This is a genomic window from Pseudomonas pisciculturae (assembly GCF_015461805.1).
Taxonomy (GTDB): Bacteria; Pseudomonadota; Gammaproteobacteria; order Pseudomonadales; family Pseudomonadaceae; genus Aquipseudomonas; species Aquipseudomonas pisciculturae.
Genome location: NZ_JACVZE010000007.1, coordinates 115,042 through 171,992 on the forward strand (window position 1 = coordinate 115,042; position 56,951 = coordinate 171,992).

Here is a 56,951-nt window from a genome sequence, read left to right on the forward strand (position 1 = left end):
TTGTCGCTGACTTCCGGCTCACCGTCTGGGCCATTGCCATTGGGCGCCTGTTTACAGGCGACTTGGGCGTCGGAGCAATCATCAAAGGGTCTCAGGGAGGTGGTGAGGCCCATATCACCAGAAAACGCGTGAACATTTTGTTGATTGAGGTTGGGTTGCCCGGCTTTCCAGCCAAAGCGCCCGAGGACGGTTTTTTGCTGGGCGTCATCCCATACCCAATTGGCGCGGCCGACGATGGCCTCCTGGTCGGCAGTCTTGGCGTCGGTGTTGCGCAGGATATCGGCGTCGCTGATGGCTTCGAGCAAGCCCAGGCCGATCATCGGGGGCGCGACCCGTGCTGAAAACAGGGTGTCGGGGTGCATCGGGCCATAGCCGAGTTGGGTGATTTGCAGGGTTGGCTTGCGCAACTCCACCACGGTGCCGTCCTTGAACGTCACGTTGACCGGCGTGTAGTCGACACGCACCTTGCCTTCCGGTGGTACGCCTGGCACGGCCATGTCCTGCAATTGCCCGCCGTAGACCGGCTCGGGCACCACGCCGTTCTGCTCGATAATGCGTGCATAGGCTGGTTGATCGGGAACCGACAACCGCACCAGCATCGACACGGCATTGGCCGCGTCGGGCAGCGGCGGATGCCCGCGGCCGTCCTTGATATGGCAGTTTTGGCAAGCATTGGTGTTGAACAGCGGGCCCAGGCCGTCTCGCGCGGTGGTGGTGGACGGCGCGATCACCCAAGGGCTGCGGAAGAAGCTGTTGCCGACGCTGAAATCCACGCGGCGGGTGGGCGACAGGTTGGCCGAGGGCAGCGAGAACGCGTTCTGGTCGCGCTTGTTCACCGTCGCAGCGCCACCCGCCCGTGATTCACCAGGCTCGGCCTTGGTAAATCTGGGCGCGTCATCGCAGGCAACCAGGCTCAAGGCCATCAATGTTGCGCACAGGCGAAAAAGCGAACGGAACATCACGTTTCCCGGGCGAAGATGAAAAATTAGGTCGCAAAGTCTAACAGGGCAGGGCCGAATGAATAAGAGCAATTATCGTTTGGTGGCCGGCGCTGCATTCCCGCTAGAATGGCCGCACATTTTATTCTGGAGGTGGCCAATGCAGGCTCTCGACGCTTTGCTCAACCGTGTTTCCGTGCCGCGCCTGCTGGAACCGGCACCGACCCAGGAGCAGCGAGATGTGCTGTTCGCCGCCGCCATGCGTGCGCCGGACCACGGCCAGTTGCGCCCTTGGCGTTTCCTCACCGTCGAAGGCGCCGCCCGTGAGCAGATGGGTACGCTGCTGGCCGAGGCTGCTCGCTTGCAAGACGCCGACGCGCCGCAAGCTGCGATCGACAAAGCCCAGAGCGGCCCGCTGCGTGCACCGCTGGTGGTGGTGGTGATTGCGCGGTTGCAGGAGCACTTCAAGGTGCCGAAATCCGAGCAATTGCTGGCGGCAGGCTGTGCGGCCCACGGGATTTTGCTGGCGGCTTATGCACAGGGGATCGGCGCGGTGTGGCGCACGGGGGAGTTGTCGTACTCGGCGCATGTTGCCAAGGGGTTGGGGCTGGGGGAGGGTGAGGAGGTGATTGGTTTCCTTTACCTGGGTACGCCGCAGAACCCGCCGCGTACGGCGCAGAAGGAAGAACCGGCAGTCAGCGCCTGGACCGGTCTTTAATTTCAATGTGATCAAAATGTGGGAGGGGCGGTGCGACGATTCGACTTGCCCCCGATGGCGGTGTATCAGCCAGCTTATGTATTGGCTGACACTCTGTCATCGGGGGCAAGCCCCCTCCCACATTTGACCGGTGGTGTTTTTGGGATTGGGGTTACACCCTGAACTGATCCATCAACTTCATCTGCTGGCTGGCCAACGCATTGAGCTGGCTACTGATGGCCGCCGACTCGGTCGCTTGCCCTGTGAGGGTTTCCGTCACCGTACGGATCGCCGAAACATTGCGGTTAACCTCTTCAGCCACCGCACTCTGCTGCTCGGCGGCGCTGGCGATTTGCAGGTTCATGTCGCTGATCACCGTCACTGCATCGCTGATCTTGCCCAGGGCCTGCACCGCTTGATGAATCTGCCCGGCATTGCTCTGGGCCTGGCTCTGGCTTGAATGCATGGTCGCCACCACGCCTCGGGTGCCGCTCTGGATGCATTCGATCACATGGCGGATCTCTTCTACCGAATCCTGGGTGCGCTTGGCCAGGTTGCGTACTTCGTCGGCCACCACCGCAAAACCCCGCCCGCTTTCGCCGGCACGGGCTGCTTCGATCGCGGCATTGAGGGCCAGCAGGTTGGTCTGCTCGGCAATGCTGCGGATCACTTCGAGCACCGAACCAATCTGCTCACTGTTGACGGCCAGGGCTTCGACTTCACCCACGGCCTTGCTGACTTCTTCGGCGAGGGTGGTGATGTCGCGGGTGCTTTGCTCGATGATCGCCATGCCTTCGCGCGCTGATTGGTCGGCGCCCTTTGCCGCGCTGGCGGCATTGGAGGCGCTGTTGGCCACGTCGTGAGCGGTAGCGCTCATTTCATTGGAGGCCGTGGCGACTTGGTCGATTTCGCGGAACTGCACCTGCATGCCTTCGCTGGTCTGAAGCGCAATGGCTGAGGATTGATCCGCCGTGCCCCGGGCTTCAGTGATGCTTTGCTTGATCTGCGCAATGGTCGGTTGCAGTTTGTCGAGGAAGCGGTTGAACCAGTTCACCAATTCGCCGAGTTCGTCTTTTTTGGTGTAGTTCAGTCGTTGGGTGAGGTCGCCGTCGCCGCTGGCGATGCCCTTGAGCATGGCGGCCACGCTGTTGATCGGACGGGTCACGCCGGTGGCCGTCAGCCAGATCAGCAACAAGCCCAGCAGGCCAGCGGCGGCGCCTACCAGCAGGGCCTTGAGGGTGCCGGCATCCTGGGCCTTGTCCAGCAGGTCTTGCAGTTTGACGGTGTCGGCCAGCATCACGTGTTTGGGCAGTTTGACCAACACACCCCACGACTTGGCATCGGCAATCGGCTTGACCGGGTACACGGCACGTATGGTTTCGTCCTGTTCGCGGATCATGCGGGTGTCGCTCGCCAGCAGTTGCACGATCTCTTTGCCCTCGGCGCCGAGGGTGTCGATGAGGTTTTTGCCGACCCGGCCCGGCTCGCCGCTGTAGGCGGCAATCAGGCCGGTGCTGGAAATGATTTCCAGGTGCGCGGCACTGTCGAACAGTTCTTTTTGCGCCGCATCCGTGGTGGCTTGCAGGGTGTCGAGGGCGATATCGATACCCACCACGCCGATGATTTTGCCGTCGACGATCAGCGGCAGCGAGATGGTGGTCATCAGCATCGACTTGCCGGCCACGGTATCTTCATACGGGTCGAGCAGGCAGGTGCTGCGGGTGTCACGTGGGCAGGTGTACCAGATGTTGTAGGGCGTACCGCTGAGGTTGAGGCTGGTCTTGGTCAGGTCGTCTTCGACCATGATGGTGTTCAAGCCAGCGCCACCGGCGCGGCTCCAATAGCTGGCGAAACGCCCTTTTTCATTGGACACGCGGGCCTTGTCGTCGACGAATTCACTGTCTTTGCCATCCAGCCCATTGGGTTCGAAGGCCAGCCAGATACCCAGCGCCTTGTTGTTGCGCTCAAAGGCGGTCTTTACGCTTTGGTTGAGAGCTTCGCGCAGCGCACCGGCGTCCAGCGAACGCTGGCTAGCGAGGGCACGCAGGTCTTTGACCTGGTCGGCGAGGGTGGTGACTGCCAGCAGGTTTTCGCCGAAGGTTTTTTGCAATTGCACCGCCTGTTCGGCGGCTTTGGATTGCAGCAGGTTCTGCACGCTGTTGGTGAGCATGCGCGAGCTGGAATCGCTGATCAGTCGGTCGTTCTGATTGGTTTCATACAGATTGACGCTGATGATCAGCGCAATCACCCCCAACAGGCATAGGCCGGACAACAGCACGATTTTCAGACGTATGGAGAGGGTGTCGAACATAGGTTCACTCGCGAAGGGACTTGTTGATGTGCACAGCACGGCAGAGTCCATTCAGCGCTATGTCTGGAACATCGGCGCAGCACGATGTTTCATGAGGAGGAGGCGATGAGCGGTAGGAAATGCCCTACATGTCGCGCTATACGGGCTGTGCGAGCCGTTCCGGGCGGGACCAGATCCACAGGTTGCCCAGGCTCATGCCGGCAATGGCCAGGTAGATCGGCCAGCCGTGGTCGAGCATCACCAGCATCAGGGTGGCGCACAGCAACATGCTCACGGTGGCACTGACCTTGGCCCGGCGAGCGATGATCTTGCCGTTGCGCCAGTTGGACAGGATGGGCCCGAACAACCGGTGGTTTTCTAGCCAGGCGCTGAGGCGCGGCGAGCTTTTGGTGGCGGCCCAGGCAGCGAGCAGGATGAATTCAGTGGTGGGCAAACCGGGTATGACAATCGCCACCAACCCAATGCCCAGGCTGACGTAGGCCAGCAGGCCGAAGAGGATTCGGGCGATTTTTGAGGTGGATTGGGGTTTGCCGGTCATGGTGAAGCTTATCTGATGGGAAAAATTACAGATTATCTGGGTTGAAATGCAGTCAAGTGTGGGAGCTGGCTTGCCTGCGATAGCGGTGTATCAGTCAACTTATCGGTCACTGACACACTGCCATCGGGGGCAAGTCGAATCGTCGCACCGCCCCTCCCACATTGGAATACATTCCAATTTCAGGAATCAGGCCAGTTCAGGGGCGTTAGCGTACGCCTGTTCGAGCAAGACGGTGAAGCGCACAAACGCATCGACCGCACCTTTCTCCACGGCAGCCTCTTCCTCGGCGCTGAATTCCAGGCCATCAAGGGTTCGGGTAAAGCTCTTCCAACCTTCAGCACGACCACCGGCCGGCTCGCCCAGGTGGCGGGCGCCGAAGGTTTCGCTCAGGCCCAGGCCCACGGCGCGTTTGATCAGGAATGCGGCGCCCAGCTTGGAGCCTTCGGACACAAACAACCAACCCAGGGCTTCAGCCTTGCTCGGGTTTTTCACCGCGCCAGCTACGGGCGCAGGCACTTCGGTGTCCAGGTCGGCCAGGTCGAGCTTGGCGGCGTCGGCGCGGCAGCGTGCGGCCAGGTCGGGAACGATCTTGATCAGTTCGGCATCGGTGTACAGGGCTACCAGTTCGGACTGGAACAGGTATTGCGCCACCACAAAGCGGGCAAAGTTGGCCTGAGTCTCAAACGGGGCGTGAGCTTTTACCAACGCATCGAGCTTGGTGTGCGGCTCGTTGGTGATCTGGTTCAGGCGCTGGGAGCGCAGGCTTGGGCGTTCTGCGGGGGTGGGTGCGGTCATGAAAAAAGTCCTTGAGAAGGGGAGCGCCTTTTTGCTCAAAAGAGAGCTGTTATCAACTAGACGAACAAGAAGACGCGGCACAGTAAAAAATCCTCACCCCGTCGAGGAAGTTTCGACAAGGTGAGGGCGCGGCGTTATCAGATGTCCCAGATCAGGTTGATCGCAAAGTTGCGGCCGGGCTGGGTCAGGCGGTCGATGTTGGCGGGGGCGGTCACCCCTGCTTCGCCAACGCTGTCGAAGCTGCGCACGTCGTCCCAGTTCCAGTATTTCTTGTCGGTCAGGTTGTAGATGCCGCCGTTGAGGGTGACGTCCTCGGTGACCTTGTAGAAACCGGTCAGGTCGACGATGCCAAAGCCTGGGGTCTTGAACGGGGCCTTGGTGGTGTCACCGTCGGGGGAGAAGAAGGTGGCGCTGTCGACACGGTTTTGCTTCTTGACCAGCGTCCAGCTGACCAGCGCGCCGTAGTTATCCTGCTCGTAGCCCAGGCCAAACACGCCCTTGAGCGGGTTGACGCTATTGATCGGCTCGCCGGTGTCATCGTTGCGGCCGTAGGCGTAGGCCACCGAACCTTGGGTGTACAGGCCCTGCGGTGCACCGAAGGCGTCGAGGTTCAGGCGGCCTTTGGCTTCTACGCCCTTGATGGTGGCGCGTTTGATGTTGCTGGGCTTGTATACGGCGCCGGTGGGGGATAGCTGCACGGCATCTTCGTTAATGAAGTTGTCGTACTTGTTATAGAACACCGCCACGTCGAAGTTGCCTGACTCAAAGTTACCGCGCACGCCGGTTTCAAAGCTCTTGCTGCTTTCGGGCTTGAGGTTCGAGTTGGGCTCTACCACGTAGCCTTCCTGCAGATTTTCAAAGCGGCCATACAGGGATTTGGCTGACGGCGTGCGGAAACCTTCTGCGTACTGGCCGAACCAGGTGTAGTTGTCGGTCAGGGCGTAGGTCAGGCCGAATTTGGGCGAGACGCGATGCCAGGTCTTGGGGCTGTCGTCGTGCGCAAACTCCCGATTCGGGTCGGTGGCGTTGAGAAAGTCCTCGGTCAGCTTGGGCTTGAGTTGGGTGTAGTCATAACGAACGCTGGGCAGGAAGGTCCATTTGCCCCAACTGATCTGGTCTTGGGCGAACAGGGCGTAGGTGTTGATGGTCGGGTCCGGGAAGTCACTGGCCGGTACGACGCGGTCGTTAAGGTTGGTGCTCGGGCCGCCGATGGCAGGGCAAGAGGCGCTGACGGTCAGGCACGTGGCGCTGCCGGTACGGGAGCCGGTGACTTTCGCCTGTTTGATTGTGGTGCCGTAGGTGACTACGTGGTCGGTGTCACCGATAGCAAATGCCTTGTCCAACTGGGCATCGAGCACCCATTGTTTTTCTTCGTAGAGCGTCTGCCGGTTGCGCTGCAAGTTGCGTGCGCCTGACACGTAGTGTTCGACGGTGGTCTGGTCGGTCTTGGCGATCTGGTAATTGAGGCTGGTCTTGATGCGGTCGGCAAACAGGGTGTCGACGGCGATGCTGTTTTCCAGGCCAAAACGCTCGCGGGTGATGGTGTCGTTGCCCGCGCGGGCACGGTACAGGTTGCTATTGAAACCGGTGTTGTAGGGGCCGCCTACGGCGCTTTTCTGGTTGGTGTCGCGGTCGTCCTTGTACTTCTCATAGGTAAAGCCCAGGCGGTTGTCATCGCCGTAGTTCCAGCCCAGCTTGGCCAGCACGTTGGTGGTGCGCGCGTCTTCCGGGTTGGCGCCGGTGCGGTTCAGGCCTGTGGCGTTGTTGCCGTCGTAGGTTTCGGTCTCGTGCCCGTTGCGCTGGCTCAGGTGCAGCAAACCGTCAAAGTCCTGCACGCGGCCGGCGACGGTGCCGGAGGTCAGCCAGCTTTCGTCGGCGGAGCTGTAGCCGGTCTTGAGGCGGGCGCCCACGTCCTGGCCGGGCTTGATGATGTCGTCGGGGTCGAGGGTGAAGTAGCTGACGGCGCCGCCGATGGCGCTGCTGCCGTACAGGGCCGAGGCCGGGCCGCGCAGGATCTCGACGCGCTTGACGATTTCCGGGTCGACGTAGTTGCGGCGGGTTTGTGCGTAAGGGCCGTTGGAGAAGTGATCGGGCACTTCGACGCCATCGACCTGGGTGAGGATGCGGTCGCCGTCGATGCCACGGATATTGAAACCGGCATTGCCGGAGCGCGTGCCAGCGCCACCGACGGAGACGCCCGGCTCGTAACGCACCAGGTCGCGGCTGTTGCCGACGTTGAGGCGGTCCAGTTCCTGGCGATCGTGCACGCTGACGGTGCTCGGTACGCTGGTTACATCCTGCTCATGACGGGTGGCGCTGATGGTCACCTGTTGCAGGTTGAGGGTGCTGCCGGCAGCGCGTTTTTCCAGCACGATGTTGTTATTGCCGAGTTTGCGGTAGCTCAGGTTGGTGCCGACCAACAACTGGTCCAGGGCTTTTTCCGGCGACAGCGGGCCGCGCGCGCCAGGGGACGACACACCCTGGCCCAGCTCTGCCGGCAGGCCGACTTGCCAGCCGGTCACGGCGGTAAAGGCGTTGAGTGCCGAGACCAGTGGTTGCTGTTCGATGCTGAAGTTGTAGTTGCTGTGGCTGCGTGGCGCGGGTTCGGCCGCGGTGGCGGTCATCACCGGCGCGCCGGCCAGCAAGATGGCAGCGGTCAGCAACGACAGGACGGGCGAAGGAGACCGGCGGTTGAAACGAGAGGACATCGGAGCGCTCCGGGTACGAATCTTATAGTTGCGAACTGAGAAAATAGGAATCAGTTGCATTGGCTAAGACGAGACGTACCGTAGGAAGCTATCGAGTAAAAATAATTCTCATTTAGTTCAAGATCACCAGCGCGGGGTATTCCGTGAGCTTGGCCGAGGTGATGTGTGCCAGGGAGCGCACCACGTCCAGAGGCTGGTCGAGGCGGTAGTTGCCGGTGACGGCGACATTGGCAAGCCTGTCGTTGGTGTTGACGATCCAGCCAGGGTAATAGCGGCGCAGCTCGGCGAGCACTTCGCTCATCGGGCAGTTTTCGAAGATCAGCCGGCCTTGCACCCAGGCCATGTCCTTGTTGGCGTCGAGCTTGGCCGGTGGGCCGAAGCCTTTAGGGCCGATGCGGATACTCTCACCGGCACTCAGGCGTACCCGGGCGTCGTTGACGGTGTTGCTCAAGTCCACGTTGCCGCGCTGCACCTGCACCTGCGCTTCGCCGTTGAGGTAACGCACGGCGAAGTCGGTATCGCGCACGCTGGCGCGTACCGGGCCTGCGTCGATTTCCAGGGGCAGGCCATGGGTGGGCAGGATTTCGAAAAATGCTTCGCCTTGGTAGAGGCGGGCGATGCGTTGATGGTCCTTGATGCTGCTGGAAAACGCCGAGTTGGTGTTGAGCAGTACTTTCGAGCCATCGTCCAATTGCAACCGTTGGCGTTCGCCTACCACGGTGAGGTGGTCGGCTTGCAGGCGCACCGGCAGGTTGCTGAAGCTGAACAGGCCAATCAGCAGCACGGCGGCGGTGGCCAGGGGTTTCCAATGCGGTTTGATCCGGCGCCAGGCGCTCGGCTTGCGAGGGGCGGCCAGCGCGACGGCAGCACTGTGCACTGGCGCGCCACCCCAGGCGGCTTGAGCCTTGGCGAAGGCGGCGGCGTGGGCTGGGTCGCTGGCGAGCCAGGCTTCAAACTCGGCCTGTTGCCCAGGCTGCGGGCACTGCAGGGCGATCAGCCAGTCGAGGGCTTGGTCCATAGCCATGTCTTGCAACACCTCATGAGCGAGCTCATGGGGGGGCGGTTTGATCGGGTCCGTCACGGTGTGCCTCGGGTCTTCGCCACGTTTTAATCAACTTTCCTACAGCTCGGGTCGGATGAAGCTTACGACCGATCTAACCTTTGGGCCACACCTACGCAGATAGCCATAATCAATTTCAGCTCCTTTTGCACCGTGCTCAAGGACACCTCCAACTGATCGGCAATCTCCTGGTAGCTGCACCCATGCAGGCGGCTGAGGATAAAGATTTGCTGCTGGCGCGCGCTCAACTGGCCCAGGCTGACGCTCAGCGCTTCAAGCATTTGCTCGGCCTGGGTCGCATCTTCGGGGGTGCTGATGGGGGCGGCAACGCTTTGCAGCACATCCAACGGGACATCTTCCTGCAACGTGCGGGCCTGGATGCGACGCGAGCGCAGGTGATCCAGCGCCAGGTTGCGGGCGGTTTGATAGACGAAGGGTTCGAGGTGATCGATGGGCCGTTCACTCAGGGCCCGGGTGACGCGCAGGTAGGTTTCCTGCAACAGGTCCTCGGCGGTGCTGTGGTTATTCACCATCCGCTGCAAGGTGCGTAGCAGAATTACCCGTTGGGTAAGAAAGACTTGATTGAAGCGTGATTGGCTCACAGTGATACCAGACCGATATGCAGTTAATGATAATGCTTATCATCAACTGAAATGGCAAGTAGCACTTTGATGTACACCGCAGATCCCTGTGGGAGCCGGGCTTGCCGGCGATGCAGGCACCTTGGTCTGTCAGTCAGACCAAGGTGATGCCATCGCAGGCAAGCCAGCTCCCACAGGGAATCTTCGCTGGCAGTTACTCGGCGTTGCACAGCGCCAGGCAGTTATCCAGCATGCGGTTCGAGAAGCCCCACTCGTTGTCGTACCAAGCCAGTACTTTCAGCAATTTGCCGCTGACCTTGGTGTGGTTGGCATCGAAGATCGACGACAACGGGTTGTGGTTGAAGTCACTGGAAACCAACGGCAGGGTGTTGTAGCCGAGGATCTTCGAGTGTTGGCTGGCGTCTTTGAGCAGCGCGTTGACCTGTTCGGCAGTGGCTTCTTTCTTCAACTGCACGGTGAGGTCGACCAGCGACACGTTGATCACCGGCACGCGCACGGCCATGCCGGTCAACTTGCCGGCCAGTTCCGGCAGCACCAGGCCTACCGCTTCAGCGGCGCCGGTCTTGCTCGGGATCATGTTCTGGGTGGCCGAACGCGCGCGGTACGGGTCGGTGTGGTAGACGTCGGTCAGGTTCTGGTCGTTGGTGTAGGCGTGGATGGTGGTCATCAGGCCGCTTTCGATGCCCAGTTCGCGATGCAGTACCTGGGCAACCGGCGCCAGGCAGTTGGTGGTGCACGAGGCGTTGGAGATGATCTGGTGGGATTGACGCAGAATGTCATGGTTCACACCGTAGACCACGGTGGCATCGGCACCTTTAGCCGGAGCGGAAATGATCACCTTGCGTGCGCCGGCGGTAATATGGGCAGCCGCCTTGTCACGGTCGGTGAACAGACCGGTGCATTCGAACACCACGTCGATCTTGTGCGCAGCCCACGGCAGGTCGGCTGGGTTGCGAATGGCACTGACGGCGATCCGGTCACCGTTGACGGTCAGGCTTTCCTGATCGTGGGCGACCTCTGCTTCGAAAGTGCCATGCACGGTGTCGTATTTGAGCAGGTGAGCATTGATCGAGCTATCGCCCAGATCGTTGATGGCGACGATCTGCAGATCCTGGCGGTAGCCTTGGGTATACAGTGCGCGCAGGACATTACGGCCAATACGGCCAAAACCATTGATTGCGATACGAAGAGTCATTGGAAAGTGCCTGTCGTCGATTTGTTGTAAGAATTACAAGATTATTCGCATAAAAATAGAAAACAAGCCTTTTTAGTGGCAATATTTTGTTCAATCTACAACGAGTGACCTGAATCAACTGGTCCGATGATTCAAACGACACCCTGCCATCCCATGCGCTGCGGGCGTTTGATCAGCATAGACACTCAGGTCGCCACATCCGTTAGCCTGGAGTTCTACACATGCATCCCCGCGTTCTTGAGGTCACCGAACGGCTTATCGCCCGTAGCCGCGCCACCCGCGAGGCTTACCTTGCGCTTATTCGCGGCGCAGCCAGCGACGGTCCGATGCGCGGCAAGCTGCAATGCGCCAACTTCGCCCACGGCGTGGCCGGTTGCGGCACTGAAGATAAAAATAGCCTGCGTATGATGAATGCCGCCAACGTGGCAATTGTTTCGTCATATAACGACATGCTCTCGGCGCACCAGCCGTACGAGCACTTCCCCGAACAAATCAAGAAAGCCCTGCGCGAAGTTGGCTCGGTCGGCCAGTTCGCCGGCGGCACCCCCGCGATGTGCGACGGCGTGACCCAAGGCGAGCCCGGCATGGAGCTGAGCTTGCTCAGCCGTGAAGTGATTGCGATGTCGACGGCGGTAGCGCTGTCCCACAACATGTTCGACGCTGCGCTGATGCTGGGTATTTGCGACAAGATCGTCCCCGGTTTGATGATGGGCGCGCTGCGCTACGGTCACTTGCCGATGATCTTCGTGCCGGGCGGCCCGATGCCGTCGGGTATCTCCAACAAGCAAAAAGCTGATGTGCGCCAGCGCTACGCCGAAGGCAAGGCCTCCCGCGAAGAGCTGCTGGAATCGGAGATGAAGTCCTACCACAGCCCTGGCACCTGCACCTTCTACGGCACCGCCAACACCAACCAATTGCTGATGGAAGTGATGGGCCTGCACCTGCCGGGCGCCTCCTTCGTCAACCCATACACGCCGCTGCGCGATGCGCTGACCCGCGAGGCTGCGCACCAGGTCACGCGCTTGACCAAGGCCAACGGCAGCTTCACACCGATTGGCGAGATCGTCGACGAGAAGTCCATCGTCAACTCCATCATCGCGCTCAACGCAACGGGTGGTTCCACCAACCACACCTTGCACATGCCGGCCATCGCCATGTCGGCGGGCATCATTTTGACGTGGGACGACATGGCCGACCTCTCCGAGGTAGTGCCGACCCTGTCCCACGTGTATCCAAACGGCAAGGCCGACATCAACCACTTCCAGGCGGCGGGCGGCATGTCGTTCCTGATCCGCGAACTGCTTGAAGCCGGCCTTCTGCATGAAGACGTCAACACCGTGGCGGGCAAGGGCCTGAGCCGCTACACCCAGGAACCGTTCCTGGTGGACGGCGAACTGATCTGGCGCGACGGCCCCATCGAAAGCCTCGACGAAACCATCCTGCGCCCGGTGGCCCGTGCGTTCTCGCCGGAAGGCGGCTTGCGCGTGATGGAAGGCAACCTCGGCCGAGGTGTGATGAAAGTCTCCGCCGTGGCCCCTGAGCACCAGATCGTCGAAGCACCGGCGGTGGTGTTCCAGGACCAACAAGACCTGGCCGATGCTTTCAAGGCCGGCCAGTTGGAAAAAGACTTCGTCGCGGTGATGCGCTTCCAGGGCCCGCGCTCCAACGGCATGCCCGAACTGCACAAGATGACCCCGTTCCTTGGCGTATTGCAGGACCGTGGTTTCAAAGTGGCGTTGGTGACAGACGGGCGTATGTCCGGCGCGTCGGGTAAGATTCCCGCCGCGATTCACGTCAACCCCGAAGCCCAGAGCGGCGGGCCACTGGCGCGGGTGCGTGATGGCGATATCATTCGCGTCGATGGCGTGAAGGGCACCCTGGAGCTTAAGGTGGACGCCGAAGAATTTGCAGCGCGCGCGCCTGCCACGGGCCTGTTGGGCAATAACGTGGGGGCCGGTCGCGAGCTGTTTGCATTTATGCGCTTGGCCGCAAGCTCCGCAGAGCAAGGCGCCAGCGCCTTTACCTCTGCCTTGGAGACGCTTAAGTGAAGCTTGCGCTGGTCGGTGATATTGGTGGAACCAACGCCCGTTTTGCGTTGTGGCGGGACCAGGAGCTGCATTCGATCCGCGTGCACGCCACGGCGGATTACCCAGGCCCTGAGGACGCCATCAAGGTGTACCTCAAGGAAGAAGGCCTGGAAATCGGTGCCATCGGCGCCGTGTGCCTCTCAGTGGCCGGGCCGGTGAGTGGCGATGAATTCAAGTTCACCAACAATCACTGGCGCCTGAGCAAGACCGCGTTTTGCAAAACCTTGCAGGTAGATGAGCTGCTGCTGGTCAATGACTTCTCGGCCATGGCCCTGGGCATGACCCGCCTCAAGCCCGACGAATTCCGTGTGGTCTGCGAAGGCACGCCGGAGCCATTGCGCCCGGCGGTGGTGATCGGCCCGGGCACCGGCCTGGGTGTCGGCACCCTGCTGGACCTGGGCGGTGGCCGCTTTGCAGCGCTGCCGGGGGAGGGCGGCCATGTCGACCTGCCCCTGAGCAGCCCGCGTGAAACCCAGCTGTGGCAGCACATCTACACCGAAATCGGCCATGTCAGCGCCGAAACCGCCTTGAGCGGTGGCGGCTTGCCGCGTCTGTACCGGGCGATTTGTGCGGTAGACGGCCACACGCCGGTGCTGGATACACCCGAAGCCATCACCGCTGCCGGCCTGGCCGGCGACCCGGTGGCCATGGAAGTCTTGGACCAGTTCAGCATCTGGCTGGGCCGGGTGGCCGGTAACAATGTGCTGACCACCGGTGGACGCGGTGGCGTGTATATCGTGGGCGGGGTGATACCGAGGTTTGCCGACTTTTTTATCGTCAGTGGTTTCGCCAAGAGCTTTCGTGACAAGGGCTGCATGAGTGACTACTTCAAGGGCATTCCGGTGTGGTTGGTGACGGCGCCGTATTCCGGGTTGACCGGGGCGGGTGTGGCGCTTGAGCAGGCTTTTGCGTAGGCATTGATGGCCCTATCGCAGGCAAGCCAGCTCCCACAGTTGATCGGGTTCACACGGTCAGCATGTGGGAGCGGGCTTGCCCGCGATGAGGCCCTCAGAAACACCCCATAACAACAAGGAGGCCCCCGTGAGCGTAATCAGTAAATCCATTCTCCTCGTCGACGACGACCAGGAAATCCGCGAATTGCTGCAAACCTACCTCAGTCGCGCCGGTTTCCAGGTGCGTGGCGTGCCGGACGGTGCGGGGTTCCGCCAGGCGATGAACGAGGCGCCGTGCGACTTGGTCATCCTCGATGTGATGCTGCCGGACGAAGACGGCTTCAGCCTCTGCCGCTGGATTCGCCAGCACCCACGCCAGGCCCAGGTGCCGATCATCATGCTCACCGCCAGCTCCGACGAGACCGATCGGGTGATCGGCCTTGAGCTGGGCGCCGACGATTACATCGGCAAACCCTTCAGCCCCCGCGAGCTGCAAGCGCGGATCAAGGCCTTGTTGCGCCGTGCCCAGTTTGGCCAGGAGCAAAAGGGCAGCAGTGACGTGCTGGTGTTCGACGAATGGCGCCTGGATATGATCAGCCACCGCCTGTTCCATGTGGATGGCGAAGAGGTGATCCTCTCCGGTGCCGATTTTGCCCTGCTCAAATTGTTTCTCGACCACCCGCAACAGATCCTCGACCGCGACACTATTGGCAACGCCACCCGTGGTCGCGACCTGATGCCGCTGGACCGTATCGTCGACATGGCCGTGAGCCGCCTGCGCCAACGCCTGCGCGATACCGAAAAACCGCCGAGGCTGATCCGCACCGTACGCGGCAGCGGTTACCAACTGGCAGCCAGTGTGGTTGCCGGCAATGCGCACTGAGCAACTGGGCGAACACCTGAGCGAGCGTCGCCGGCGCTTTCCGGTACCGCGCTCGTTGCTGGGGCGCATGTTGCTGCTTACCTTGCTCGCGGTGCTGTTCGCCCAGGCGTTGTCCAGCGTGATCTGGGTTTCGCAATTGCGCGCCACACAGCTTGAAGGCCTGGTCACCAGTGCCCGCAGCCTGGCGCACTCGATGACCGCCAGCGTGAGTTATTTCCGCTCGTTGCCGGTTGCCTATCGCCCGTTGGTCCTGGACCAATTGCGCAGCATGGGCGGTACGCGATTTGTGGTGACCCTTAATGACCGCCCGCTGGATATGCAGGTGCTGCCGGAAACACCGCGCAAACAAGCCGTGCTGGTGGCCGTGGACGAAGTGCTGCGTCAAACCCTGGGCGCCGACGTACATATCTCGGTGGAGTTCGTCAGCGCCGAAGACCTGCGCATCTTCAATGCCGGCTTGAAACTCGATGAATTGCCACGCTCCTGGGCCCACTACGCCTTGACCCTGGAACCGGTGAACCCGCCGGTGTTGGTCACCCAGATCCAACTCGCCCCCGGCGAATGGCTGTATATCGCTTCGCTATTGCCCGAGCCCTACACCAGCCTTGAGGAACAAGGCCTGCCGTCCCAGCAGGTGTGGTTTATCGTGCTGACCAGTGGCTTTCTGCTGTTGTTTATCGGCCTGTTGGTGCATTGGCAGAGCCGGCCGCTCAAGCGCTTGGCGCGGGCGGCGCGAGATATGTCCCTGGGCGCCGACGTGGAGCCTGTGGCCGAAGGCGGCGGCAGCGAAGTGGTGGAAGTGGGCCGCGCCTTTAACGCCATGCGCGAACGCATCAGCCGCTACCTCACCGAGCGTAGCCAATTATTCAGCGCGATTTCCCACGACTTGCGCACGCCCATTACCCGCCTGCGCCTGCGGGTGGAACTGCTCGAAGACGAAAACCTGCAAACCAAATTCGGCCGCGACCTGGATGAGTTGGAGTTGCTGGTCAAAGGCGCGCTGCAATGCGTGAAAGACACGGATATCCACGAGAACATCGAGCCGGTGGATCTCAACCATGTGCTCGATTGCCTGGTGGAGCCTTACCTGGCGCCCAATGGCAATGGTCGCGTGACCCAGCACGGCCGAGCCCTGACCACCTACCCTGGCAAGCCGTTGGCGCTCAAGCGTTGTATCGGCAACCTCATCGACAATGCACTGAAGTACGGGCAGAACGCCCATTTGCATATTGAGGATGATGGCGCTGAATTCATCCTGCATGTGGATGACGAAGGGCCAGGGGTACCGGAGCAGCGTTTGGAGCAGGTCTTCGAGCCGCACTTTCGGCTGGCCGGGCAGCAACAGGGCTATGGCCTGGGGTTGGGGATTGCGCGAAACATTGCCCACAGCCATGGGGGCGAGGTGAGTTTGCAGAATTTGCGCGAAGGCGGCTTGCGGGTGACGTTGCAACTGCCCCGTGGCCTGGACTGAATACACACGGAACCCATGTGGGAGCTGGCTTGCCTGCGATGGCGGTATGTCAGTACCAAATTGGCCAACTGACCCACCGCCATCGCAGGCAAGCCAGCTCCCACATTTTGATCAGCGGTGTGTCAGATGGTTTGGCGCAGTCTGGCGAGGTCTCTTAGGGGCGGCGCACCGAATAACCTGCTGTATTCCCGACTGAACTGCGACGGGCTTTCATACCCCACCCGGTACCCTGCCGCCGACGCTTCCAACCCTTCGGCAATCATCAAACGCCGGGCCTCTTGCAAGCGCAACTGCTTCTGATACTGCAACGGGCTCATGGCCGTAATCGCCTTGAAGCGGTGGTGCAGGGTCGAGACGCTCAGGTTCACTTCCTTGGCCAGGTCATCAATGCGCAGTGGTTGTTCGTAGTTGCCGTTCAGCCACTTGATCGCCTGGCTCACACGATGGCTCTGACTGTTGGCCACGGCAATTTCGTACAGCCGATAACCCTGCGGCCCGCGCAACAGGCGGTAGAGGATTTCCCTGCTGATCAACGGCGCCAGCATGGCGATGTCTTTGGGCGTATCCAGCAAACGCGCCAGACGCAGCACCGCGTCGAGCAGTGCGTGGTCGATACGGTCGACATACATGCCACGGGAAGTCGGGCGCGAGGGCACGCCCATCGGCCCGGCTTCGGCGATCAGCGCGGTGAGTTGCGCCGGGTCGATATTGATGCGCACCGACAGGTTCGGGTCCTCTGGCGTGGCCTCAATGATGCGCCCGGCCACTGGCATTGCCACCGAGAACACTAAGTAATTGAGCGGGTCATAGGCAAAGATTTCATCGGCCAGACGCACTTCCTTGCTGCCGCTGGCGAGGATGCACAAGGCCGGCTCCACCAGCACTGGCATGAAGTCACGTGGCGCATTGTGGCGGTTGAGGAACAGCGAGGTGATGGCGGTGCCGTAGGAGCCGTCCTCCCAGGTATGCCGCTGCACAATACTGGCCAGTTCGGCGCGCTGCTTTTCCATCTCGGCGTCGAGGGGAATGGACTGATGATCAGGCGACGGCATGGGGCGTCCTCTACAGGCTTTTCGATGGGCTCAGCTTAGCGGTGACTTTTCAAACAGTGTTACTTCGATTCTGCTCAATCCTTGCCTGATTCTGCGGCGTATCGTGAATTGGGCAAGCAGATCGGCCGTCATCGTCCTGAAACAAAGCGTATGGCCATGGAATAAACGCCGGGGCCCAAACGTCTTCTCTACGCTTCTCGCAGGATTGTGCAATAAGCCGGCAGGAATCGACTAACCGCGCTCGCACCGTCGCCGTTATCTTTGATCCTGTGGCAACACACCCTCACAGTGCTTGCCGAGCATCACTTCTCAACGGGAGAGTCGAACATGTCCACCCCCATTCCCGCGAGCCATATGGCCTTTATCCGCGCCCGTACCGGGTGCAGCACCGAGCTTGGTGCACGCTTGAGCAGTTTGATCGAACCCGGCCGCCAGGCTCAGGGTTGCCTGCAATTTTCGTTGCAGCATTCCCAGGTTGACCCCGATGTGTGGCTGGTCTCGGGTTTCTGGAGCAGCGAGCAGGCGATGAGCGCCTATTTCAACTCGCCGGCCTTGATGATCTTTACTGAACTGTTGAATGACATGGTCGTGCGCAGCATGGACTTCCAGACCTTCACTGACACATCCGCCGCCCATGCCTATGGCGAGTACCTGCAACTGGCAGGTTAGAATGGCCGACTTCTCATTGGCCAGGACCTGCAACATGGCACGTAAAGCATTTGCCCACCACGAAGCTGTTTCCGCCGTTGTTCCGGGGGAGGGTGGCTACAGCGCCGCCGTCGCCGTCAAGGGACTCGATGGCATGGGCGCACCGCGCTTTCACAAGATCCTTGAGGGGCAGACGTTCAAGACGGCGTCTGATGCCGATGATGCGGCTGCGTTGCAGCTTGAACGCTTGGTTGATGTGGATGAAGAGGGCCAGTTGGCCTGGGCGCCAGCCACTTTCTAAATCTCGCCGCTGATCAAAATGTGGGAGCGGGCTTGCTCGCGAATGCGCAGTGTCAGTTGAAATATTTGTGACTGACATACCGCCTTCGCGAGCAAGCCCGCTCCCACATTTTTGATCGCATTTCAGTCAGGGTCTTGTGGCGCCTGGGCGATACATCTTGAACAATGCCTCCGGCCCCAACTGGAAGTAATCCGCCGGCCCGCCCCCGCGCAGGATCGGCTCAGCCGCCGCAGTGTCGTAAATGCCATCCTTGAGCAACCACTTGGCAATGTGCACCGCCACCACCTCGCCGAGCACCAGCCAGCTCGGCACCAACGCCTTGTCAGCGCGCTGCAACTGAATGATCTGCGTCACCTTGCACTCAAACGACACCGGGCTCTCGCCCACCCGCGGCACGCTGATGATTTTCGAAGCCACCGGCGTCAGCCCGGACAGCTCGAATTCGTTTACGTCCGGCGATACCGCCGCACAACTCTGATTCATCTGCTCGGCCAACGGGCGGGTGGCGAGGTTCCACACAAACTCGCCGGTCTGTTCGATATTGTTCAGGCTGTCTTTGCGCCCGACACTGGAAAAACCAATGATCGGCGGAATGTAGTTGAACGCATTGAAAAAACTGTAGGGCGCCAGGTTCAGGCGGCCATCACTGTCGTGGGACGAGATCCAACCAATCGGCCGTGGGCCGACGATGGCGTTGAACGGGTCATGGGGCAGGCCGTGGCCGTTGGCGGGTTCGTAAAAGTGGATATCGTCAGGCATGGCCGGGGTTCCTGCGGTTGAGTTCGGTGAAGCGGCCATACTGCAAGGCATGGCAGCGAATTTCCATCAACGATATGGAATTTTCATACAGCGCCCACCTATTTTTCACAGCTCCACGTTCAGTCTGCGCCCAAATGAATGACTGCGCTTTGGAGCCCTCCACCCCATGAATAAACTTCCTCAGATCACCCTGGCGTTCTGGGTCATGAAAATCTGCGCAACCACCCTGGGCGAAACCGCCGGGGATTTGCTGTCGATGACCCTGAATGTCGGCTACGCCATGAGCTCGTTGATCTTGATCAGCGTGTTCCTGGTCACGTTGGTGACGCAGTTGTGGTCGAAAACCTACAACCCGGTGCTTTATTGGATCGTGATCCTGTCCACCAGCACCGCCGGCACCACCCTGTCGGACTTCATGGACCGCACCTTGGGCCTGGGGTACGCGACGGGGTCGATGATCCTGATTGTGCTACTGATGATAGTGTTCGCCATGTGGCATCTAAGTGGCGATTCGCTGAACGTCAACAAAGTGCAGACCTCCCGGGGCGAGCTGTTTTACTGGACGGCGATCCTGTTCTCCAACACGTTGGGTACTGCGCTGGGCGACTTCCTGGCGGATGATTCGGGGCTCGGGTTCGCCGGTGGCGCTTTACTGATTGGCTCGACCATTGCCGCCGTGGTGGCGCTCAAGTACTTCACCCGGATCTCGTCGGTGCTGTTGTTCTGGGTGGCGTTTGTGTTGACCCGGCCGTTTGGCGCGACCTTGGGGGACTTCCTCACCAAGCCTCATGACAAGGGTGGGCTGGACTTCGGCACCATTGGCTCGTCGGCGGTGTTGGCGGCGGTGCTAGTGGTGATGATTGCGGGGGCGTCGTATGCGCAGCGGCGGTATGGACGGCGTGAGGTAGCAGAGCTGTCCTGAACCTATTTATCAGACTATACAAAGCAAATGTGGGAGGGGCGGTGCGACGATTCGACTTGCCCCCGATGGCGGTGGATCAGTTGACTAATTGGCCAGCTGGCACACTGCTATCGGGGGCAAGTCGAATCGTCGCACCGCCCCTCCCACATTGACCCCATTTCAAATTGCTTATTGCATCAGGACTGTTAGTCGGTGGTAATCCGCGAATGCTTGCGGGTGTCCTTCATGGTCACATACACCACCAGCGACACCGCGATACATGCGGTCACATACCAGTAATAACCGGTCTCCATGCCGATGCTCTTGAACCACAGCGCAATATATTCAGCCGTACCGCCGAAGATCGACACGGTCAGCGCATACGGCAGGCCCACGCCCAGCGCACGGATTTCGGTCGGGAACAGCTCAGCCTTCACCACCGCGTTGATCGAGGTATAGCCGCTGACGATGATCAGCGCCGCCATGATCAGGAAGAACGCACCCCACCAGCTCTGGATGGTATGCAAGGTAGTGAGGATCGGCACGGTGAACAGGGTGCCGAGGATACCGAAGGCGATCAGGATTGGCCGACGGCCCACCTTGTCCGACAGCCCGCCGATGATCGGTTGCAGGCACATGAACAGAAACAGTGTCGCCGCCGAAATGGTGGTGGAGTCGGAAATGCTCATGCCGACGGTATTCACCAGGTATTTCTGCATGTAGGTGGTGTAGGTATAGAAAGCCAGGGTGCCGCCCATGGTCAGGCCGACCACGGTCAGCAGCTCCTTGGGGTGGCGCATCAAGGTGCGCATGGCGCTTTCCTTGGCCTTTTCTTTCTTGGTGAATGACTCGGTTTCTTCCATGCCACGACGCAGGTACAGCGCGACCACTGCGCACAGCGCGCCAATGGCGAACGGGATACGCCAGCCCCAAGCGTACAGTTGCTCGGTGGTCAGCACCTGTTGCAGCACGATCAGCACTGCCAAGGCGATGAGCTGGCCGGAGATCAGGGTCACATATTGGAAGCTGGAGTAGAAACCGCGACGCTCTTTGGTCGCCATTTCACTGAGGTAGGTGGCGGAGGTGCCGTATTCGCCGCCGACCGAAAGGCCCTGTAGCAGGCGGGCAAACACCAGCAGGATCGGCGCACCGATACCGATCATTTCATAGCCCGGGCTCAAGGCGATCAACAGCGAGCCAAAGCACATCAGGTAGACCGAAGCCATCAGGGCTTTTTTACGCCCGACCTTGTCGGCGTACAGGCCCATCAGCCAGCCACCGATGGGGCGCATCAGGAAACCCACGGCGAAGATCGCGGCGGTGTTGAGCAGTTGTGCGGTGGTGTCGCCTTTGGGGAAGAACGCTTTGGCGAAGTACAGCGAGAAAGCGGCGTAGACGTACCAGTCGTACCACTCGACCATGTTGCCGACCGAGCCACTGAAAATCGATTTGATGCGGCTGGAGGTGGTGCGCTCTTTTGCCGGCACGGCAGCCGACCCCAGAGGCAGGGAGTTGGAGTTATCCATTGAAGGAACCTTCATTTAGTTGTTTTTATGGAGCGTGCCGGGGCACAGCCTGATTGGGGCTATAGCAGGAGCTGTGCCAGGTGGGTGAAGGCCCGGTCTAGAAGGGTTGTAGGATTTTTATAGGCGGAATGTTGCTGATGATTTAGAGGGTGGTGAGCGGAAATCCGCTTATGGCAGCCGGCCTCATCGGGGGCAAGCCCCCTCCCACACTTGACCCCATTCCACATTTGGAACTCGGTCGAATGTGGGAGGGGGCTTGCCCCCGATGAGGCCTGTGAGGCCATACAAAGACTGGCCTAGAGAAACATCTCCCGCACCAACCCATGCCGCTGCATCTTCTCATTCAAGGTACGCCGTGGCAGTTGCAGCTCTGCCAGCACCGCCTTGATATCGCCCTTGTGCCGGGTCAGCGCCGCTTTGAGGCAATGCGCCTCGAACGCTTCCTGCTGCGCGGCCAACGATTGCCCAGCCTCAATACCTTCCGGCTCCGGCTCGCCCAATCCCAGCACCTGACGTTCGGCGACGTTGGCCAACTCGCGCACGTTGCCCGGCCAGTCGTGACTGAGCAGGCGCCCCAGTTGCGCACCGCTCAAGGGCTCAACGTTGCGGCCCAGACGTTCGCCCGCGCTCTGGGCGAAATGGTCGAACAGCAGTGGGATATCTTCGCGGCGCTCGCGCAAAGGCGGCAGGCGTAGTTGCGCGACGTTGAGTCGATAAGCCAGGTCTTCGCGAAAGCGTCCGGCGCGGGCTTCTTCCAGCAGGTCCGGTTTGGTTGCGGCAATGATGCGCAGATCCACGTGAATGCTTTGATTGGAGCCCAGCCGTTCGAGTTTCTGCTCCTGCAACACCCTCAGCAGTTTGACTTGCTGGGCCAGGGGCATGCTTTCGATTTCATCGAGGAACAGCGTGCCGCCGTGGGCGTATTCCAGCTTGCCGATGCGCTTGCCCTGGGCGCCGGTGAACGCGCCGCTTTCATGGCCGAACAACTCGGCCTCAAACAGTTGCTCGGGGATCGCCGCGCAGTTGAGCGCCACGAACGGCTTCTTCGCCCGTGGGCCAAAGTCGTGCAGGCAGCGGGCGACCAGTTCCTTGCCGCTGCCGGTTTCGCCACGGATCAGCACGTTGACCGGCAGGCTCGCCAGGTCCAACACCTGGCGACGCAGGTTTTGCAGGCCTCGGGAGACGCCGAGCAGGCTCGATTCCAACTGGGCTTTATGGTCGGCATGTTGGTGCAGGCGGCGGTTTTCCAGGATCAGCCCGCGCTTGTCCAGGGCCCGCCTTAGGCTGTTGAGCAGGGCGTCGGGGCTGAAGGGTTTTTCCAGGAAGTCGTAGGCGCCATCGCGCATGGCTTCGACCGCCATCGGCACATCGCCGTGACCGGTGAGTAGGATCACCGGCAAATCCCCATCGCGCCGTTGCACTTCGGCGAGCAACTCCAGGCCGCTGAGGCCGGGCATGCGCACGTCGCTCAGGATCACGCCGGGGAAGTCCCTGGGCAATTGCGCCAGGCATTCCTCGGCGCGGCTGAACAGCTGCACTTCAAAGCCCGACAGGCTCAGCCATTGCTCCACGGCCGTGCGAATACTGGCTTCGTCATCGACCACAATCACCGCGTTTAACATAGGTCGGGCGTCTCCAGCGCGATGGGCAACGTGAGGGTAAACACCGCGCCGTCGCCACGGTTGCCGGCGATCAGACGCCCGCCCAGTTCATGCACGATAGCGTAGGACACCGCCAGCCCAAGGCCAAGCCCGTCGCCCACGGGTTTGGTGGTGAAGAACGGGTCGAACACGCTGTTGAGGTGCTCTTCGGCAATTCCGCCGCCGCTGTCGCTGACGGTCAGTTGCCACAGCTGCTGGTCGGCATGCAGGCGGATTTCCAGGCGTTTGCGCGGCTTGTCGGCCATGGCGTCGAGGGCATTGCGCAGCAGGTTGATCAGCACTTGTTCCAGGCGGATCGCGTCGCCGCGCACCCAGGCTGGGTGGGTGAGATCGAGCACCACGCCGATGGCTTCATCCCGCAGGCGTGCATCGAGTAAATGCAAGGATTGGTCGACCACCAACGCCAAGTCCAGCCGTTCGCGCAGGCCGCTGGGGCTTTTACGCGCGAAGGTCTTGAGGTGGCCGGTGAGCGCGGCCATGCGCGTGAGCATTTCGTCCAGCGGGGTGAGGGCTTTGTAGGCATCGTCCACTCGGCCGTGGTCCAGCAGCAGGCGCAACGTCGCCAGTTGCATACGTTGGGCGGTCAGCGGCTGATTGATTTCATGGGCGAGGGCGGCAGACATCTGCCCCAGCGCTGCCAGCTTGGCCGATTGCACCAGGCCATCCTGGGCGGTACGCAGGGCTTGGGTGCGTTCTTCCACCAGTTGCTCAAGCTCTTCGCGGCTGCGCTGACGCAAGCGGGCCAGGCGCCAGCGTTGGGTCAGGAATAACACCAGGAACACCAGCGCCAACCACGAGCCGGCGGCGGCGAGCCCGGCGTTGCGTTGGTCCTCAAAGGCGAACTGCGGTTTGCGCAGCAGGTGCAGGGTCCAGCCTTCGGCTTTGAGCGGCAGCGATTCCCAGATGTAATTGGCGTTGCCGTCGGGGCCGTTGACGCGCATCAGGTGGCTGTTGTCGTCGAAGCGTTGCAGCGTTTGGGTCTCCAGCGGTTGCAGTTGTTTCTTGTCGTACTGGCGGGTGGCCTTGAGCTCGGCCAGGTCGGTGTCTGACAGCGGCCGCAGGTTGCGGTAGCGCCAGCCCGGCTGATTGGCGATAAATACGATGCCACGCGCGTCGCTGACCAGCAGCAGGTCGTTGCCTTGGGCCCATTCGCGTTCAAGCTCAGGGAATTCCAGCTTGACCACCATGGCGCCGAGGAACTGCTCGTGTTCATCAAGCACCGCGCTGGAGAGGAAATAACCCGGAACCCCAGTGGTTACACCCACCGCGTAGAACCGCCCGGTGCCTTGGCTGCGGGTCTGGCTGAAATACGGCCGGAACGCATAGTTGTGGCCCACATAACTGCTGGGCAGGCTCCAGTTACTGGCCGCCACGGCGAGGCCGGTGTGGTCCATCAGTTCCAGCGTTGAAGATTGTGCGGCGCCGTTGATGCGCTCCAGTTTGCGATTGAGCACATCCTGGGTGGTGGCATCCAACGGGCCCTTTAATGCGCTGATCATTTCCGAGTCCAGCGCGAGCACGGCGGGCAGGGCGCGGTAGCGTTCGATCAGGGTGTGCAGGGAATTGGCGTACAGCGCGAGCTGCTGATTGGCACGGGCGGCGTCGTCTACCAGGGCTTGGCGTTCGGCGTGGCGGGTGGCCAAGGCTGCGGCCAGCAGTGCGCCGGCGATGATCAGCAAGGAATAGAAGGTCAGGCGCAGGGGGCGGGGGATCACGATCATACGGTGATGAACAGGCGCAGTAAGGGGAGTGCACCATACCATTGTGGGAGGGGGGTTGCTCCCTCCCACATTGGTTGTTGTTGCCTTTTACTGCACTTCTACCGCCAGGCTTTCACTGATCTTTTTCTGCCAGATGGCAGGGCCAGTGATGTGTACCGACTCGCCCTTGCTGTCGACTGCAACAGTCACAGGCATGTCTTTGACGTCGAACTCGTAGATCGCTTCCATGCCCAGCTCGGCGAATGCGACAACGCGAGACTTCTTGATGGCTTGCGCCACCAGGTAAGCAGCACCGCCGACAGCCATCAGGTACACGGCCTTGTGGTCCTTGATCGCTTCGATCGCAGTTGGGCCGCGCTCGGATTTGCCGATCATGCCCAGCAGGCCGGTTTGCTCCAGGATCTGACGGGTGAACTTGTCCATCCGCGTGGCGGTGGTCGGGCCAGCAGGGCCAACCACTTCTTCGCGTACCGGATCAACCGGGCCGACGTAGTAGATAAAGCGACCCTTGAGGTCTACCGGCAGGGTTTCGCCCTTGTTCAGCATCTCGACCATGCGCTTGTGCGCGGCGTCGCGACCGGTGAGCATCTTGCCGTTGAGCAACACGGTTTCGCCCGGCTGCCAGCTCTGCACTTCTTCCGGGGTCAGGGTGTCGAGGTTGACGCGACGGGCCGATGGGCCGGCTTCCCAGACGATTTCCGGGTAGGCGTCCAACGGTGGCGCTTCCAGCGAGGCCGGGCCCGAGCCGTCGAGCACAAAGTGTGCGTGACGGGTGGCGGCGCAGTTGGGGATCATGCACACCGGCAAGGAGGCTGCGTGGGTTGGGTAGTCCATGATCTTCACGTCGAGCACGGTGGTCAGGCCACCCAGGCCCTGGGCGCCGATGCCCAGTTGGTTGACCTTCTCGAACAGCTCCAGGCGCATCTCTTCGATACGGTTCTGCGGGCCGCGCTTTTTCAGCTCGTGAATGTCGATGGACTCCATCAACACTTCCTTGGCCATCACCGCGGCTTTCTCGGCGGTGCCGCCGATGCCGATGCCCAGCATGCCCGGTGGGCACCAGCCGGCGCCCATGGTCGGAACGGTCTTCAGAACCCAGTCAACGATCGAGTCGGACGGGTTGAGCATGGCCATTTTCGACTTGTTCTCGGAACCGCCGCCCTTGGCCGCCACGTCCACTTCCACGGTGTTACCCGGGACGATGGAGTAGTGGATGACCGCAGGGGTGTTGTCCTTGGTGTTTTTACGCGCGCCTGCCGGGTCGGCCAGGATGGATGCACGCAGGACGTTTTCCGGCAGGTTGTAGGCGCGACGCACGCCTTCGTTGATCATGTCGTCCAGGCCCATGGTGGCGCCATCCCAACGTACGTCCATGCCTACGCGCACGAACACGGTGACGATACCGGTGTCCTGGCAGATCGGGCGGTGGCCGGTGGCGCACATGCGCGAGTTGATCAGGATCTGGGCGATGGAGTCACGGGCCGCTGGCGATTCTTCGCGCAGGTAGGCTTCGTGCATGGCCTGGATGAAATCAACGGGGTGGTAGTAGGAAATGAATTGCAGGGCGTCGGCAACGCTCTGAATCAGGTCGTCTTGCTTGATCACGGTCATGAGTCGCGCTCCTCTATAAGGGAACATTCAATAAAGGTGGCTTCAGTTGGGTGCATCGGTCGGCTGAAACCACCTTTCCAAGGCACGCCATTGATGCAGGCGCGACGCTAAAAAGGCGCGGCAGTATAACCCGACGCGGTGGCCGATACACCCGACTATGGTCAAACTGTCGCAGGCATGATTCCCTGTGCCCATCCCCGGTGATTGAGACCTTTATATGCCTGAACTGCACGTCGGCGAACACCATTGGTCGGTCGCCACCGGCAGCAACCTGCTGGATGCGCTGAACCTGGCGGGTGTGGCCGTGCCCTACAGTTGCCGTGCCGGCAGTTGTCATGCGTGCCTGGTGCGGTGCCAGGGTGACCTTGAGGACAAGCAGCCCGATGCCTTGAGCCCCGCGCAGCGCCAGGAGGGCTGGAGGCTGGCATGCCAGTGCCAAGTCAGCGGGGATGTGCGGGTCGAGACCTTTGACCCGACGCGTGACGGTCTGGCGGCGCAAGTGGTGGGGCTCGATTGGTTGAGTCCGACGGTGCTGCGCCTGCGCCTGCAACCGGAACGTGGTCTGCGTTACCGCGCCGGTCAGCACCTGGTGTTGTGGGCAGACAAAGTGGCGCGGCCGTATTCGCTGGCGAGCTTGCCCCAGGAAGATCCGTTTCTGGAGTTTCACCTCGATTGCCGGCTGCCCGGCGAATTCAGCGATCGTGCTCGGCAGTTGCAGGTTGGCGACCGTTTGCGCCTGGGTGAACTGCGTGGTGGCGCGTTGCAATATGACCCGGACTGGCAAGCCCGACCGCTTTGGTTATTGGCGTCCGGTACTGGGCTTGGTCCTCTTTGGGGGGTATTGCGCGAGGCTTTGCGCCAGAATCATCAGGGCGACATTCGTGTGATTCACCTGGCCCATGATGCGGGCGGGCATTATCTGGCCGAACCCCTGACGCAGTTGGCTGCGCAGCATTCAAACGTATCGGTGGAGCTGTGGACAGCGGCGGACGCGGCCCAGGCATTGGCACAACTGCGGCTTGTTTCGCGGCAAACGCTGGCCTTACTCTGCGGACACCCCGCCCACGTCGAGGCCTTTTCCAAGCGCCTGTTCCTGGCGGGACTGCCGCGCAATCAACTGCTGGCCGATGTGTTCCTGCCCCGTGGTTGAGCGCTGAATTCCACAGTCGCGAGATTCGCCATGACCGATGCCATTTTGCAGCACCGCGACGGCGGGCTGCTGACCTTGCAGCTCAACCGCCCGGACAAGAAAAACGCCCTGACCCGTGCCATGTACAACCACCTGGCTGAGGCGCTTGAGCTGGCTGATGCCGATTCAGGTGTGACTGCGGTGCTGATCCACGGCAGCGCTGATTGCTTCACGGCTGGCAACGACATTGGCGACTTTCTTGAGCAACCGCCCAGTGACCTCGACAGCCCGCCCTTTCACTTTATGAAGAGCCTGCTCAACTGCCGAAAACCGGTGATTGCCGCTGTGGCGGGAGCCGCGGTAGGCATCGGCACGACGCTGCTGCTGCATTGCGATTTGGTCTATGTCAGCCGCGATGCGCGTTTGCGGATGCCGTTCGTCAACCTGGGGCTGTGTCCTGAATTTGGTTCTAGCCTGATTTTGCCGCGCTTGCTGGGGCATGCGAAGGCGGCTGAACTGTTGCTGTTGGGCGAAGGCTTTACCGGCGAGCAGGCGGCGGCTTGGGGCATTGCCACCGAGGCGTTGGGCAGCGGTGAAGCGGCGTTGGCCAAGGCGCGGGAAGTGGCTGGGCGTTTTGAAGCGTTGGCGCCGGGGGCGGTGCAGGTGACCAAGCAACTGATGAAGAACGTGGATCGTGAGCAATTGCGGCAGGTGATTGAGGAAGAGGGGGCGCTGTTTACCCAGCGGTTGAGGTCGCCGGAGGCGGTGGCGGCGTTGTCTGCTTTTATCACTCGGCGGTGAAGGTGTGGTGGCAGGTCGGCCCTCATCGGGGGCAAGCCCCCTCCCACATTTTGAGGGCGCCGCCAATTAAAGGTGGGAGGGGGCTTGCCCCCGATGAGGGCCGACCTGCCCCACAAAACTATCAGGCATAAAAAAGCCCCGAACCAGTCGGGGCTTTTTATTTTCAGCGCGTCACTCAGACCTGTGGGTCGCCCACATGCAGGATCTTCATGCCGTTGGTGCCACCCGTGGTGTGGTAGCTGTCGCCCTTGGTCAGGATGACCCAGTCGCCTTTTTCCACGACGCCGCGTTTGACCAACTCATCGATGGCCGCCTGGCTGACTTCGTTAGGTGCCAGCGAAGCCGGGTCGAACGGGATGGTGTACACGCCACGGAACATCGCTGCGCGGGCCTGGGCTTCGCGGTGCGGGGTGAACGCGTAGATTGGCACCGAGGAACGGATGCGCGACATGATCAACGGCGTGTAACCACTTTCGGTCAAGGCGATGATCGCTTTAACGCCAGGGAAATGGTTAGCCGTGTACATGGCGGCCAAGGCGATGCTTTGGTCGCAGCTTTCGAACTCTTTGCCGATACGGTGGCTGGAGGTCTTGCTGGTAGGGTGCTTTTCAGCGCCGATGCAGATACGCGCCATCGCCTGCACCGCTTCCAGCGGGTATGGGCCAGCAGCACTTTCAGCCGAGAGCATCACGGCGTCGGTGTAGTCGAGCACGGCGTTGGCCACGTCGGACACTTCGGCACGGGTCGGCATCGGGTTCTGGATCATCGACTCCATCATCTGGGTCGCCACGATCACCGCTTTGTTGTGACGGCGTGCGTGCAGGATGATCTTCTTCTGGATACCGATCAGCTCGGCGTCACCGATTTCAACGCCCAGGTCGCCACGAGCAACCATCACGGCATCGGAAGCCTTGATCAGGCCGTCGAGGGTTTCGTCGTTGGCCACGGCTTCGGCGCGTTCAATCTTCGCCACCAACCAGGCAGTGCCGCCGGCTTCGTCGCGCAGTTTACGGGCGTATTCCATGTCGGCTGCGTCGCGAGGGAAGGACACGGCGAGGTAGTCCACTTCCATTTCGGCGGCGAGCTTGATGTCGGCTTTGTCTTTTTCAGTCAGGGCTGGAGCGGTCAGGCCACCACCGCGACGGTTGATGCCTTTGTGGTCCGACAGCGGGCCGCCGATGATCACGGTGCAGTTCAGTTCAGTGACGGTGGCGGTGTCGACACGCATCACAACGCGGCCGTCATCGAGCAGCAGTTCATCACCGACGCCGCAGTCTTTGACCAGGTCCGGGTAGTCGATACCCACAACGTCCTGGGTGCCTTCGGTCAGCGGGTGGCTGGTGGAGAAGGTGAACTTGTCACCGATCTTCAGCTCGATACGCTTGTTGGCGAATTTGGCGATACGGATTTTCGGGCCTTGCAGGTCACCCAGCAGTGCCACGAAGCGGCCGTGCTTGGCAGCCAGGTCACGCACCAGCTTGGCACGAGCCTTGTGCTCGTCCGGGGTGCCGTGGGAGAAGTTCAGACGGGCAACGTCCAAACCAGCCAGAATCAGCTGTTCGAGGACTTCCGGCGAGTTGCTGGCCGGGCCAAGGGTGGCGACGATTTTGGTACGACGGACGGACATGCACAGACTCCTGAGTTCAAGCGCTGAGGAAGGCTACTATGCTCTTTCGTTGTAGTCATTGTTCGTTTGCACTACTTATCGACGATTGACTTGTTTTCGCTGCGGCTGATTGCGAACAACCTTGAAGATTTTTGACGAGGGGTCGATACATTGCACAAGACAGGAGAACCCTCATGCGAATTTTGCTCGTTGCTGCCCTGGCCGTCAGTGTTGTCGGCTGTACCCGTTGGTCGATGGACCACCATTTGAACAACGCCTACCGCGCTTATAAGGTCGGTGATTGCGAACGTGTGACCCTGGAGTTGTCCCAGGTTGACCGCGAGAGCCGCACGCGGCGTTATGTGCAGCCGGAGGTTTCGATGTTGCGCGGGCAGTGCCTTGAGCGGCAAAAACTGTTTGTGGACGCGGCCCAAACCTACCAATTCATCATCAATCAGTACCCATCGAGCGAGTATGCCTATCGTGCCCGCGCACGGCTCGACACCCTGCAACAACTGGGGCACTACCCCGGCGCGAGGGTCGCTCAACCGCGTCCAGCGTCTTTGTGATGATATTCGTCATTTCATAGCTGGCCTGATGCCAGTCTTGGGCTATTCTTTGAACGTTCGTTTGTACAAGTTTTTATTCGAACGAATGCAGGGCCCGGATTCGGCAGATAGTTAGTGGCAAAGCGTTGTCTTTCGTCACACCGAGATCCAGGGAGAGCGAGGGCTTTTTACTCGTTCCGAATGACTGGCACGGCCAGAGTCATGGCCACAGGATGGCGATCTCACCATGTTTACCGACCGACGGATCGAGCGGCACCAGCTACCTTACTTCCTGCAAGTGTTTAACCGCTTCACCGACAAACCCATTGGCTTTTTGGGCAATGTGTCTGATGAGGGGCTGATGCTCATTAGCCAATTGCCCATGATGGTTGATGCGGACTTCGAGCTGCGCTTGAAGATTCCTGGCGTTGATGGCACCTTCCATGCAGTGGACCTCACGGCGACCTGTCTCTGGAGCCACGAGGACATCAACCCGCAACATTATGATTCAGGTTTCAGCGTGCTTCAGGCGCCCAAAGAATACGGGCAACTGATCAATGTGTTGATGCAGTACTTCAGCTTTGACCCTCTGCAGGCTTCAGCCTAGATACAGCGCGCCGTCGGCACGGTTTGGGCGTATTGCCCCAACCGTGACCGTGTGCTCTTTTTCTCAAAAAACGCCGGCTTTCTTCCAACCTAAATAGCGAGTGACCAGCGCCGCGCCAAGTTCCGATGGCAAGCTGTCCAGCACTGAAAGACCATGGGCACTCAAACGGTCATGCAGTTCGTCCCGCGTATTGAGGTAATCGACAGTGCCGCTGTACGCCAGGGCTTCGGGTAGGGTTTGTACGGGGGATTGGCGCAGTGTATCGAGTACTTCTTCGCGCAAACTGGCCACCAGCACCCGATGTTGACGGCTCATACGATTCACTGCTGTTAATAAGGCCTCATCGTCCTCATCCCGAAGGTTGGTTACCACAATCACCAACGCTCGGCGTTTCTGCCGGGCCAGTAGTTGGTTGGCGGCCGCCTCGTAGTCGGCTGTTCGACGCGTGGTGTCCAGGTCATAGACCGCATTGAGCAGCACATTCAATTGGCCAGTGCCCTTGACCGGCGCCAAGTAGCGCGGTTGCTCGCCAGCGAAGGTGCACAACCCCACGGCATCGCCTTGGCGCAAGGCAACATAGCTCAGCAGCAGGCAGGCGTTGAGAGCGTGGTCAAAGTGTGACAACTCGTCATCCTGGCTGCGCATGCGGCGGCCGCAATCGAGCATGAACACGATCTGCTGGTCACGCTCGTCCTGGTATTCCCTGGCGATCGGCGTGCGCTGGCGCGCGGTGGCCTTCCAGTCGATCTGGCGCAGGCTGTCGCCCTCGCGAAATTCACGCAATTGATGAAATTCCAGGCCCAGACCACGCCGCTGGTGTTGTCGTACCCCCAGTTGGCTCAGCCAGTTATCCACCCCCAGTAGCTGTGCCCCATACAGTCGAGCAAAGTCAGGGTAGACGCGCGTGGCGTCGCTGACCTCGATAAAACGCCGCGCCGACCACAGCCCCAAAGGGCTGGGCAGGTGGACTTCGCAGCGGTTGAAACTGAAATGCCCGCGCTGCACTGGGCGCAAGCGATAGCCCAGTTCGCTGCGTTCACCCGGGCGCAGTTCGATGGACTGGGGCAGGTTCTCCACGGTGAGCCCGTCGGGAACGTGGTCGAGCACCTGTACCGTCATTGGCTGCAGATTGTCGTGCTCCAGTGTGAGGCGCACTTCGCCCCACCGACCCAGTGCCAGGCTGCCAGGCATGTGCCGGTGCACTCGCACAGGTGGCCGGCGACGCAGGCGTAAGGCGTCCAGCATGGCCAGCAGCGCCAGTGCCAGCAGCAATCCCCACGCTACTGAATGCACGGTTTCGGGCACTTTTAACTGCAACGCTGCCGCAGCGCCGAGCAAAATGTTCAGGCCCAGCAGTACGCCGAGCCAGTTCAGCAGTAGACGGGTGGGTTTCATGGACGACTCATTGTCGGGGCGCTGGTATCTGATCAAGCAACTGTTGTAGCACTTGGTCGACTTCCAGCCCGTCAATGTCCAATTCTGGCGCGATTCGCACCCGATGACGCAGTACGGCAAGCGCGCAACCCTTGATGTCATCCGGCGTGACGAATTCGCCACCGCGCAGCAGCGCGCGGGCGCGGGCGCCACGCACCAACGCGATGGACGCCCGGGGGCCGGCGCCGATGGCCAGCCCTGGCCAACTGCGGGTTGCGCGCGCGAGGCGTACGGCATAGTCGAGTACTTGTTCATCCAAGGCCAACTCGCTGGTGATCTGTTGCAGTTGCAGTACATCTTGAGCCTGGAGCACCGTGCGCAGCGGATGCACATCCAGCATGTCGGCCCGGGACGAACGGGTCACTTCACGTACCATTTCCAACTCCTGCTGCGCATCGGGATAATCCATGCGCACCTTGAGCATAAAGCGGTCCAGTTCCGCTTCTGGCAGTGGGTAGGTACCCTCCTGTTCGATCGGATTCTGAGTCGCCAGAACCATGAAGGGTTGGCCGATGGGCAGCGCCTCGCCTTCAAGGGTTACTTGCCGTTCCTGCATGGCTTCAAGCAAGGCGGCCTGGGTCTTGGCCGGGGCTCGGTTGATTTCGTCTGCCAGCAACAAGTGAGTGAATACCGGCCCTTTACGCAGTTTGAATTGCTCGGTGTGCAGGTCGTAGACCGCGTGGCCGGTGACATCACTGGGCATCAGGTCCGGAGTGAACTGAATACGTGCGAAGTCACCGTCGAAACACCGCGCCAAGGCACGTACCAGCAAGGTCTTGCCCAGGCCAGGCACGCCTTCAAGCAGCACATGGCCGCCAGCGAACAGCGCGGTGAGCACATCATCGATCACTTGGTCCTGGCCAATCACAGCTTTGCGTAGCTCAGCACGCAGGGCCCGGGCTTGCTGGCTAGCACGTTGCAGGGTTTCGCTGGTCAGGGCAGTCGCCGTTGGAAATTCATTCATAGGGCATTCCTGAGGGTTTGCAGGCATGCCACCTGCCGGCTGAAATCGGCGCTGGAAAGCCGTTTCGTCGGGAGTGGGCCGAGGGCCTGGCTGATGACATGAGAGGGTTGATGGGTCAGGTGCTCAAGCGCCTGCCACTGCTGCGCGTTATCGAGGTGTTCAAAACCGGGATGGCGGCGTCGGGCTGCACGCAGGATGTCGCGCTGCAAGGCATGCAGCAGTGTGCCCTGACCGTTATGGCGCAGCAGGAAATCGGCGCTCGCTTTCAAATGTTCCTGTAACTGCCTGCGGGCCTTGGGGGCCGGTGCCTGGATCGGGCCTTGGCGCATGCCGACGTGCCAGAGAGCGAGACCGATCAAGGCAATGAGTGCTACCAAGGCCTGGGGGAAGTAGCGGATCAGCAGGGTGAGCAGATCATCCACGTCGCTGTTGAACAGCAAGGTTACCGCTGTGCCCTGGCCCAAATACCACAGCAGCCAGGCGTTGTCGTGTTTGCCGATATTGGCGTTTTTCCACAGGTCGCTGTCGGTGATAACCGTCACGCGACCGTTTCCGAGGTTGAGTTGCATCAGGTGGCTTGAGTTGGCGCTGTTGGCTGAAAATTGCGCCAGGTGCCTGGGGTCGGTGAGGTTGAAGTCGGTGTCGAAGCTGAAATAGGCCGGCGGGGTTTCATTGTCGACGTACAGCTTGGTGAGGTCCGGTGCTTTCTTTTTCCGCGCCGTTGCAGGATCGTCGGGCTCATCACTCAAGACCTGGTGGATATGCAGACGATCCAGCAGCAAATCGCCGCTTTTACCGGTTTCTTCATCCCACAGTGCTTCGGCTACCAACAACAGATGGCCGCCTGCCTTGGCCCACTGCAGTAGTTGCTCGACTTGGCGAGGCGACATGTTGCTGCGTTCGCCCAGTAATAAGAGGCTGTTGCCGCTTGGGGGCAGGGTAGTGAGTCGCTCAAGGCTACTGGCATGTTCTACGGTCAACCCTTGCTGGCTGAGGAATTGCTCGGCCGCCAGGTAGACATTCGCCACGGCTTGCGGGGAAGGGCCACGGTCGATCACTTCTTCATAGGGAATGGCTTTATGCCAGGCGTAGAAGGCACCCGCCCCCAACAGGCCTATCAACAGCAGGCCGACCCACAGTAACAGGCGGTTCATTGCGCGCTCCCCGAACTGAACAGAGCGCGCCAATCGCTGCATAGTTTTTGCTGGGCAGAAGCAGGGGGGAGGTGATGGCCATAGGCAAGATTTCGCCAGTGTCGGGTCAGCTCATCGCTGAAGGCCAGCAGTTGCGGTTGTTGCAACAGGTGAACACGGTCCAGGATCTGGCCTTCCGTGTCGGCGCTTTTAAGTGGCACGTTGAAGTCATGCAACAACTTGCTCAGCAGGCCGCGATACAGCAGGCCGAGGGCTTCCCGTGGCTGGGTAGGCCACAGTTGCTCGGCGAGTGCGGGGATATCGTCGGGAAAGGTTTCGGTGCCCAGTTCCAGCCCGAACAATTGTGTAGGCGCGGGCTTGGGCGTTTTTGGGGTGAGGGATGAACGGAGGCTGACAAAGGCGTGCAGCCAATCGCGGTAGCGCCAGACCAGCAACGCCAAGGCAACAACCAACAAACTCCACAAGAGCACTTCGAGGCCTTGGGCAACATGCTTGAAGGCGTTGCTGTCAAGGCTGTCGAGCACCGCTTGCAGCCAGGCTGGAAGTTTGCCGTCACGGTGCGCTTTGTTTGGAGCGGCCGGTTTTTCTTCGGCGAAGCGATAGCGGGTCACGGTCTCCGGATTTTTGAAAGGAGGCTTATCCAGCAATGATTTGATCGATTCACCGGCACTCTGAGGGCTCAGGGGTTTGGCGTTATCGGCCATGGCGGGTGGGTGGAAAGAGAGCATTAGACCGACTACCAGCAGTAACACTGGCGCCACGCTGCTCAGGCGTTGGCGAAGGCGGCGGAAGACCAGTTCCAGATCCCAGGCCTCCAAAGCGGTACGGCGATTGAGATAGAGGCTGAACCCGCAGGCCACATAGATAGGCTCCCAAAATATCAGGACCAGGGCGTAGAACGCATTGCTCAGGTGTTCCAGCCATAACCCTTCCGGGCTTGAAGCCAGTGCCAGGCGCTGCCAGTCCCAACCCAGTTCAACCTGCTGCGGGATAAAGAGATAAAACAGTGCCATGCAGCCGAACCACAGGCCGATCTCCAGATGCACGCCAATGAGGGTCAGCCAGCGGGCCCCACCGGCGTTACGTTGCAGCAGTACGCCGAGACGTTTTTGCCGCGCATCGCCATTTAGGCCTTCAAGCTGACTCACCGGCATGACAAAGCTGCGGCTCAGGCTCAGTCGCCGCCAAGTCAGGCTGGCCAGCAGTTGCCCCTTCAGTAGCCGTGGCCATTGGCGCACGGCCTGTTTGAGAGTGGGCGTTTCGCCAAACAAGGCTTTGGATAATATATAGAGAGGCAAGCGGTCGAACGCGGGTTTGAACCACCAGAACAGGAACATGGCCGTAGACGGATGTTTCCATAGCAATGCGGTGAGCAGGACAAACACCGGCAAGGTCACCAATGCCCAACTGCTCATCAATAACAGGCGATGTTCCCGAGCCATTAATACCCCAAGGTCCATGGCTTCCCAGGAGGTACGTGGACGGATCACTACGCTGGCATCACTCAGGCGCATGGCGAGTCCGTCCGGCAAGGGTCAGGTAGGCGGCCACCAACAACCAAAGCACCGCGCCCACCAGGTATTTGATCCAGGGCGCGATCTGGGTGGTGGACGACCAGTAGGCCTCGATAAATGCTGCAATTAACAGAAATATCATGACGCCGCATAGCATCTGCACGCTCTTGAGTGCGGCCAGCCGCAAGGATTCGCTACGCCTCAATTGCCCGGGTGCAATCAGCGCCCAGCCCAGTTGTAAACCTGCGGCACCGGCCAGGGCGATAGCGGTCAATTCGAAGGCGCCATGCCCGATAACGAACGACCAGAAGGTCTGGCCATAGCCGATTTCTGTCAGGTGCCCAGAAACCGCACCGATGATCAGGCCGTTGAAAATCAGGAAAAACACACTGCCCAGTCCAAACAGCAAGCCAGCGGCAAAGGTCTGAAAGGCGATGCCGATGTTGTGCATCACGTAGTAGCCAAACATCATCCAGTCTTCGCTCGATGCACGTTCGGCGGCACGGCCCAGGCGGCTCGCATTGGGGTCGTACATCCCCTGCATCTCGGCCACCTGCTGAGCGCTGACGATGCTGTAGATGAGGTCGGGAAACAGGTAGACCAACAACGCTATGCCCACCAGGCTGCCAAAAAACAGCAGGCTGGCGATCAGCACGAACCGCCACTGTTCGCGCACCAGCCGAGGGAAGTCGGCCAGTATGAACCCCAGCACATTGGCTGCCAGTTGGCTGCGATGGCGGTACATCTGTTGATGGCCACGCAGAGCCAGTTGTTGCAGTGGGTCTACCAGGTAACTGCTATAGCCGCGCTCTTGAGACAGGGCGAGGTGTTGGCACAGCCGTCGGTATTGATGAGGGAAATCGGCAACGTCACTGGCCTTGACCTTGCCTTGTTCCAACTGCGTGAGCTGATTGGCGAACGCTTGCCATTCGGGCTGGTGACGGCTTTCGAACAGGCTCTGTTTCATGTCGGCCCCAGTAGGCCACGGGCCACGCCATTGAGTTGCTCCGCGGCGCGGGCCGGAGAGACTTGCAACGGAGTCGCCAGGATCGAGGCCAGCTCGTGGACGCGCTCTGCGGACAATTCACCTTGGCGCTCCGCGAAGCCCAGGATAGCCCGTTGCTCGCTCAGCTCCAGTGCAAAGGGCAAGCGCAGGGCAGCAGCCTTGGGCACCTGGGGGCGCGCCAGTGGCTGTTCACGGTAGATCACCAGCGTACCAGCAGCCAGGTCGCCAAGGCGTTTGAAGTGAGGGTGTTGCAGGCAACTGATGGCGCCGAGAAAGTAGCCGAAGGGCAACATGTCCACGAAGCGCAGCAAATTGCGGATCAGCGATGCAGACCAGCCAATAGGCGTGCCGTCGTCTTGCACCACGCGCAGCCCCATGACCTGTTTGCCCGGCGAGCACCCCTGGTTGAGTACTTCGAACAGCACCATGTACCACCAGCTGACCAGGAACAACAACAGTGAGCCCAGGCCGATACCAATGTTGCCCAGTAACGCCAATGGCACCAGGAGCACTCCCATGACCACCCCGCGTACACCCAGGTCGAACGCAAAGGCCAGTGCGCGGGGCACCAGGCCAGCTGGGCGTAGGGGCAGGTCGATGCCCTCTGGCGTCTCGATCTGGTAGCGGGTATCCAATGGGGCTGATGGCATCGCGATCCTTGGCAGTGCAGAGCGGCTGGGAGACAGGGATGCTAGCAGTGTCGGCGATGGAAGCAACCATTCAAGATTTTGCTGGATGTTTGTACAGCTTATTTGGTGCTGGTCGCGGGGGCTGTCCAGCGCCTAGACTTTGTCGATCTTCAGTACAGGAATAGCCCGTGACCTCCATTTTCTGGTACGACTATGAAACCACCGGCATCAATCCGCGCAATGATCGTCCCCTTCAGGTAGCGGGTATCCGTACGGATTTCGAGCTCAATGAAATCGGCCCGCCGGTCAATCTCCATTGCCAACTCAGCGACGATATTCTGCCCCATCCGGCCGCCTGTGCGATTACCGGCATAACCCCGGATATATTGGCGGAAAAAGGCCTGGCCGAGGCCGACTTCATGACCCGGGTACACGCCGAACTGGCCGCCCCCGGTACTTGCGGCGCCGGCTACAACACCTTGCGTTTTGACGATGAAATGACGCGCTACAGCCTGTATCGCAACTTTTTCGACCCCTACGCACGAGAGTGGCAGGGCGGTAACAGTCGCTGGGACTTGATCGATGTGGTCCGCACCGCCTATGCCCTGAGGCCGGCAGGTATCGAGTGGCCGCAACAGGATGGACGGGTGACGCTCAAGCTCGAACGCCTGACCGAAGCCAACGGCATCGACCATGGCCAGGCCCACGATGCGCTGTCCGATGTACGCGCCACCATTGCGTTGGCGCGATTGATTCGTGAAAAACAACCTAAGTTGTACGACTGGCTATTCCAGCTGCGCAGCAAGCAACGGGTGATGGATCAGGTGCGCTTGCTGCAACCGATGGTGCATATCTCCGGGCGCTTTTCGGCCGAGCGTCATTACCTGGGCGTAGTGCTGCCGCTGGCCTGGCACCCGCGCAACCGCAATGCGTTGATTGTCTGCGACCTGGGGCTCGACCCCCAAGGGCTGCTGGACACAGACGCAGCTACTTTGCGCCAACGTCTTTATACCCGCCGCGATGACCTGGCTCCTGGCGAGTTGCCGGTACCCCTCAAATTGGTGCACATCAACCGCTGCCCGGTGGTTGCCCCATTGAACGTACTGCGGGCCGAAGATCGTGAGCGCCTGCAATTGGATATGGACAGTTATCAGGAGCGGGCACTGCGGCTAACCGACGCACAAGAACTTTGGCGCGATAAGTTGGCGGCTATTTACGCCGAAGAAGAATTTGCACCCACTACTGACCCGGAACAGCAGCTTTATGACGGTTTTATTGGTGACCGGGATAGGCGTTTATGCGAACAAGTCCGGGCAGCCGAGCCAGCGCAATTAGCGCGTCAGCAGTGGCCTTTTGATGATCATCGATTGCCTGAATTATTATTTCGCTACCGGGCGCGTAACTTCCCCGATACCTTGAACAGCGAGGAGCAACAACGCTGGAAACTGTTCTGCCAGCAGCGTTTGTCAAACCCGGAGTGGGGAGCACCGAATACCCTGGAGGCATTTAATCAAGCGCGGCTGGAGTTGGCTATTAGTGCGACACCATTTCAGCTCGGGGTACTGGACCAGTGGCAGGAATATGCTGACTCTTTAGCGGCGCGTGTGAATCTGTAGTCGTTTTTTTACACAGCCTGCGAGCAATAAAAAACGCCAGCTAGCTGGCGTTTTTCAATGTCTCGCGTATCAGGCGAGCCCGGCAAGGCTTAGCCCAGCAGGGTAGCCCAGCCTTCAACCACGTCACCGCCCCACTTGGCTTTCCACTCTTTCAGAGTTTTGTGGTTGCCACCTTTGGTTTCAATCACTTCGCCGTTGTGCGGGTTTTTGTATTGTTTGACCTTGCGAGCACGCTTGGTACCGGTAGTTTTCACGGCGCCACGTGGTGCTTTAACTTTCGACTCAGGGTCCAGCAGCGCGATGATGTCACGCAGGGATTTGGAGTATTCACCCATCAGGGTGCGAAGCTTGCCTTCGAATTCGAGCTCGGTTTGCAGTTTGTCGTCTTGGGACAGGTTCTTCAAACGGGCTTGCAGCTCTTTGATAGCTTCTTCGGTGGCACGGTATTCGTTGATCAGAGACATGTGGACTACCTTATGTAGAGCGCTGATTGACAGGGTAAGTGGCCCAATAATAGTCAGGCTGTTTGCCCAAGTAAACATTTAAGAGGGTATTTAGGTGAATTACATTGGATGTTTGTAGTCGCCCCTTGCAATCGAGTTAATTACTAGGTCGTATGCCTAAAAATAATCAGCCTCGAAATGCGAGTGCGCACTGAGCATGACGCAGTCAATTCATATTAAGGTGGTAAACCCTTAGGTTATTAAGGGGAAAGCCCGAAGCAGGGTGCCAGAATAAGCGTTAACGAATAATGCAGTTTTTCTGCGCAATGGCTAGAATGGCGGCCTTTGCGAAGTTCTGGAGTCTCCCCCTAATGCGCACTTTTCGGCTGGTGATTGCTTGCCCGGACCGGGTAGGTATCGTTGCCAAAGTCAGTAATTTTCTGGCGTCCCACAACGGCTGGATCACCGAGGCGAGCCATCACTCGGACAATCTCAGCGGTTGGTTCTTCATGCGTCACGAGATTCGTGCAGATTCGCTGCCGTTCGGTCTCGACGCCTTTCGCGAGGCCTTTGCGCCGATCGCGGAAGAGTTTTCGATGACCTGGCACATCACCGACACCGAGCAGAAAAAACGCGTGGTGTTGATGGCCAGCCGTGAGTCCCATTGCCTGGCCGACTTGCTGCACCGCTGGCACAGCGACGAACTGGACTGCGAAATCGCCTGCGTAATCTCCAACCACGATGACCTGCGCAGCATGGTCGAGTGGCATGGCATTCCGTACTACCACGTGCCGGTCAACCCACAGGACAAGGAGCCGGCATTCGCTGAGGTGTCCCGCCTGGTCAAGCAGCATGAAGCCGACGTCGTGGTGCTGGCGCGCTACATGCAGATCCTGCCGCCGGAACTGTGCCGCGAATACGCTGGCAAGGTGATCAACATCCATCACAGCTTCCTGCCGTCATTTGTCGGTGCCAAGCCTTATCACCAGGCCTCCCTGCGTGGCGTGAAGTTGATCGGCGCGACCTGCCACTACGTCACCGAAGAACTGGACGCCGGCCCGATCATCGAGCAGGACGTGGTACGCGTCAGCCACAGCGACAGCATTGAAGACATGGTGCGTTTTGGCCGTGACGTCGAGAAGATGGTGCTGGCCCGCGGCCTGCGTTACCACCTAGAAGATCGCGTGCTGGTGCACGGCAACAAGACGGTCGTGTTCTGATCAGCAGGTTGTGATTGAAGAAAGAAGGGCCTGGGCGTTAAATCGTCCCAGGCCCTTTTTCTTTGCCTGTCATTGAGGATTGAGCGATGAGCGACCCGTTGGATAAAGCCACATCCAAAGCCCCGGCGACCCTGGGGGAGGGGTGTTTGAGTCGCTATGACCCGGATGACCTGGACGCAGACGACGGCACCGAGTTTCCGGGTGCCGCCGAGTTGTGGGAGCGTGAGCGGGGCAAGCCCGAACCCACGGACGACTAAACACCCTGCAATCAGATCCGGAAGCTGCCCACCAATTGTTTCAATCTTGCCGCTTGTTGTTCCAAATCAGAGCAGGCACGCAGGGTTGATTGCAGGTTTTCCACGCCCTCCTGGTTGAGCGTATTGATCTCGGTAATGTCCATATTGATCGACTCCACCACTGAGGTTTGCTCTTCAGTGGCCGTGGCGACCGACTGGTTCATGCCGTCGATCTCACCAATGCGCTGAGTCACGCTGTTAAGTCGCTCGCCGGCAAGGTTGGCGATGTCCACGCTATCAAGGCTGTGGCGCTGGCTTTCACCCATGGTGCTGACCGAGTCCCGGGCGCCAACCTGCAACTCTTCAATCATCTTTTGAACCTGTTGGGCCGATTCCTGAGTGCGGTGCGCGAGGTTGCGGACTTCATCGGCGACCACCGCAAACCCGCGTCCGGCTTCCCCGGCGCGCGCCGCTTCAATGGCGGCGTTCAGCGCCAGCAGGTTGGTTTGCTGGGAGATGCTGGTGATCACTTCGAGAATCTGCCCGATATTCACCGTCTTGCTGTTAAGCGCTTCGATATTGCTGCTGGAGGCGCTGATCATCGCTGACAGTTGGTTCATCGCCTTGATATTGCGCTCCACCACTTGCTGGCCATCTTCGGCCAGATGCCGTGCGTCGCTGGCCTGGTGCGACGCCTGTGCCGCATTGCGGGCGATTTCCTGGGCGGCGGCGCCCAATTCGTTGATGGCAGCGGCGACGCTGTTGGTGCGGTTGGCCTGCTCGTCGGAGTTAACCATCGACGAGTTGGACGCGCTGACCACCCGCAGTGCCACTTCATTGACTTGCTGGGTGGCTGAGGACACTTCGCGAATCGATGTGTGAATCCGCTCCACAAAGCGGTTGAATGCATTACCCAACGTACCGAACTCATCGTGATTCTGGATGGTAAGGCGGCGGGTCAGGTCGCCCTCGCCGTCGGCGATGTCCTGCATGGCGCGGGTCATCAGGTGCAAGGGTTGTAACAGTACGCGGATCAGCATGCCCAGCAGGGCGATGATGATTACCACGGCAATCACCGTAGCGATGACCGCCGAGGTGCGAAACTCGCTGAGCATGGCGAAGGATTTGTCTTTATCCACCGAAATGCCGAGGTACCAGTTTACCGACGGCAATCCTTTAATCGGGGTAAAGGTCACAATGTTGTCTTTGCCGTTGGCCTCGACTTCGCTGAAGGCATTACTGATTTTCGGCGTGTTTTTCGGATACATGTCGGCCAGGGTTTTCATCACCAGGTCTTTGTTCGGATGCACCAGCACTTTGCCGTCGGCACTGACGAGGAACGCATAGCCTCGGCCGCCGAATTTCAGCGCACCGATGTTATCTACCAGGGTTTGCAGGCTCAGGTCTCCACCGACCACGCCGATGCTCTGGCCGGCCTTGGTGCTTGGGGTGGCGATGGAAATGATCAATTGGCCGGTGGCAGCATCAATGTAGGGCTCGGTGAGGGTCGAACCGTTGCTGCTCTGGGCGCCTTTGTACCAGGGGCGCACACGCGGGTCGAAACCGTCCGGCATCTTGGTGTCGGGGCGGATGGTGAAGGCCCCTGTGCTGTCACCTACGTAGGTCGCCATGAACGAAGATGTAAGCGTTTTCTGTTCCAGCACGCCCGCAGCCGCCTTGGGGTCGGTGGCGATGTTCTGCGCGGCGTTCTCTACCAAGGCAATGCGCCCAGTGAGCCAGGTTTGAATGTTGCCGGCAGTGACATCGCCCATTTCATGCAGGTAGCTATTGAGGTCATCACGGATGGCATTACGTTGCAGGTAGTCGTTGTAGAGGGTAAACAGTGCGAAAGCCGCAATGACGATAAGGGAGGCTGCAAGCAGGATTTTGTGGCTGAAACGCAGATTTTTATTCATGGCTTGTAGGGTCCGCTAAGGTCTTAATATCAATGCGCGCCCTTGTGGGATGCGCAGAATGGCAGCGTCAAAAAAGGTGTGATATTTCTTGTGAAAGCTCCTCTGCCTCCTGTAGGAACTATCTGACCTGTTTTTAGACTTCGTGGGTCTCACATCCGTCTATATCGACCTGGCGGCACTTAAGATTAACCATGGGTGACAAAATGCCTCACGCCACGCAACTCTTGATCGGCGCAGACCTTGAAGGCCGGCCAATCGCCCAGGCCATGCGCCTTGCCAACCGCCATGGGCTTATCGCCGGCGCCACCGGTACGGGCAAGACCGTCACCTTGCAGCGCCTGGCCGAAGCCTTCAGTGATGCCGGGGTGGCGGTGTTTGCCGCTGACATCAAGGGTGACCTTTGTGGTCTCGGCGCCGCCGCCAACCCCCAGGGCAAGGTCGCCGAGCGTATTGCCGGCATGCCGTTCCTGGGTTACACAGCCAAGGCTTATCCGGTGACGTTGTGGGATATCCACGGTCAATCCGGTCATCCTTTACGCACGACCATCAGCGAAATGGGCCCGCTGTTGCTCGGCGCTCTGCTGGAACTCACCGACAGTCAACAGTCGGCGCTCTACGCCACCTTTAAGGTGGCGGACCGTGAAGGTCTGTTGCTGCTGGACCTCAAGGACCTCAAGGCACTGCTTAATCACCTGCGTTATCACCCGGAACTGTTGGGCGACGATGCCGCGCTGATGACCACCGGCTCCAGCCAGGCGCTGTTGCGACGCCTCGCTGTTCTGGAGCAGCAGGGCGCCGAAGCCTTGTTTGGCGAGCCAGCGCTGCAGCTCGAAGATATCTTGCAGCCGGCCAGTGACGGTCGTGGGCGCATCCATTTGCTGGACGCCAGCCGGCTGGTGCACGAGGCGCCGAAGGTCTATGCGACGTTCCTGCTGTGGCTGCTGGCAGAATTATTCGAGCAGCTGCCGGAGCGCGGCGATGCGGAAAAACCGCTGCTGGCGCTGTTTTTCGATGAGGCACATTTGCTGTTCGCCGATACGCCCAAGGCGTTGCAGGAACGTCTTGAGCAGGTGGTGCGGCTGATCCGCTCCAAAGGGGTCGGGGTGTACTTTGTTACGCAGTCGCCCGGCGACCTGCCGGATAGCGTGCTGGCCCAACTGGGGCTGCGCATCCAGCATGGCCTGCGGGCTTTCACCACCAAAGAGCAAAAGTCGCTGCGGGCGGTGGCGGACGGTTTTCGGCCAAACCCGGCCTTTGATGCCTTGTCGGTGCTGACGGAGCTGGGCACGGGTGAGGCGTTGGTAGGTACGTTGCAGGAAAAAGGCACGCCGGAAGTCGTCCAGCGGGTATTGGTCGCGCCTCCGCAATCGCGGATCGGGCCGCTCAGCGAGGCAGAACGTGCGGCGCTGATCGCCAGTTCGCCCTTGCAAGGGCGCTACGACAAGCCAATCGATCGGGAGTCTGCCTATGAAGTGCTGATGGCGCGCAAGGAGCTGGGCCCGGCCGAAGACGCTGCGCCCGCAGCGGGCGAACCGAGCTTTACCGACAAGGCCGGTGCATTCCTGGGGACTACGGCGGGCAAGGCGCTCAAGTCAGCGATGCAGCAAGCGGCCAATCAAATGGGGCGTCAGCTGGTGCGGGGGCTGTTGGGGTCGTTACTGGGCGGTAGTAAACGTAAATAAGAGGTCATGCCTTGGGCTTGGCGTGGGCGGCCAGTCGCTCAAGCGCCGCGCGCAAGCCCGGGTCGCTGATGCCGTCGGCCGTTGCTTGAATGGTTTCGGCGGCATTTTCCGACAGATCCAGGGTGTGCCCCACCACGCCTTGCTGGACGGTAGGTGGCTGCACCTTGAACTGAATGCGCATCAGGCTGGCGAACTCGTCAAATGCCATCAATTGCCGCTGGAGGCGTTTTTGCTGGTACCGCAGCCGGGTCGCCCAATGGCCATCGGTGACAATTAATAGCAAATTACCTTCACGCCATGACGCCACATGACAATGTTCACGTGCCGCCGGTTGCAGTTGGCTTTCGACCAGGCGTTGCAGATGGCCCAAGCGTTGCGCATGGCCAAAGATGGCTTTCAACGGCTTGGCTTCGCGAAGCAACACGCTGGGCGCGCGGGCTGTAAGAGGGCGAAACGCCATGATCGGACACCTTAAGTAACAGAGCGGCCATCTTAGCAGAAAGCACCTGCACGCCCCCTGGCAATGCATCGGAGGGGCAAAGTCTGTGAAATCAATAGGTAACTTCTACGCTCCATGGGTTGAAGTTCCAGCAAAAGCCCTTATTTTAAACAAGCCCTCTCACAGCACCATGCCAGCATCGGGGAACAACGCCACTTTCCTCACCCACGATTCCGGGTAGAATGCGCGTTCGCATGCGGCCGTGAGGGCTGCTCGGGCCACTCACGGTGCGCCCTCCATCCCTATGTGTGGAAGAACCTGCCGATATGTTTGCGCCTTTGTTAAAGAAACTTTTTGGAAGCAAGAATGAGCGCGAAGTCAAACGCATGCTCAAGACGGTGCAGCTGGTCAATGCCTTCGAAGAGCAGATGGTTGCCCTGTCGGACGAGCAATTGCGCGCCAAGACCGAAGAGTTCAAGGCCCGCATAGCCAAAGGTGAAACCCTCGACAAGCTGCTGCCCGAAGCCTTTGCGGTCGCCCGTGAAGCCGGTAAGCGTGTCATGGGCATGCGCCACTTCGACGTTCAGTTGATCGGCGGCATGACCTTGCATGAAGGCATGATTGCCGAAATGCGTACCGGTGAAGGCAAGACCCTGGTAGCGACCCTGGGTGTTTACCTCAACGCACTGTCCGGCAAGGGCGTGCACGTTGTGACGGTGAACGACTACCTGGCTCGCCGGGACGCCAACTGGATGCGCCCGCTGTATGAATACCTCGGCCTGACCGTGGGTGTGGTATTGCCGTTCCAGCCGCCGGAAGAGAAGCGCGCCGCCTACGCGTGCGACATCACCTATGGCACCAACAACGAATTCGGTTTCGACTACCTGCGCGACAACATGGCGTTCAGCATGGATGAAAAATTCCAGCGTGAACTCAACTTTGCCGTGATCGACGAAGTCGATTCCATCCTCATCGACGAAGCCCGTACCCCGCTGATCATCTCCGGCCAGGCCGAGGACAGCTCGCGCCTGTACACCGAGATCAACAAGTTGATCCCGCGCCTGGAGCAGCACATCGAGGAAGTCGAAGGCGTAGTGACCAAAGAAGGTCACTTCAGCATCGACGAGAAGACCCGTCAGGTCGAACTCAACGAAGCCGGTCACCAGTTCGTCGAAGACATGCTGACCCAGATCGGCCTGCTGGCCGAGGGCGAGAGCCTGTACTCGGCGCACAACCTGGGCCTGTTGACCCACGTCTATGCCGGCCTGCGTGCCCACAAGCTGTTCCATCGCAACGTTGAATACATCGTGCAGGACGGCCAGGTCGTACTGGTTGACGAACACACCGGTCGTACCATGCCGGGTCGTCGTCTGTCCGAAGGCCTGCACCAGGCCATCGAAGCCAAGGAAGTGCTCAACATCCAGGCTGAAAGCCAGACGTTGGCGTCCACGACCTTCCAGAACTACTTCCGTCTGTACAACAAACTGTCCGGCATGACCGGTACGGCCGACACCGAAGCGTTCGAATTCCACCAGATCTACAGCCTGGCCGTGATGGTGATCCCGCCGAACAAGCCGCTGGCCCGTAAAGACTTCAACGACCTGGTGTTCCTGACTGCCGAAGAGAAATACGCGGCAATCATCAACGACATCAAGGACGGCATGGCCCAGGGTCGTCCGATCCTGGTGGGTACTGCCACCATCGAGACTTCCGAGCACGTGTCCAACCTGCTCAACAAGGAAGGCATCGAGCACAAGGTCCTCAACGCCAAGTTCCACGAAAAAGAAGCCGAGATCATCGCCCAGGCCGGTCGCCCAGGCGCGCTGACCATCGCCACCAACATGGCCGGTCGTGGTACCGACATCCTGTTGGGCGGTAACTGGGAAGTAGAAGTGGCCTCGCTCGATAACCCGACCCCTGAGCAGATCGCCCAGATCAAGGCTGACTGGCAGAAACGCCACCAGGCTGTGCTGGAATCCGGTGGCCTGCAGGTCATCGCTTCCGAGCGTCACGAATCGCGCCGTATCGACAACCAGTTGCGTGGCCGTGCCGGTCGCCAGGGTGACGCCGGTTCCAGCCGTTTCTACCTGTCGCTTGAAGACAGCCTGATGCGTATTTTCGCCTCGGACCGTGTGAAGAACTTCATGAAAGCCCTGGGCATGCAGTCCGGTGAAGCGATCGAGCACCGCATGGTGACCAACGCCATCGAGAAGGCACAGCGCAAGGTTGAAGGCCGCAACTTCGATATCCGTAAGCAACTGCTTGAGTTCGATGACGTCAACAACGAACAGCGTAAAGTGATCTATCACATGCGTAACACGTTGCTGGCCGCTGACAACATTGGCGAGACCATCGCTGATTTCCGTCAGGACGTGCTCAACGCCACCGTCAGCGCTCATATCCCGCCACAATCGCTGCCAGAGCAGTGGGATGTTGCCGGCCTGGAAGCTGCGTTGAAGAGCGACTTCGGTGTGGACTTGCCGGTTCAGCAGTGGCTGGACGAAGACGACCACCTGTACGAAGAAACCCTGCGCGAGAAGCTGATGACCGAGCTGCTGGCCGCGTACAACGAGAAAGAAGAGCAGGCGAGTGCCGAAGCACTGCGCACCTTCGAGAAGCAAATCGTACTGCGCGTGCTGGACGACCTGTGGAAAGACCACCTGTCGACCATGGACCACTTGCGTCACGGCATTCACCTGCGTGGCTACGCCCAGAAGAACCCGAAGCAGGAGTACAAGCGCGAGTCGTTCACGCTGTTCTCCGAGTTGCTGGATTCGATCAAGCGCGATTCGATTCGCGTGCTGTCCCACGTTCAGGTGCGTCGCGAAGACCCGATCGAGGAAGAAGCTCGCCTGCGCCAGGAAGCCGAGGCACTGGCTGCGCGCATGCAGTTCCAGCACGACGAAGCACCGGGCCTTGAAGCCCCGGAAGTATTGGGCGAGGAGGTCGATGTGGCCTTGGCTCAGACGCCGGTTCGCAATGACCAGAAGCTGGGCCGTAACGAGCTGTGCTACTGCGGTTCGGGCAAGAAGTTCAAACACTGCCACGGCCAGATCGAATAAGATTTTGCCCTGACGCTGCAACACCCTGCGCCGCGACCGGCCTCTGCCGTCGCGGCGTTTTGCCATTAACTTCACCGTCGATCACGACGGCACAGACACCCCTAATTTTTGAGGAGCGCATTCATGGCTGTTGGTCTTGGTCCTTTGCCCACATTGCACCCGGTTGCCGGTTTTGAACTCGGTATCGCTTCTGCCGGCATCAAGCGCCCTGGGCGCAAAGATGTGGTGGTAATGCGCTGTGCCGAAGGCTCGACTGTCGCCGGTGTATTCACCCTCAACGCCTTTTGCGCTGCGCCGGTGATCCTGGCCAAACAACGCGTGGCTGGCACCATCCGCTACCTGCTCACCAACACTGGCAATGCCAACGCCGGCACCGGCGAGCCAGGCTTGGTGGCGGCTGCGCGCACTTGCGCCAAGCTGGCCCAACTCACTGGTGTAGATGCCAGCCAGGTGCTGCCGTACTCCACCGGCGTGATCGGTGAGCCGCTGCCTGTCGAAAAAATCGAAGGCGCACTGCAAGCCGCGTTGGATGACCTGTCTGTGGATAACTGGGCCGCCGCTGCCACCGGCATCATGACCACTGACACCCTGCCAAAAGGTGCGAGCCGCCAGTTTGTGCACGAAGGCGTGACCGTCACCGTGACCGGTATCAGCAAGGGCGCGGGCATGATCCGCCCGAACATGGCCACCATGCTCGGCTACATCGCCACCGACGCCAAAGTTTCCCGCGACGTGCTGCACAGCCTGATCCTGGACGGCGCTAACAAGTCATTCAACCGCATCACCATCGACGGTGACACCTCGACCAACGACTGCTGCATGCTGATCGCTACCGGCCAGGCCGACTTGCCGGAAATCACCTCTGCCAGCGGCCCGCTGTTCGCGGCGTTGAAGCAGGCGGTATTCGAAGTGTGCATGGAAGTGGCCCAGGCCATCGTGCGCGATGGCGAAGGCGCGACCAAGTTCGTTACTGTTGAAGTCAATGGCGGCGGCAATCACCAGGAATGCCTGGACGTGGGCTACACCGTTGCCCACTCGCCGCTGATCAAGACGGCGCTGTTTGCCTCCGACCCGAACTGGGGCCGTATTCTCGCCGCCGTTGGCCGTGCCGGCGTGCCGGACCTGGACGTGAGCAAGATCGACGTGTTCCTCGGCGACGTGTGCATCGCCAGCCGTGGCGCCCGCGCAGAGACCTACACCGAAGCCCAGGGCTCGGCAGTGATGCAGCAGGAAGAAATCACCATCCGTATCGAACTGGGTCGCGGTGAGTGCAGCGAAACCATCTGGACCACTGACCTGTCCCACGAGTACGTGAAGATCAACGCGGAATATCGTACCTGATTGCCAAGAGGATAAGCGCGGTGAAACGAGTGCATGTAGCAGCAGCGGTGATCCGCGGTGTCGACGGCAGGATCCTGCTGGCGCGCCGCGCTGACACTCAGCATCAGGGCGGCCTCTGGGAGTTTCCCGGTGGCAAGGTGGAGGCCGATGAGTCGGTCGCCACCGCGCTGTCCCGCGAATTGCAGGAAGAGCTGGGCATCCAGGTCACCACGGCGCGGCCGCTGATCAAGGTGCAACATGACTACCCCGAAAAACAGGTGTTGCTGGATGTTTGGGAGGTATCGGCTTTTACCGGCGAACCCCATGGCGCCGAAGGGCAGCCGTTGGAATGGGTGGCGCCTCGGGATCTTCCCAATTACGAGTTCCCGGCGGCCAATGCACCGATCGTTGCTGCTGCGCGCCTGCCGGCTGAGTACTTGATCACGCCGGGTGAGCTTGAAACACCGACATTGTTGCGTGGTATCCAGAAAGCTATCGCCGGTGGCATCAAGCTGATTCAACTGCGTGCGCCCAATGGCTACGACCCCAAATACCGTGACCTTGCGGTAGATGCGGTGGGCCTGTGTGCGGGTAAGGCGCAGTTGATGCTCAAGGGGCCGTTTGAGTGGCTGGGGGATTTTCCTTCGGCCGGTTGGCACATGACCTCGGCGCAATTGCGCAAATATGCGAGCAAGGGTCGGCCATTGCCTAAAGACCGCTGGCTGGCGGCGTCTTGCCACAATGCTGAGGAACTGGCGCTGGCAGAGTTGATGGATGTGGACTTTGTCACGCTGTCGCCGGTGCAACCGACCCAGACACACCCCGATGCTCAGCCGTTGGGCTGGGAGCAGGCGGGGGAGTTGATCCGTGGCTTTAGCAAGCCGGTTTTTCTGCTGGGTGGGGTTGGGCCTGCTGAGCGGGAGAGGGCTTGGGAAGTCGGGGCCCAGGGCGTTGCTGGGATTCGGGCGTTTTGGCCTGAGGTTTGATGGTGTTTTGACGGGCCTCTTCGCGAGCAAGCCCGCTCCCACAGTTGACCGAGTTCTACCTTTGAAATGCGGTCGAATGTGGGAGCGGGCTTGCTCGCGAAGGCGTCAGATCAGACGCTGAATTATCAATGGGGTTTTGCAGCCGCCTGCCACAACACCTCTGCAACACCTTGGCGCTTGGCAATCACCCGCGCCGCCACAAACAACACATCCGACAACCGATTGATATACGCCAACCCCACGCCTTCCAACGGCTCGATTGCATTCAACTGCTGACACCGCCGCTCCGCACTGCGCGCCAGGCTGCGGCATACATGGGCCTGGGCGATCAACGCCGAGCCACCGGGCAGGATGAAGTTCTCCAGCGGGCCTACTTCTTCGTTCCAGCGATCAATCGCCGCTTCCAGGCGGTCCACTTCGGCTGCATTCAGCGCTTTGTATACCGGCATCGCCAGTTCGCCACCGAGGTCAAAGAGGCGATGCTGGCAAGGTGTGAGCACCTCAATCACGTCCTTTAACTCCGGGTGCTTGCCGCTCTGTTCTTCCAGGTTGGCCAACAACAACCCCAGCTGGCTGTTGAGCGTATCCACCTCACCGATGGCCTCCACCCGCGGGTGGTCCTTGGGCACACGGCGGCCGTCACCGAGGCCGGTTTCACCTTTGTCGCCGGTGCGGGTGTAGATCTTCGACAGGCGAAAGCCCATGGTCATTGCTCCAGTTGGGTGAGGTCGTAGGGTGGCAGTTGGCTGCCGGCCAAGGGCAGGCGCAGGGTGAAACACGTGCCTTGGCCGGGGGTGGAATGCACTTCCATCTGGCCCTTGTGGTTGTTGGTGATGATGAAATACGACACCGACAGCCCAAGCCCGGTGCCCTGGCCTATTTCCTTGGTGGTGAAGAACGGCTCGAAGGTGCGTTTGCGCACGTTCTCGCTCATGCCGATGCCGTTGTCTTCTACTTGGATCTCCGCCCATGGCGGGTTGAGGCGGGTGCGCAGGATGATGCGCCCTGGTTCGCTATCGTCGGCCCGCAGGTGAATGGCCTGGGCGGCGTTTTTCAGCAGGTTGAGCAACACTTGCTCAAGCTCGTTGGCGGTGCCGGGCACCGGGCCGAGTTGGGGGTCGAACTGGCGAATGATCGCCTGGCCCTTGAAGTCGAAGCCGATGGCCAGGTCGAAGTCGTTACCGGCGATTTCCACCGCTTGGTCAATCAAGGCGGGCAAGTCGCACGGGGCCATCTGCCGGTTGCTGCGACGGCTGAAGCTGAGCATATGGGTCACGATTTTCGCCGCCCGTGCCCCGGCCTGTTGTATGCCGTCGAGCAGTTGCGGCACTTCGCGACTTTGCAGGTAGTGGTTGACCGTTTCCAGTTCGATACCGGCCTGTTCGGCGTGTTCCAGGTTTTTCGGCAGGTCGGGTGACAGGCGTCGGCGGATGTTCTGCACGTTATGCAGGATCGCCCCCAGCGGGTTATTGATCTCATGGGCCATGCCTGCTGCCAGCCCACCCACCGAGAGCATTTTCTCCGACTGCACCATCATTTCTTCCAGGGACAGGCGCTGGGTGATGTCGTCAATACGGATCACTACGCCACGCCCGGCGCCGCCCATCAGCGGGTAGAAGGTCAGGGCGTAATGCTTGGCTTCGTCGTCCTTGACCCACGTGACGCGCTCGATACGTTCCACGGTGTGTTGCTCGACGGTGGCGCGGATCTGCGGCAGGTACGGCTTGAGTGGTTGGAACGCGAGGTAGATCGGCTGGTTCAAGGCTTCGTCCAGGCGGGTGCCGGAGAGGGCGCTGGCTTCCTGGTTCCATTGCGTTACGTAGAGTTGTTCGTCCAAGGCGATGAGCGCCGAGGGCATGGAGTCGATGATGCTGTTCAGGTAATTCTGAAAGCCGGTGAGTTTCTTCTCGATCTTGCTGCGCACCTGCACCTCCAACTCCAGCTTGCGGTTGGTGTGGCGCGTTTCTTCGGCCAGCCCTTGGGCTTGAGCGTAAGCGGCCTGGGAATCGTCCCGTGCACGCTTGAGTTGCTGCTCGCGGGCTTCGATACGCGACAGCATGGTGTTGAAGGCTTCGGCCAGGCTGCCGATTTCATCGTGATTACCGCGACCGGCGCGCAGGGCGTAGTTCTCTTCGCGGGTGACCTGGCGCGACAGCTCTTCCAGCTCATGGATCGGCCGGGTGATCAGGCGTTTGATCTGCCGAGCGATGATCAGCCACAGCAACACGCTGAAAATCAGGATGCCCAGGCTGGCCGTCAACGTGCCGGTATAGAAGGCGACCGGCAGCTCGCTGCTGGCCACCAGCAACAAGTGCCCCGGCGGAAGGCCGGCGCGGGGCAGGGTGATGATCTGGTTGCTGCGAAACTCGGTGACGCGCCAGGCCTCGATATGTCGGTAGGTGTCTGGCAGGTGCAGGCGGTCGCCATGTTGCATCTGCGCCAGGCGGTTGCCTTCGCTGTCGTAGAGGGCGGCGGCGCGCAACGGCGAGTAACTGGTCAGCTCATTGAGCAAGGCGTTGGCCTTGTCGGGCGATTCGAGGGCTTCAGCGGCGAGGGCCGGGTTGGACACCAGGCGACCGATGGCCTGCAAGGCCTGGGGGGCCATGCTTTCCTGGGAGATCCAGTAGGCGGCGCTGATAAACGTGAGGTTGGCCACCAGCAAGACGGTGGTCAACAGCACCAGCAGGGCGGCCAGCAGTTTCTGCCCTACCGGTAGATTTTCTAGACGCTGGCGCAGCGGCATCAGGGTTTTCCCAGGTGATAGACAGGCGGGCAGGGTAGCGCGTGGCTCAGTCGCGGGGCAATCCACGTGCAAGCAGTTCGTCTACCAGACGCACTTGCAGCTGTTGCAGGTGCGGCAAGTTCAATTGATGACGGGCCGCCGCCTGGCAAGCATAGCCCAATAGGTAGCTGATTTCGGTACGCCGGGCGCTGGCCACGTCCTGATACATCGAGGAGTAATTGGCGGCGGTGGCGTGGATCACCCGTTCCACTTCGTGTTGCAACTCGACGGCGGCGGCGGGTTGGCCGCAACATTCCAGCAGTTCAGCGAGTTCGGCGCACAGGGTGGCCACCTCGCACTGATGAGCATGCAGTTCGCCATTCCGGCATTGATACAACACGGTCAGCGGGTTGATTGCGCAATTGAGCGCCAGTTTGCGCCATAGGCGTGTCAGGATGTCGGTGCTCCATTCGTGGGGGATGCCGGCGGTTTGCAGGTCGTTTAGCCACAGCGGTGGAGTGGGGTGGCTTGCGTCCCCCAGCCAGGTGTAGCCATGGCCGGCAAATACCACGCGCCAGTCGCCATCGCGAAAGGCACCTTCGGTGCTGGAGGCAAAGATGCAGCGGGCCTGGGGCAGTTGCGCGGCCACTGCGTCCTGGCTGCCGAGGCCGTTTTGCAGCAGGATCAGTTCGGCGTCCGGTGCCAGTCGGTGTTGTAACTGGGCGACGGCACCTTGGGCGTCGTAGGCTTTGCAGGCTACGAGCAGGCGGCGAATAGGTTGTGGGCTGTCGGGCGTTTCGCCGATTACCGGGTAAGTGTGCGCCACGCCCTGTTCCACCAGGGTCAATCCTGGCGCGGCCTGGTAACTGGCCAGGCGTGCCTCGTCGCGCAGGATCAACCGCACAGGCACCCCGGCCCGCGCCAGGCGTGCGGCCCAGAGTGTGCCCAGGCTGCCAGCGCCGAGAATATGCCAGGTGGTCGACATCAGTTTGTACTCCGTAGGGTCGCCCGCAGTGAACGCGGCGAAAGAACCGCTATAATGCCCCGGCATTTTAGCTCGGGCGCGCTCCATCTCTACTGAGCCCGCCCCTTATATTGGAGAAATCACATGCCTTCGTTCGACGTGGTATCTGAACTGGACAAACACGAAGTCACCAACGCCGTCGAGAACGCCGTCAAGGAACTGGACCGTCGCTATGACTTGAAAGGCAAGGGCAGCTTCGAATTCAAGGAAAAGGACCTCACCGTCAACCTGACCGCTGAAGCCGATTTCCAGCTGGAAGCGATGATCGAAATCCTCAAGCTGTCGCTGGTCAAGCGCAAGATCGACGCGCAGTGCCTTGAAATCAAGGACGCCTACGCTTCGGGCAAGCTGATGAAGCAGGAAGCCGTGCTCAAGGAAGGCATCGACAAGGAGTTGGCGAAGAAAATCGTCGCTCACGTGAAGGATGCCAAGCTGAAAGTCCAGGCCGCCATCCAGGGTGAGCAGGTGCGTATCACCGGCAAAAAGCGTGACGACCTGCAAGAGGCCATCGCGGCCCTGCGCGCCAAGACCTTTGACATGCCGCTGCAGTTCAATAACTTCCGCGACTGATGGCACCTTGGGGAACCTGCGGGCGTTTTTGACGTCCCACGCCCCAGAACCAGTGCCTACACTTGAGCCCTACGGGGCTCATTTGCGTTTTTAGGCAGTCAATAAAGCCGCACATCCGCCACACAGGAGAAGATAGATGGATTTGAATGCTGAAATGGATAATTTGATCAAGACGTCAGAGTCTTGGATCCCGATGATCATGGAATACGGCAGCCGTGTACTGCTGGCCGTCCTGACCCTCGCCATCGGCTGGTGGCTCATCAACGTGTTGACCGGCCGTGTCGGGCGCTTGTTGGCGCTGCGTAATGCGGACATGGCCCTGCAACATTTCATCACCAACCTGGCCAACATCGCGCTCAAAGTGATGCTGATGGTCAACGTGGCCTCGATGATCGGCGTGGCAACGACCTCGTTCGTTGCTGCAATCGGTGCAGCTACCCTGGCCATCGGCCTGGCACTGCAAGGCAGCCTGGCGAACTTTGCCGGTGGTGTACTGATTTTGCTGTTCCGCCCGTTCCGCATTGGTGACTGGATTGAAGCCCAAGGCACTTCGGGTACCGTGGACAGCATCCAGATCTTCCACACCGTGTTGCGCACCGGCGACAACAAGACTGTCATCATCCCGAATGGCAGCCTGTCCAACGGCATCATCACCAACACCAACCGTCAGCCAACCCGCAAAGTCGTGTTTGATGTGGGTGTGGACTACGAGGCGGACCTGCAAAAAGCCCGTGAGGTGCTGCTGGAGTTGGCCAAAGACCCGCGCGTGTTGACTGACCCGGCCGCGGTGGCAGTGGTTTCGACCTTGGGCGATAGCTCGATTACCGTGTCCCTGCGTTGCTGGACCAAGACGGCGGATTATTGGGATGTGATGTTTATGTTGAACGAACTTGCACGAGATCGCTTAAAAGCGGCGGGGATTGATATTCCTTTTCCGCAGCGGGTGATTCGCGTGGTTCAGGAAGCGGCTGTGCAATAAGTCGTTTTCATGACTTGGCCTTTTGGTCAACTAATGCTGTTCAAGACAAGGGGCTCCAGGCCCCTTGTTTGTTGTCAGGCTCCTTGGCAACTACCAAGTTCTAAGCAGTACCGCCTATTACAACTAGCGAACACGGCTTGCTTAGTTAGCTTGCTATTTAAGTGACTGGTCCCGTATAGGCATTTTTCTTGGGCATAAAAAAACCGGCGACCTCATTCGGTCGCCGGTTTTTTAATAGCGTTACGCGTTAGCGCAATCAGCTGAGCATTGAAATTACAAGATGCTCAGTGGGTACTCTACGATCACACGCGTGTCGTTCAGGTTGTCGTAGTTGGTGCCGCGGTAATCGGCGTTGGAACCACGATAGATCGCGTTACGCACACGGAAGGACAGGTCTTTGGCCGGGCCTTCTTGCACTACGTACTTGGCTTCTACGTCCCACTCGTGCTCTTTGCCATCGCTGGAAGAGTCGGCAACGCTGACGCCGCTACCGCGAGTGTAGCGAGTCATGAAGCTCAGGCCTGGCACGCCAAAAGAGGCCATGTTCAGGTCGTAGCGAGCCTGCCAGGACTTCTCGTCTTTACCGACGAAGTCGGAGATCTGCACGGAGTTGGCCAGGTAAACGGTACCGCCACCGTCGACGCCGTAGTTGTAACCGGTTTGACCCGAGGACTTCTGGTAAGCCAGGGTAAACTTGTGGGCTTCGAAGGTATAGGCAGCTGCCAGGCTCCAGACGCGGTTGTCGAGGTCGCCAGCCAGTTTCTTGCCGTCGTCCTTGCTGCGGTAGCCGTTGAAATCAAGACTCAGCGATTGTTTGTCGCTCAGTGGCAGGGTGTAGAACACGTTGACGTACTGCTTCTTCCAGTAGTCTTCAATGTCGGAAGCGTGAGCGGCCAACACCAGGTTGTCAAAACCCGAGTAGGTTGCGCCAACGATGTTCGCCGAGCTCAAGCCTGGGTTTTGCTCGCCGGTGACACGGCTGCGAC

At 60.1% G+C, this 56,951-nt stretch carries 49 protein-coding genes and 2 pseudogenes (2 of these 51 only partly in view); 21 read left to right on the plus strand and 30 right to left on the minus strand.

Annotated elements, in window-relative coordinates; all coding sequences use genetic code 11:
* A protein-coding gene (locus ICY20_RS19580; RefSeq protein WP_194938389.1) for a di-heme oxidoreductase family protein crosses the window boundary here: on the minus strand, nucleotides 1–959 show its 5' portion. The gene continues 469 nt to the left of window position 1, outside the view; the window shows 959 of its 1,428 coding nt (coding positions 1–959); its start codon is at nucleotides 957–959; its stop codon lies off the left edge, out of view.
* 139 nt (nucleotides 960–1,098) lie between these two features.
* Between ICY20_RS19580 and ICY20_RS19585 the strand changes: the two genes are divergently transcribed.
* Nucleotides 1,099–1,656: an NAD(P)H nitroreductase gene (locus tag ICY20_RS19585; RefSeq protein ID WP_194938390.1), complete on the plus strand. Its 558-nt coding sequence runs from the start codon at nucleotides 1,099–1,101 to the stop codon at nucleotides 1,654–1,656.
* 151 nt (nucleotides 1,657–1,807) lie between these two features.
* Here ICY20_RS19585 and ICY20_RS28465 read toward each other — a convergent pair whose 3' ends face one another.
* The 8 genes and pseudogenes from ICY20_RS28465 to gap all read right to left on the minus strand — a co-directional run bounded on the left by ICY20_RS28465 (nucleotide 1,808) and on the right by gap (nucleotide 10,844).
* Nucleotides 1,808–2,563 (minus strand): methyl-accepting chemotaxis protein, encoded by a 756-nt coding sequence (locus ICY20_RS28465; protein ID WP_407692638.1) that lies wholly within the window; start codon nucleotides 2,561–2,563, stop codon nucleotides 1,808–1,810.
* Nucleotides 2,564–2,665: 102 nt separating this feature from the next.
* Nucleotides 2,666–3,997 (minus strand): annotated as a pseudogene (locus ICY20_RS28470) (PDC sensor domain-containing protein); the annotation flags it as partial.
* 85 nt (nucleotides 3,998–4,082) lie between these two features.
* Entirely contained in the window at nucleotides 4,083–4,484 is a 402-nt protein-coding gene (locus ICY20_RS19595; RefSeq protein ID WP_159955432.1) for a YbaN family protein, read from the minus strand.
* Nucleotides 4,485–4,670: 186 nt separating this feature from the next.
* Entirely contained in the window at nucleotides 4,671–5,279 is a 609-nt protein-coding gene (locus ICY20_RS19600; protein WP_159955434.1) for a biliverdin-producing heme oxygenase, read from the minus strand.
* Between the two features lie 137 nt (nucleotides 5,280–5,416).
* Nucleotides 5,417–7,987 (minus strand): TonB-dependent receptor, encoded by a 2,571-nt coding sequence (locus ICY20_RS19605; RefSeq protein ID WP_159955436.1) that lies wholly within the window; start codon nucleotides 7,985–7,987, stop codon nucleotides 5,417–5,419.
* A 112-nt stretch (nucleotides 7,988–8,099) separates the two neighbouring features.
* A complete protein-coding gene (locus tag ICY20_RS19610) occupies nucleotides 8,100–9,068 on the minus strand; it encodes a FecR family protein (RefSeq protein WP_159955438.1) in 969 nt (322 codons plus the stop codon).
* A gap of 62 nt (nucleotides 9,069–9,130) precedes the next feature.
* Complete coding sequence (locus ICY20_RS19615) at nucleotides 9,131–9,649, minus strand: RNA polymerase sigma factor (protein ID WP_159955440.1); 519 nt, start codon at nucleotides 9,647–9,649, stop codon at nucleotides 9,131–9,133.
* Between the two features lie 193 nt (nucleotides 9,650–9,842).
* The gene (gap, locus tag ICY20_RS19620; RefSeq protein WP_016975496.1) at nucleotides 9,843–10,844 is read right to left on the minus strand and encodes a type I glyceraldehyde-3-phosphate dehydrogenase; all 1,002 of its coding nucleotides are present in this window, start codon (nucleotides 10,842–10,844) and stop codon (nucleotides 9,843–9,845) included.
* Between the two features lie 221 nt (nucleotides 10,845–11,065).
* Here gap and edd point away from each other — a divergent pair, with 221 nt between their 5' ends.
* From edd to ICY20_RS19640, 4 genes are all read left to right on the plus strand, one after another.
* The gene (edd, locus tag ICY20_RS19625) at nucleotides 11,066–12,892 is read left to right on the plus strand and encodes a phosphogluconate dehydratase (RefSeq protein ID WP_159955442.1); all 1,827 of its coding nucleotides are present in this window, start codon (nucleotides 11,066–11,068) and stop codon (nucleotides 12,890–12,892) included.
* A complete protein-coding gene (locus ICY20_RS19630) occupies nucleotides 12,889–13,845 on the plus strand; it encodes a glucokinase (protein ID WP_194938392.1) in 957 nt (318 codons plus the stop codon). Before edd ends, ICY20_RS19630 begins: the two co-directional genes overlap by 4 nt.
* An 85-nt stretch (nucleotides 13,846–13,930) precedes the next feature.
* Nucleotides 13,931–14,707, plus strand: a complete 777-nt coding sequence (locus tag ICY20_RS19635) for a response regulator (RefSeq protein WP_228758503.1) — start codon at nucleotides 13,931–13,933, stop codon at nucleotides 14,705–14,707.
* Nucleotides 14,697–16,178: an ATP-binding protein gene (locus ICY20_RS19640; protein WP_194938393.1), complete on the plus strand. Its 1,482-nt coding sequence runs from the start codon at nucleotides 14,697–14,699 to the stop codon at nucleotides 16,176–16,178. The genes ICY20_RS19635 and ICY20_RS19640 overlap by 11 nt, the downstream gene beginning before the upstream one ends.
* 122 nt (nucleotides 16,179–16,300) lie before the next feature.
* On the opposite strand, the gene ICY20_RS19645 is transcribed toward ICY20_RS19640, so the two are convergent.
* Nucleotides 16,301–17,230: an AraC family transcriptional regulator gene (locus ICY20_RS19645; protein WP_194938394.1), complete on the minus strand. Its 930-nt coding sequence runs from the start codon at nucleotides 17,228–17,230 to the stop codon at nucleotides 16,301–16,303.
* A 327-nt stretch (nucleotides 17,231–17,557) separates the two neighbouring features.
* Here ICY20_RS19645 and ICY20_RS19650 point away from each other — a divergent pair, with 327 nt between their 5' ends.
* Nucleotides 17,558–17,899, plus strand: a complete 342-nt coding sequence (locus tag ICY20_RS19650) for an antibiotic biosynthesis monooxygenase family protein (protein WP_122772563.1) — start codon at nucleotides 17,558–17,560, stop codon at nucleotides 17,897–17,899.
* Nucleotides 17,900–17,933: 34 nt separating this feature from the next.
* A complete protein-coding gene (locus ICY20_RS19655; RefSeq protein ID WP_159955450.1) occupies nucleotides 17,934–18,179 on the plus strand; it encodes a hypothetical protein in 246 nt (81 codons plus the stop codon).
* Nucleotides 18,180–18,305: 126 nt separating this feature from the next.
* Here ICY20_RS19655 and ICY20_RS19660 read toward each other — a convergent pair whose 3' ends face one another.
* Nucleotides 18,306–18,938, minus strand: a complete 633-nt coding sequence (locus ICY20_RS19660; protein ID WP_159955452.1) for a flavin reductase family protein — start codon at nucleotides 18,936–18,938, stop codon at nucleotides 18,306–18,308.
* A gap of 166 nt (nucleotides 18,939–19,104) precedes the next feature.
* Between ICY20_RS19660 and ICY20_RS19665 the strand changes: the two genes are divergently transcribed.
* A complete protein-coding gene (locus ICY20_RS19665) occupies nucleotides 19,105–19,860 on the plus strand; it encodes a COG4705 family protein (protein WP_194938395.1) in 756 nt (251 codons plus the stop codon).
* 185 nt (nucleotides 19,861–20,045) lie between these two features.
* Here the strand turns inward: ICY20_RS19665 and ICY20_RS19670 are convergent, their stop codons facing one another.
* The 4 genes from ICY20_RS19670 to ICY20_RS19685 form a co-directional block, all read right to left on the minus strand.
* A complete protein-coding gene (locus ICY20_RS19670; RefSeq protein WP_159955456.1) occupies nucleotides 20,046–21,365 on the minus strand; it encodes an MFS transporter in 1,320 nt (439 codons plus the stop codon).
* Nucleotides 21,366–21,661: 296 nt separating this feature from the next.
* On the minus strand, nucleotides 21,662–22,987 hold the full coding sequence (locus tag ICY20_RS19675; RefSeq protein WP_159955458.1) for a sigma-54-dependent transcriptional regulator: 1,326 nt from the start codon (nucleotides 22,985–22,987) through the stop codon (nucleotides 21,662–21,664).
* Entirely contained in the window at nucleotides 22,981–24,747 is a 1,767-nt protein-coding gene (locus tag ICY20_RS19680; RefSeq protein WP_194938396.1) for a sensor histidine kinase, read from the minus strand. The genes ICY20_RS19675 and ICY20_RS19680 overlap by 7 nt, the downstream gene beginning before the upstream one ends.
* Nucleotides 24,748–24,834: 87 nt before the next feature.
* Nucleotides 24,835–26,358, minus strand: coding sequence for a fumarate hydratase (locus ICY20_RS19685; protein ID WP_016971118.1), 1,524 nt, complete (start codon nucleotides 26,356–26,358; stop codon nucleotides 24,835–24,837).
* 217 nt (nucleotides 26,359–26,575) lie between these two features.
* On the opposite strand from ICY20_RS19685, the gene ICY20_RS19690 reads away from it, so the two are divergent.
* Both ICY20_RS19690 and ICY20_RS19695 read left to right on the plus strand, forming a co-directional pair.
* Entirely contained in the window at nucleotides 26,576–27,508 is a 933-nt protein-coding gene (locus ICY20_RS19690) for an iron-sulfur-binding ferredoxin reductase (protein ID WP_194938397.1), read from the plus strand.
* A gap of 30 nt (nucleotides 27,509–27,538) precedes the next feature.
* Nucleotides 27,539–28,288 (plus strand): enoyl-CoA hydratase-related protein, encoded by a 750-nt coding sequence (locus tag ICY20_RS19695; RefSeq protein ID WP_194938398.1) that lies wholly within the window; start codon nucleotides 27,539–27,541, stop codon nucleotides 28,286–28,288.
* A 175-nt stretch (nucleotides 28,289–28,463) separates the two neighbouring features.
* Here ICY20_RS19695 and pyk read toward each other — a convergent pair whose 3' ends face one another.
* A complete protein-coding gene (gene pyk, locus ICY20_RS19700) occupies nucleotides 28,464–29,915 on the minus strand; it encodes a pyruvate kinase (RefSeq protein ID WP_194938399.1) in 1,452 nt (483 codons plus the stop codon).
* Between the two features lie 173 nt (nucleotides 29,916–30,088).
* On the opposite strand from pyk, the gene ICY20_RS19705 reads away from it, so the two are divergent.
* Both ICY20_RS19705 and ICY20_RS19710 read left to right on the plus strand, forming a co-directional pair.
* A complete protein-coding gene (locus ICY20_RS19705; protein WP_159955468.1) occupies nucleotides 30,089–30,463 on the plus strand; it encodes a tol-pal system YbgF family protein in 375 nt (124 codons plus the stop codon).
* A gap of 226 nt (nucleotides 30,464–30,689) precedes the next feature.
* Nucleotides 30,690–31,049, plus strand: coding sequence for a PilZ domain-containing protein (locus ICY20_RS19710; RefSeq protein ID WP_159955470.1), 360 nt, complete (start codon nucleotides 30,690–30,692; stop codon nucleotides 31,047–31,049).
* A gap of 63 nt (nucleotides 31,050–31,112) precedes the next feature.
* Here ICY20_RS19710 and ICY20_RS19715 read toward each other — a convergent pair whose 3' ends face one another.
* From ICY20_RS19715 to ICY20_RS19740, 6 genes are read right to left on the minus strand one after another with little or no spacing between them, the layout of a single operon-like run.
* Entirely contained in the window at nucleotides 31,113–32,444 is a 1,332-nt protein-coding gene (locus ICY20_RS19715; RefSeq protein WP_194938400.1) for a DUF58 domain-containing protein, read from the minus strand.
* Nucleotides 32,445–32,451: 7 nt separating this feature from the next.
* A complete protein-coding gene (locus ICY20_RS19720; protein WP_194938401.1) occupies nucleotides 32,452–33,447 on the minus strand; it encodes an AAA family ATPase in 996 nt (331 codons plus the stop codon).
* Nucleotides 33,444–34,601: a DUF4350 domain-containing protein gene (locus ICY20_RS19725; RefSeq protein ID WP_159955476.1), complete on the minus strand. Its 1,158-nt coding sequence runs from the start codon at nucleotides 34,599–34,601 to the stop codon at nucleotides 33,444–33,446. The genes ICY20_RS19720 and ICY20_RS19725 overlap by 4 nt, the downstream gene beginning before the upstream one ends.
* The gene (locus ICY20_RS19730; protein ID WP_159955478.1) at nucleotides 34,598–36,115 is read right to left on the minus strand and encodes a DUF4129 domain-containing protein; all 1,518 of its coding nucleotides are present in this window, start codon (nucleotides 36,113–36,115) and stop codon (nucleotides 34,598–34,600) included. The genes ICY20_RS19725 and ICY20_RS19730 overlap by 4 nt, the downstream gene beginning before the upstream one ends.
* A complete protein-coding gene (locus tag ICY20_RS19735) occupies nucleotides 36,102–37,082 on the minus strand; it encodes a stage II sporulation protein M (protein ID WP_194938402.1) in 981 nt (326 codons plus the stop codon). Before ICY20_RS19735 ends, ICY20_RS19730 begins: the two co-directional genes overlap by 14 nt.
* Entirely contained in the window at nucleotides 37,079–37,771 is a 693-nt protein-coding gene (locus ICY20_RS19740) for an RDD family protein (protein WP_159955482.1), read from the minus strand. The genes ICY20_RS19735 and ICY20_RS19740 overlap by 4 nt, the downstream gene beginning before the upstream one ends.
* Nucleotides 37,772–37,938: 167 nt before the next feature.
* On the opposite strand from ICY20_RS19740, the gene sbcB reads away from it, so the two are divergent.
* On the plus strand, nucleotides 37,939–39,366 hold the full coding sequence (gene sbcB, locus ICY20_RS19745) for an exodeoxyribonuclease I (RefSeq protein ID WP_194938403.1): 1,428 nt from the start codon (nucleotides 37,939–37,941) through the stop codon (nucleotides 39,364–39,366).
* Nucleotides 39,367–39,455: 89 nt separating this feature from the next.
* Here the strand turns inward: sbcB and mvaT are convergent, their stop codons facing one another.
* Nucleotides 39,456–39,830: a histone-like nucleoid-structuring protein MvaT gene (mvaT, locus tag ICY20_RS19750; RefSeq protein WP_005790963.1), complete on the minus strand. Its 375-nt coding sequence runs from the start codon at nucleotides 39,828–39,830 to the stop codon at nucleotides 39,456–39,458.
* Nucleotides 39,831–40,180: 350 nt separating this feature from the next.
* On the opposite strand from mvaT, the gene purU reads away from it, so the two are divergent.
* Both purU and ICY20_RS19760 read left to right on the plus strand, forming a co-directional pair.
* A complete protein-coding gene (gene purU, locus ICY20_RS19755) occupies nucleotides 40,181–41,029 on the plus strand; it encodes a formyltetrahydrofolate deformylase (RefSeq protein WP_071489376.1) in 849 nt (282 codons plus the stop codon).
* A gap of 86 nt (nucleotides 41,030–41,115) precedes the next feature.
* Nucleotides 41,116–41,286 carry a hypothetical protein gene (locus ICY20_RS19760; protein WP_194938404.1) on the plus strand — a complete coding sequence of 57 codons (171 nt, stop codon included), beginning with the start codon at nucleotides 41,116–41,118 and terminating at the stop codon, nucleotides 41,284–41,286.
* An 11-nt stretch (nucleotides 41,287–41,297) separates the two neighbouring features.
* Here the strand turns inward: ICY20_RS19760 and ICY20_RS28475 are convergent, their stop codons facing one another.
* Both ICY20_RS28475 and ICY20_RS28480 read right to left on the minus strand, forming a co-directional pair.
* Nucleotides 41,298–42,062 carry a methyl-accepting chemotaxis protein gene (locus ICY20_RS28475; RefSeq protein WP_407692639.1) on the minus strand — a complete coding sequence of 255 codons (765 nt, stop codon included), beginning with the start codon at nucleotides 42,060–42,062 and terminating at the stop codon, nucleotides 41,298–41,300.
* Nucleotides 42,063–42,155: 93 nt separating this feature from the next.
* Nucleotides 42,156–43,181 (minus strand): annotated as a pseudogene (locus ICY20_RS28480) (HAMP domain-containing protein); the annotation flags it as partial.
* A gap of 203 nt (nucleotides 43,182–43,384) precedes the next feature.
* Between ICY20_RS28480 and ICY20_RS19770 the strand changes: the two are divergent.
* A complete protein-coding gene (locus ICY20_RS19770) occupies nucleotides 43,385–44,863 on the plus strand; it encodes a helicase HerA-like domain-containing protein (protein ID WP_159955794.1) in 1,479 nt (492 codons plus the stop codon).
* A 4-nt stretch (nucleotides 44,864–44,867) separates the two neighbouring features.
* On the opposite strand, the gene ICY20_RS19775 is transcribed toward ICY20_RS19770, so the two are convergent.
* Entirely contained in the window at nucleotides 44,868–45,323 is a 456-nt protein-coding gene (locus ICY20_RS19775; protein WP_159955490.1) for a DUF721 domain-containing protein, read from the minus strand.
* A gap of 305 nt (nucleotides 45,324–45,628) precedes the next feature.
* On the opposite strand from ICY20_RS19775, the gene secA reads away from it, so the two are divergent.
* From secA to ICY20_RS19790, 3 genes are all read left to right on the plus strand, one after another.
* Entirely contained in the window at nucleotides 45,629–48,364 is a 2,736-nt protein-coding gene (gene secA / locus ICY20_RS19780; RefSeq protein WP_159955492.1) for a preprotein translocase subunit SecA, read from the plus strand.
* 123 nt (nucleotides 48,365–48,487) lie between these two features.
* Nucleotides 48,488–49,705, plus strand: coding sequence for a bifunctional glutamate N-acetyltransferase/amino-acid acetyltransferase ArgJ (argJ, locus tag ICY20_RS19785; protein WP_159955494.1), 1,218 nt, complete (start codon nucleotides 48,488–48,490; stop codon nucleotides 49,703–49,705).
* Nucleotides 49,706–49,725: 20 nt separating this feature from the next.
* Entirely contained in the window at nucleotides 49,726–50,670 is a 945-nt protein-coding gene (locus ICY20_RS19790) for a Nudix family hydrolase (protein ID WP_194938406.1), read from the plus strand.
* A 125-nt stretch (nucleotides 50,671–50,795) separates the two neighbouring features.
* Here ICY20_RS19790 and ICY20_RS19795 read toward each other — a convergent pair whose 3' ends face one another.
* From ICY20_RS19795 to ICY20_RS19805, 3 genes are read right to left on the minus strand one after another with little or no spacing between them, the layout of a single operon-like run.
* Nucleotides 50,796–51,374, minus strand: a complete 579-nt coding sequence (locus ICY20_RS19795) for a cob(I)yrinic acid a,c-diamide adenosyltransferase (RefSeq protein WP_159955498.1) — start codon at nucleotides 51,372–51,374, stop codon at nucleotides 50,796–50,798.
* 2 nt (nucleotides 51,375–51,376) lie between these two features.
* Nucleotides 51,377–53,413: a sensor histidine kinase gene (locus ICY20_RS19800; protein WP_194938407.1), complete on the minus strand. Its 2,037-nt coding sequence runs from the start codon at nucleotides 53,411–53,413 to the stop codon at nucleotides 51,377–51,379.
* Nucleotides 53,414–53,459: 46 nt separating this feature from the next.
* A complete protein-coding gene (locus ICY20_RS19805; RefSeq protein ID WP_159955502.1) occupies nucleotides 53,460–54,377 on the minus strand; it encodes a putative 2-dehydropantoate 2-reductase in 918 nt (305 codons plus the stop codon).
* Nucleotides 54,378–54,500: 123 nt separating this feature from the next.
* Between ICY20_RS19805 and ICY20_RS19810 the strand changes: the two genes are divergently transcribed.
* Nucleotides 54,501–54,986 (plus strand): YajQ family cyclic di-GMP-binding protein, encoded by a 486-nt coding sequence (locus ICY20_RS19810; RefSeq protein WP_159955504.1) that lies wholly within the window; start codon nucleotides 54,501–54,503, stop codon nucleotides 54,984–54,986.
* Between the two features lie 136 nt (nucleotides 54,987–55,122).
* Nucleotides 55,123–55,965 (plus strand): mechanosensitive ion channel family protein, encoded by an 843-nt coding sequence (locus tag ICY20_RS19815; RefSeq protein WP_159955506.1) that lies wholly within the window; start codon nucleotides 55,123–55,125, stop codon nucleotides 55,963–55,965.
* Between the two features lie 273 nt (nucleotides 55,966–56,238).
* On the opposite strand, the gene ICY20_RS19820 is transcribed toward ICY20_RS19815, so the two are convergent.
* A protein-coding gene (locus ICY20_RS19820) for an OprD family porin (protein ID WP_159955508.1) crosses the window boundary here: on the minus strand, nucleotides 56,239–56,951 show its 3' portion. Its footprint extends 631 nt past the window's final position; the window shows 713 of its 1,344 coding nt (coding positions 632–1,344); its start codon lies beyond the right edge, outside the window — the gene reads right to left on this strand; its stop codon occupies nucleotides 56,239–56,241.

What these genes read in the sequence shown, in the direction of transcription:
- ICY20_RS19775 (WP_159955490.1), bottom strand. Translation starts at nt 45,323, where the DNA reads ATGGCGTTTCGCCCTCTTACAGCCCGCGCGCCCAGCGTGTTGCTTCGC.
- ICY20_RS19800 (WP_194938407.1), bottom strand. Translation starts at nt 53,413, where the DNA reads ATGCCGCTGCGCCAGCGTCTAGAAAATCTACCGGTAGGGCAGAAACTG.
- ICY20_RS19600 (WP_159955434.1), bottom strand. Translation starts at nt 5,279, where the DNA reads ATGACCGCACCCACCCCCGCAGAACGCCCAAGCCTGCGCTCCCAGCGC.
- ICY20_RS19660 (WP_159955452.1), bottom strand. Translation starts at nt 18,938, where the DNA reads ATGCCTGACGATATCCACTTTTACGAACCCGCCAACGGCCACGGCCTG.
- ICY20_RS19585 (WP_194938390.1), top strand. Translation starts at nt 1,099, where the DNA reads ATGCAGGCTCTCGACGCTTTGCTCAACCGTGTTTCCGTGCCGCGCCTG.
- ICY20_RS19595 (WP_159955432.1), bottom strand. Translation starts at nt 4,484, where the DNA reads ATGACCGGCAAACCCCAATCCACCTCAAAAATCGCCCGAATCCTCTTC.
- ICY20_RS19670 (WP_159955456.1), bottom strand. Translation starts at nt 21,365, where the DNA reads ATGGATAACTCCAACTCCCTGCCTCTGGGGTCGGCTGCCGTGCCGGCA.
- ICY20_RS19805 (WP_159955502.1), bottom strand. Translation starts at nt 54,377, where the DNA reads ATGTCGACCACCTGGCATATTCTCGGCGCTGGCAGCCTGGGCACACTC.
- ICY20_RS19715 (WP_194938400.1), bottom strand. Translation starts at nt 32,444, where the DNA reads ATGAAACCCACCCGTCTACTGCTGAACTGGCTCGGCGTACTGCTGGGC.
- secA (WP_159955492.1), top strand. Translation starts at nt 45,629, where the DNA reads ATGTTTGCGCCTTTGTTAAAGAAACTTTTTGGAAGCAAGAATGAGCGC.
- ICY20_RS19695 (WP_194938398.1), top strand. Translation starts at nt 27,539, where the DNA reads ATGACCGATGCCATTTTGCAGCACCGCGACGGCGGGCTGCTGACCTTG.
- ICY20_RS19795 (WP_159955498.1), bottom strand. Translation starts at nt 51,374, where the DNA reads ATGGGCTTTCGCCTGTCGAAGATCTACACCCGCACCGGCGACAAAGGT.
- ICY20_RS19665 (WP_194938395.1), top strand. Translation starts at nt 19,105, where the DNA reads ATGAATAAACTTCCTCAGATCACCCTGGCGTTCTGGGTCATGAAAATC.
- argJ (WP_159955494.1), top strand. Translation starts at nt 48,488, where the DNA reads ATGGCTGTTGGTCTTGGTCCTTTGCCCACATTGCACCCGGTTGCCGGT.
- ICY20_RS19605 (WP_159955436.1), bottom strand. Translation starts at nt 7,987, where the DNA reads ATGTCCTCTCGTTTCAACCGCCGGTCTCCTTCGCCCGTCCTGTCGTTG.
- ICY20_RS28475 (WP_407692639.1), bottom strand. Translation starts at nt 42,062, where the DNA reads ATGGTTAACTCCGACGAGCAGGCCAACCGCACCAACAGCGTCGCCGCT.
- ICY20_RS19705 (WP_159955468.1), top strand. Translation starts at nt 30,089, where the DNA reads ATGCGAATTTTGCTCGTTGCTGCCCTGGCCGTCAGTGTTGTCGGCTGT.
- ICY20_RS19810 (WP_159955504.1), top strand. Translation starts at nt 54,501, where the DNA reads ATGCCTTCGTTCGACGTGGTATCTGAACTGGACAAACACGAAGTCACC.
- ICY20_RS19725 (WP_159955476.1), bottom strand. Translation starts at nt 34,601, where the DNA reads ATGAACCGCCTGTTACTGTGGGTCGGCCTGCTGTTGATAGGCCTGTTG.
- ICY20_RS19650 (WP_122772563.1), top strand. Translation starts at nt 17,558, where the DNA reads ATGTCCACCCCCATTCCCGCGAGCCATATGGCCTTTATCCGCGCCCGT.
- pyk (WP_194938399.1), bottom strand. Translation starts at nt 29,915, where the DNA reads ATGTCCGTCCGTCGTACCAAAATCGTCGCCACCCTTGGCCCGGCCAGC.
- ICY20_RS19730 (WP_159955478.1), bottom strand. Translation starts at nt 36,115, where the DNA reads ATGCGCCTGAGTGATGCCAGCGTAGTGATCCGTCCACGTACCTCCTGG.
- ICY20_RS19685 (WP_016971118.1), bottom strand. Translation starts at nt 26,358, where the DNA reads ATGACCGTGATCAAGCAAGACGACCTGATTCAGAGCGTTGCCGACGCC.
- ICY20_RS19770 (WP_159955794.1), top strand. Translation starts at nt 43,385, where the DNA reads ATGCCTCACGCCACGCAACTCTTGATCGGCGCAGACCTTGAAGGCCGG.
- ICY20_RS19760 (WP_194938404.1), top strand. Translation starts at nt 41,116, where the DNA reads ATGAGCGACCCGTTGGATAAAGCCACATCCAAAGCCCCGGCGACCCTG.
- ICY20_RS19815 (WP_159955506.1), top strand. Translation starts at nt 55,123, where the DNA reads ATGGATTTGAATGCTGAAATGGATAATTTGATCAAGACGTCAGAGTCT.
- mvaT (WP_005790963.1), bottom strand. Translation starts at nt 39,830, where the DNA reads ATGTCTCTGATCAACGAATACCGTGCCACCGAAGAAGCTATCAAAGAG.
- ICY20_RS19640 (WP_194938393.1), top strand. Translation starts at nt 14,697, where the DNA reads ATGCGCACTGAGCAACTGGGCGAACACCTGAGCGAGCGTCGCCGGCGC.
- ICY20_RS19680 (WP_194938396.1), bottom strand. Translation starts at nt 24,747, where the DNA reads ATGATCGTGATCCCCCGCCCCCTGCGCCTGACCTTCTATTCCTTGCTG.
- ICY20_RS19645 (WP_194938394.1), bottom strand. Translation starts at nt 17,230, where the DNA reads ATGCCGTCGCCTGATCATCAGTCCATTCCCCTCGACGCCGAGATGGAA.
- ICY20_RS19635 (WP_228758503.1), top strand. Translation starts at nt 13,931, where the DNA reads ATGAGGCCCTCAGAAACACCCCATAACAACAAGGAGGCCCCCGTGAGC.
- ICY20_RS19740 (WP_159955482.1), bottom strand. Translation starts at nt 37,771, where the DNA reads ATGCCATCAGCCCCATTGGATACCCGCTACCAGATCGAGACGCCAGAG.
- ICY20_RS19710 (WP_159955470.1), top strand. Translation starts at nt 30,690, where the DNA reads ATGTTTACCGACCGACGGATCGAGCGGCACCAGCTACCTTACTTCCTG.
- purU (WP_071489376.1), top strand. Translation starts at nt 40,181, where the DNA reads ATGCGCACTTTTCGGCTGGTGATTGCTTGCCCGGACCGGGTAGGTATC.
- ICY20_RS19720 (WP_194938401.1), bottom strand. Translation starts at nt 33,447, where the DNA reads ATGAATGAATTTCCAACGGCGACTGCCCTGACCAGCGAAACCCTGCAA.
- gap (WP_016975496.1), bottom strand. Translation starts at nt 10,844, where the DNA reads ATGACTCTTCGTATCGCAATCAATGGTTTTGGCCGTATTGGCCGTAAT.
- edd (WP_159955442.1), top strand. Translation starts at nt 11,066, where the DNA reads ATGCATCCCCGCGTTCTTGAGGTCACCGAACGGCTTATCGCCCGTAGC.
- ICY20_RS19655 (WP_159955450.1), top strand. Translation starts at nt 17,934, where the DNA reads ATGGCACGTAAAGCATTTGCCCACCACGAAGCTGTTTCCGCCGTTGTT.
- ICY20_RS19735 (WP_194938402.1), bottom strand. Translation starts at nt 37,082, where the DNA reads ATGAAACAGAGCCTGTTCGAAAGCCGTCACCAGCCCGAATGGCAAGCG.
- ICY20_RS28465 (WP_407692638.1), bottom strand. Translation starts at nt 2,563, where the DNA reads ATGCAGGTGCAGTTCCGCGAAATCGACCAAGTCGCCACGGCCTCCAAT.
- ICY20_RS19690 (WP_194938397.1), top strand. Translation starts at nt 26,576, where the DNA reads ATGCCTGAACTGCACGTCGGCGAACACCATTGGTCGGTCGCCACCGGC.
- ICY20_RS19675 (WP_159955458.1), bottom strand. Translation starts at nt 22,987, where the DNA reads ATGTTAAACGCGGTGATTGTGGTCGATGACGAAGCCAGTATTCGCACG.